Origin of the sequence: Pandoraea pulmonicola (genome assembly GCF_000815105.2) — a bacterium.
GTDB classification, from domain to species: domain Bacteria; phylum Pseudomonadota; class Gammaproteobacteria; order Burkholderiales; family Burkholderiaceae; genus Pandoraea; species Pandoraea pulmonicola.
In genome coordinates, this window is the sequence record NZ_CP010310.2 from 4,426,131 (window position 1) to 4,483,801 (window position 57,671).

Annotated in this window: 47 protein-coding genes, 3 tRNA genes and 3 rRNA genes (1 of these 53 only partly in view); 26 read left to right on the top strand and 27 right to left on the bottom strand. The window is 64.5% G+C overall.

The window, feature by feature from the left end:
* The first annotated feature begins 403 nt into the window (after positions 1-403).
* Both RO07_RS18865 and RO07_RS18870 read left to right on the top strand, forming a co-directional pair.
* Positions 404-988 carry a GntR family transcriptional regulator gene (locus RO07_RS18865; protein ID WP_160118100.1) on the top strand — a complete coding sequence of 195 codons (585 nt, stop codon included), beginning with the start codon at positions 404-406 and terminating at the stop codon, positions 986-988.
* A 265-nt stretch (positions 989-1,253) separates the two neighbouring features.
* Positions 1,254-1,691, top strand: a complete 438-nt coding sequence (locus tag RO07_RS18870) for a VOC family protein (protein WP_039404843.1) — start codon at positions 1,254-1,256, stop codon at positions 1,689-1,691.
* 134 nt (positions 1,692-1,825) lie between these two features.
* On the opposite strand, the gene RO07_RS18875 is transcribed toward RO07_RS18870, so the two are convergent.
* Positions 1,826-2,410, bottom strand: coding sequence for a DUF4019 domain-containing protein (locus tag RO07_RS18875; protein WP_084072706.1), 585 nt, complete (start codon positions 2,408-2,410; stop codon positions 1,826-1,828).
* Between the two features lie 147 nt (positions 2,411-2,557).
* Between RO07_RS18875 and RO07_RS18880 the strand changes: the two genes are divergently transcribed.
* Complete coding sequence (locus RO07_RS18880; RefSeq protein ID WP_039404844.1) at positions 2,558-3,736, top strand: GGDEF domain-containing protein; 1,179 nt, start codon at positions 2,558-2,560, stop codon at positions 3,734-3,736.
* Between the two features lie 36 nt (positions 3,737-3,772).
* Here the strand turns inward: RO07_RS18880 and RO07_RS18885 are convergent, their stop codons facing one another.
* Complete coding sequence (locus RO07_RS18885; protein ID WP_039404845.1) at positions 3,773-4,492, bottom strand: glutathione S-transferase C-terminal domain-containing protein; 720 nt, start codon at positions 4,490-4,492, stop codon at positions 3,773-3,775.
* Between the two features lie 186 nt (positions 4,493-4,678).
* Between RO07_RS18885 and RO07_RS18890 the strand changes: the two genes are divergently transcribed.
* The 13 genes from RO07_RS18890 to aac(6') all read left to right on the top strand — a co-directional run bounded on the left by RO07_RS18890 (position 4,679) and on the right by aac(6') (position 18,511).
* Positions 4,679-5,161 carry a DUF2471 family protein gene (locus RO07_RS18890; RefSeq protein ID WP_039404846.1) on the top strand — a complete coding sequence of 161 codons (483 nt, stop codon included), beginning with the start codon at positions 4,679-4,681 and terminating at the stop codon, positions 5,159-5,161.
* Between the two features lie 57 nt (positions 5,162-5,218).
* Positions 5,219-6,877 carry a 3'-5' exonuclease family protein gene (locus RO07_RS18895; protein WP_052266722.1) on the top strand — a complete coding sequence of 553 codons (1,659 nt, stop codon included), beginning with the start codon at positions 5,219-5,221 and terminating at the stop codon, positions 6,875-6,877.
* Positions 6,878-7,152: 275 nt separating this feature from the next.
* Positions 7,153-8,133: a LysR family transcriptional regulator gene (locus RO07_RS18900; RefSeq protein ID WP_039404847.1), complete on the top strand. Its 981-nt coding sequence runs from the start codon at positions 7,153-7,155 to the stop codon at positions 8,131-8,133.
* Complete coding sequence (locus RO07_RS18905) at positions 8,130-9,608, top strand: flavin-containing monooxygenase (protein ID WP_039404849.1); 1,479 nt, start codon at positions 8,130-8,132, stop codon at positions 9,606-9,608. The genes RO07_RS18900 and RO07_RS18905 overlap by 4 nt, the downstream gene beginning before the upstream one ends.
* Positions 9,605-10,579: an ABC transporter permease gene (locus RO07_RS18910; RefSeq protein ID WP_039404850.1), complete on the top strand. Its 975-nt coding sequence runs from the start codon at positions 9,605-9,607 to the stop codon at positions 10,577-10,579. Before RO07_RS18905 ends, RO07_RS18910 begins: the two co-directional genes overlap by 4 nt.
* A 74-nt stretch (positions 10,580-10,653) precedes the next feature.
* Positions 10,654-11,535: an ABC transporter permease gene (locus RO07_RS18915; RefSeq protein ID WP_039412862.1), complete on the top strand. Its 882-nt coding sequence runs from the start codon at positions 10,654-10,656 to the stop codon at positions 11,533-11,535.
* A gap of 8 nt (positions 11,536-11,543) precedes the next feature.
* A complete protein-coding gene (locus tag RO07_RS18920) occupies positions 11,544-12,572 on the top strand; it encodes an ABC transporter ATP-binding protein (protein ID WP_237171295.1) in 1,029 nt (342 codons plus the stop codon).
* Complete coding sequence (locus tag RO07_RS18925) at positions 12,569-13,657, top strand: ABC transporter ATP-binding protein (protein WP_084072708.1); 1,089 nt, start codon at positions 12,569-12,571, stop codon at positions 13,655-13,657. Before RO07_RS18920 ends, RO07_RS18925 begins: the two co-directional genes overlap by 4 nt.
* Before the next feature lie 60 nt (positions 13,658-13,717).
* Entirely contained in the window at positions 13,718-15,286 is a 1,569-nt protein-coding gene (locus RO07_RS18930; protein WP_039404853.1) for an ABC transporter substrate-binding protein, read from the top strand.
* 16 nt (positions 15,287-15,302) lie between these two features.
* Positions 15,303-16,637 (top strand): acyl-CoA thioesterase/bile acid-CoA:amino acid N-acyltransferase family protein, encoded by a 1,335-nt coding sequence (locus tag RO07_RS18935; RefSeq protein ID WP_039404855.1) that lies wholly within the window; start codon positions 15,303-15,305, stop codon positions 16,635-16,637.
* Positions 16,634-17,170, top strand: a complete 537-nt coding sequence (locus RO07_RS18940; protein ID WP_039404857.1) for a CMD domain-containing protein — start codon at positions 16,634-16,636, stop codon at positions 17,168-17,170. Before RO07_RS18935 ends, RO07_RS18940 begins: the two co-directional genes overlap by 4 nt.
* A complete protein-coding gene (locus tag RO07_RS18945) occupies positions 17,167-17,763 on the top strand; it encodes a peroxidase-related enzyme (protein ID WP_039404858.1) in 597 nt (198 codons plus the stop codon). The genes RO07_RS18940 and RO07_RS18945 overlap by 4 nt, the downstream gene beginning before the upstream one ends.
* Positions 17,764-18,034: 271 nt before the next feature.
* Positions 18,035-18,511, top strand: a complete 477-nt coding sequence (aac(6'), locus tag RO07_RS18950) for an aminoglycoside 6'-N-acetyltransferase (protein ID WP_039404859.1) — start codon at positions 18,035-18,037, stop codon at positions 18,509-18,511.
* Between the two features lie 81 nt (positions 18,512-18,592).
* On the opposite strand, the gene rrf is transcribed toward aac(6'), so the two are convergent.
* The 5 genes from rrf to RO07_RS18975 form a co-directional block, all read right to left on the bottom strand.
* A 5S ribosomal RNA gene (gene rrf / locus RO07_RS18955) occupies positions 18,593-18,705 on the bottom strand.
* A 123-nt stretch (positions 18,706-18,828) separates the two neighbouring features.
* Positions 18,829-21,706: ribosomal RNA gene (locus RO07_RS18960) — 23S ribosomal RNA — on the bottom strand.
* Between the two features lie 332 nt (positions 21,707-22,038).
* Positions 22,039-22,114: transfer RNA gene (locus RO07_RS18965), tRNA-Ala, on the bottom strand.
* A gap of 50 nt (positions 22,115-22,164) precedes the next feature.
* Positions 22,165-22,241 (bottom strand) — tRNA-Ile (locus RO07_RS18970).
* A 64-nt stretch (positions 22,242-22,305) separates the two neighbouring features.
* Positions 22,306-23,838: ribosomal RNA gene (locus tag RO07_RS18975) — 16S ribosomal RNA — on the bottom strand.
* The 16S, 23S and 5S rRNA genes sit together here with 2 tRNA genes alongside, the layout of an rRNA operon.
* A 601-nt stretch (positions 23,839-24,439) precedes the next feature.
* Here RO07_RS18975 and RO07_RS18980 point away from each other — a divergent pair.
* Positions 24,440-25,450, top strand: a complete 1,011-nt coding sequence (locus RO07_RS18980; protein ID WP_039404860.1) for a serine/threonine protein kinase — start codon at positions 24,440-24,442, stop codon at positions 25,448-25,450.
* Between the two features lie 36 nt (positions 25,451-25,486).
* On the opposite strand, the gene RO07_RS18985 is transcribed toward RO07_RS18980, so the two are convergent.
* Positions 25,487-25,945: a metal-dependent hydrolase gene (locus RO07_RS18985; protein ID WP_039412871.1), complete on the bottom strand. Its 459-nt coding sequence runs from the start codon at positions 25,943-25,945 to the stop codon at positions 25,487-25,489.
* Between the two features lie 329 nt (positions 25,946-26,274).
* On the opposite strand from RO07_RS18985, the gene RO07_RS18990 reads away from it, so the two are divergent.
* Positions 26,275-27,006: a transporter gene (locus RO07_RS18990; protein ID WP_039404861.1), complete on the top strand. Its 732-nt coding sequence runs from the start codon at positions 26,275-26,277 to the stop codon at positions 27,004-27,006.
* Positions 27,007-27,114: 108 nt separating this feature from the next.
* On the opposite strand, the gene RO07_RS18995 is transcribed toward RO07_RS18990, so the two are convergent.
* The 8 genes from RO07_RS18995 to RO07_RS19030 all read right to left on the bottom strand — a co-directional run bounded on the left by RO07_RS18995 (position 27,115) and on the right by RO07_RS19030 (position 35,770).
* Positions 27,115-27,978, bottom strand: a complete 864-nt coding sequence (locus RO07_RS18995) for a sugar phosphate isomerase/epimerase family protein (RefSeq protein ID WP_052267420.1) — start codon at positions 27,976-27,978, stop codon at positions 27,115-27,117.
* Positions 27,979-27,986: 8 nt separating this feature from the next.
* Complete coding sequence (locus RO07_RS19000) at positions 27,987-29,156, bottom strand: dihydrodipicolinate synthase family protein (RefSeq protein ID WP_039404862.1); 1,170 nt, start codon at positions 29,154-29,156, stop codon at positions 27,987-27,989.
* 3 nt (positions 29,157-29,159) lie between these two features.
* Complete coding sequence (locus RO07_RS19005) at positions 29,160-30,323, bottom strand: Gfo/Idh/MocA family protein (protein ID WP_039404863.1); 1,164 nt, start codon at positions 30,321-30,323, stop codon at positions 29,160-29,162.
* Positions 30,324-30,494: 171 nt separating this feature from the next.
* The gene (locus tag RO07_RS19010) at positions 30,495-31,946 is read right to left on the bottom strand and encodes an enolase-like domain-containing protein (protein ID WP_039404864.1); all 1,452 of its coding nucleotides are present in this window, start codon (positions 31,944-31,946) and stop codon (positions 30,495-30,497) included.
* Between the two features lie 84 nt (positions 31,947-32,030).
* The gene (locus RO07_RS19015; RefSeq protein ID WP_418303725.1) at positions 32,031-32,795 is read right to left on the bottom strand and encodes an ABC transporter ATP-binding protein; all 765 of its coding nucleotides are present in this window, start codon (positions 32,793-32,795) and stop codon (positions 32,031-32,033) included.
* A 98-nt stretch (positions 32,796-32,893) separates the two neighbouring features.
* Positions 32,894-33,880: an ABC transporter substrate-binding protein gene (locus tag RO07_RS19020; RefSeq protein WP_115089068.1), complete on the bottom strand. Its 987-nt coding sequence runs from the start codon at positions 33,878-33,880 to the stop codon at positions 32,894-32,896.
* 285 nt (positions 33,881-34,165) lie between these two features.
* The gene (locus RO07_RS19025) at positions 34,166-34,966 is read right to left on the bottom strand and encodes an ABC transporter permease (protein ID WP_039404866.1); all 801 of its coding nucleotides are present in this window, start codon (positions 34,964-34,966) and stop codon (positions 34,166-34,168) included.
* Positions 34,967-35,125: 159 nt separating this feature from the next.
* On the bottom strand, positions 35,126-35,770 hold the full coding sequence (locus RO07_RS19030; protein ID WP_039404868.1) for a TetR/AcrR family transcriptional regulator: 645 nt from the start codon (positions 35,768-35,770) through the stop codon (positions 35,126-35,128).
* A gap of 198 nt (positions 35,771-35,968) precedes the next feature.
* On the opposite strand from RO07_RS19030, the gene RO07_RS19035 reads away from it, so the two are divergent.
* Positions 35,969-36,045 (top strand) — tRNA-Met (locus RO07_RS19035).
* A gap of 228 nt (positions 36,046-36,273) precedes the next feature.
* Here the strand turns inward: RO07_RS19035 and RO07_RS19040 are convergent.
* Positions 36,274-38,313 (bottom strand): hypothetical protein, encoded by a 2,040-nt coding sequence (locus RO07_RS19040; RefSeq protein WP_147284613.1) that lies wholly within the window; start codon positions 38,311-38,313, stop codon positions 36,274-36,276.
* Here RO07_RS19040 and RO07_RS26145 point away from each other — a divergent pair.
* Positions 38,312-38,527, top strand: a complete 216-nt coding sequence (locus RO07_RS26145; protein WP_147284612.1) for a hypothetical protein — start codon at positions 38,312-38,314, stop codon at positions 38,525-38,527. The genes RO07_RS19040 and RO07_RS26145 overlap by 2 nt on opposite strands.
* 240 nt (positions 38,528-38,767) lie before the next feature.
* Here the strand turns inward: RO07_RS26145 and RO07_RS19045 are convergent, their stop codons facing one another.
* On the bottom strand, positions 38,768-40,258 hold the full coding sequence (locus RO07_RS19045) for a hypothetical protein (RefSeq protein ID WP_147284611.1): 1,491 nt from the start codon (positions 40,256-40,258) through the stop codon (positions 38,768-38,770).
* Between the two features lie 816 nt (positions 40,259-41,074).
* Between RO07_RS19045 and RO07_RS19050 the strand changes: the two genes are divergently transcribed.
* On the top strand, positions 41,075-41,644 hold the full coding sequence (locus RO07_RS19050; protein WP_039404875.1) for a cysteine hydrolase family protein: 570 nt from the start codon (positions 41,075-41,077) through the stop codon (positions 41,642-41,644).
* Between the two features lie 26 nt (positions 41,645-41,670).
* Here the strand turns inward: RO07_RS19050 and RO07_RS19055 are convergent, their stop codons facing one another.
* Both RO07_RS19055 and RO07_RS19060 read right to left on the bottom strand, forming a co-directional pair.
* Positions 41,671-42,084, bottom strand: a complete 414-nt coding sequence (locus RO07_RS19055; RefSeq protein WP_072637097.1) for a hypothetical protein — start codon at positions 42,082-42,084, stop codon at positions 41,671-41,673.
* A gap of 153 nt (positions 42,085-42,237) precedes the next feature.
* Complete coding sequence (locus tag RO07_RS19060; RefSeq protein ID WP_039404879.1) at positions 42,238-43,596, bottom strand: aminotransferase-like domain-containing protein; 1,359 nt, start codon at positions 43,594-43,596, stop codon at positions 42,238-42,240.
* A gap of 92 nt (positions 43,597-43,688) precedes the next feature.
* Here RO07_RS19060 and RO07_RS19065 point away from each other — a divergent pair, with 92 nt between their 5' ends.
* Both RO07_RS19065 and RO07_RS19070 read left to right on the top strand, forming a co-directional pair.
* Complete coding sequence (locus RO07_RS19065; protein WP_039404881.1) at positions 43,689-44,174, top strand: PaaI family thioesterase; 486 nt, start codon at positions 43,689-43,691, stop codon at positions 44,172-44,174.
* Positions 44,175-44,494: 320 nt separating this feature from the next.
* Positions 44,495-44,797 carry a hypothetical protein gene (locus RO07_RS19070; protein ID WP_039404883.1) on the top strand — a complete coding sequence of 101 codons (303 nt, stop codon included), beginning with the start codon at positions 44,495-44,497 and terminating at the stop codon, positions 44,795-44,797.
* Between the two features lie 18 nt (positions 44,798-44,815).
* Here the strand turns inward: RO07_RS19070 and RO07_RS19075 are convergent, their stop codons facing one another.
* From RO07_RS19075 to RO07_RS19105, 7 genes are all read right to left on the bottom strand, one after another.
* The gene (locus RO07_RS19075) at positions 44,816-45,994 is read right to left on the bottom strand and encodes a CmpA/NrtA family ABC transporter substrate-binding protein (protein ID WP_039404885.1); all 1,179 of its coding nucleotides are present in this window, start codon (positions 45,992-45,994) and stop codon (positions 44,816-44,818) included.
* Positions 45,995-46,003: 9 nt separating this feature from the next.
* Positions 46,004-46,579, bottom strand: coding sequence for an ANTAR domain-containing response regulator (locus tag RO07_RS19080; RefSeq protein ID WP_039412883.1), 576 nt, complete (start codon positions 46,577-46,579; stop codon positions 46,004-46,006).
* Positions 46,580-46,850: 271 nt separating this feature from the next.
* On the bottom strand, positions 46,851-47,651 hold the full coding sequence (gene cobA / locus RO07_RS19085) for a uroporphyrinogen-III C-methyltransferase (protein WP_039404886.1): 801 nt from the start codon (positions 47,649-47,651) through the stop codon (positions 46,851-46,853).
* A gap of 96 nt (positions 47,652-47,747) precedes the next feature.
* Positions 47,748-50,465: a nitrate reductase gene (locus RO07_RS19090; RefSeq protein ID WP_084072709.1), complete on the bottom strand. Its 2,718-nt coding sequence runs from the start codon at positions 50,463-50,465 to the stop codon at positions 47,748-47,750.
* A gap of 53 nt (positions 50,466-50,518) precedes the next feature.
* Positions 50,519-50,884: a nitrite reductase small subunit NirD gene (gene nirD, locus RO07_RS19095; protein ID WP_039404888.1), complete on the bottom strand. Its 366-nt coding sequence runs from the start codon at positions 50,882-50,884 to the stop codon at positions 50,519-50,521.
* 11 nt (positions 50,885-50,895) lie between these two features.
* The gene (gene nirB, locus RO07_RS19100; protein WP_039404890.1) at positions 50,896-53,346 is read right to left on the bottom strand and encodes a nitrite reductase large subunit NirB; all 2,451 of its coding nucleotides are present in this window, start codon (positions 53,344-53,346) and stop codon (positions 50,896-50,898) included.
* 416 nt (positions 53,347-53,762) lie between these two features.
* A complete protein-coding gene (locus RO07_RS19105; RefSeq protein ID WP_039404892.1) occupies positions 53,763-54,932 on the bottom strand; it encodes an acyl-CoA dehydrogenase family protein in 1,170 nt (389 codons plus the stop codon).
* A 192-nt stretch (positions 54,933-55,124) separates the two neighbouring features.
* Between RO07_RS19105 and RO07_RS19110 the strand changes: the two genes are divergently transcribed.
* The 3 genes in view from RO07_RS19110 to RO07_RS19120 are tightly spaced (at most 4 nt apart) and all read left to right on the top strand, a layout consistent with a single transcriptional unit that may run on beyond the window.
* Entirely contained in the window at positions 55,125-55,598 is a 474-nt protein-coding gene (locus tag RO07_RS19110) for a MarR family winged helix-turn-helix transcriptional regulator (RefSeq protein ID WP_039404894.1), read from the top strand.
* A gap of 4 nt (positions 55,599-55,602) precedes the next feature.
* Positions 55,603-57,603 (top strand): FUSC family protein, encoded by a 2,001-nt coding sequence (locus RO07_RS19115; protein ID WP_039404896.1) that lies wholly within the window; start codon positions 55,603-55,605, stop codon positions 57,601-57,603.
* Positions 57,600-57,671: the start of a DUF1656 domain-containing protein gene (locus tag RO07_RS19120; protein WP_039404898.1), read on the top strand. The gene runs 138 nt beyond the window's last position; 72 of the gene's 210 nt are visible here — the first part of the coding sequence; it begins with the start codon at positions 57,600-57,602; its stop codon lies off the right edge, out of view. Before RO07_RS19115 ends, RO07_RS19120 begins: the two co-directional genes overlap by 4 nt.

A 57,671-nucleotide genomic window follows, 5' to 3' on the forward strand; every position in this document is an offset into this window, starting at 1 on the left:
TATCGTTGTGGGTGCTCACACCCCACACACGCCAAAGTAAGTGAGCGCGAACCCCACTGCGGCGGGGTTTGCTGCCGTTTATCAATACTTCAAACGTGCGTATAAGCAAGCTCTCACTTTGGAAACCGAAAGAATTGCGTAAAACCGGAGCGCATTCTTCCATCGAACGCATGACTGGGGCGACGTTGACGCGTCGAGAACGGTTTTCAGGAGGGACAAGGAAACTCGGTAAAATCCGCTGCGGCACGGAGGGGGTGGGCGCAACGCAGCGATGTCCGGCATCCCGCTCCGACGCAGCATCTCGCCGAAGTCCCGGCGTGCACGCCGCTCAATGGAATACACGCATCAGATGAAAGCGCCCAGCAACCTGATTACCGGTGAAGTACGGACGAAAATCCGCAGCATGATTCTCGACTCGGAGCTCAAGCCGGGGCAGCGCCTCATCGAGGACGATCTGATCCAGTTGCTGAACGTCGGCCGCACGCCCGTGCGCGAAGCGTTGCTGATCCTGCAGGGCGAAGGCCTCATCGCCCGCAATCGCGGCTGGGAAGTCCAGGGCGTCGACCATCTGCAGATCCAGGCCATCTTCGAGAGCCGCGCGGCCATCGAGGCCGAGACGGCCCGGCTGGCGGCACGCAAGATCACGCCCGAGGCCTGCGACGCGCTCGCCGCACTCATCGAACAGATGGAGCCGGGCGGCCATCGGCCACGGCTGGCGCTCAACCGCCTGAACACGGAATTCCACGAACAGGTCGCGAAAGCGGCCGGCAACGTGGTGCTCGCCCAGTTTCACGAACGCGCCCAGTTCTATTACTGGGCGCTGCGTGTGCCCGTCATGTTCTCGGACGAACAACTGATCGCCACCAACCGCGAGCACCGCGAATTGCTTGCCGCGCTGCGCGCTCATGACGAAGATGCGGCCGAGCGCATCGCACGCGCTCACGTCGAGACGACGCGGGCCATCGTCGAGCCCGCCCTGCCGCGCTGATCGCGATGCGCCGGGCGAACGTGCACGGCGACGATACTGTACAGCGCCACGTCAGCCCTTCATGCCCAAAGAAGGGCTGACGCGCATTTTCCGTAATTCACGGCCGAGACGGCTCGTCGGCGATGAATTCCCGGCTGGGTCACGTCTCCTCGGACGGCAATCTGCGGCCGGGACTTGTCCCTTTTTACGGCGATCGTGGCGCATTCAGAAAAACCCCGTGTATTAATAGGATTTTCCTCTCCCCAACGAAACAGGAAAGTCGATCATGATCAGTTACGTCACCGTAGGCGTCAGGGACATAAAGAAAAGCCGGGCGTTTTATGGCGCCATCTTTGCAAAGCTCAACCCTGATATCACGGAACTGTTCGAAATTCCCGGAAAGGACAAGGAAACCCAAGAGGATGGCGTAGTGGAAGTCATCTATGGCGACAAGGCCAGGCCGGACGCCCCTCTCTTTGCCCTCATCAGACCGTTCAACGGAGAACCTGCCACGCACGGCAACGGAACGATGGTGGCATTTCCCGCGGCAAACGAAGACATCGTGAAGGACGTTCACGCCGAAGCGCTACGCCTGGGCGGGCGGAATGAAGGCGATCCTGGTATCAGAAGCGACGAAGGAATCGGCTGGAAGCTCTACCTGGCTTATTTTAGAGATCTGGATCAAAACAAAATCGCCATCGCCAATATTGAAGCATTGAAGTGACCCACTGAAAGCGCCATGGCGGTTTGCGGAATGCCCGTCGTAGGCGAGCGAGGCGCGCCTTCGCCCGCTTGCCGAGCGGGCGGAGTTTTGACATAGCGAATCAGGGGCGCCCCGACGATCTCCCGAAGGTCTATCTAGCGCACCAGATAACCGGCGACCCGCCAACGGCCATCCACACCGAAGACCATGGTGACCATCTCGTGCGCGTCGAGCTTGTGCTCGAACGCCGTGTCGTACTGAATCACCACATACTCGCCGTCGGGTTGTCCGGGAATGGTGCGTGTGAAAACCGCGTCCTTCGTTTTACGCGACTTGACCTTGCCCAGCGGCGCACGCGCGACCTGCAGGTTGTCGGCCCACGCGTCAGGTGAAATGGCGCGCTGGAAGACCGGCGCGGCCTGCTCCCAGCTCTGACCCGCGCGGTTGATGTCGACGAGACCGAGCCAGAGATTCGCCGCTTCGAGGGCCGGACGCACGTCGCGATTGATGTCGGCCGCGGGCGCCGCGACATTGCTTGCCGGCGCGGCGAACAGCGGCGGCTGCGCCGAGCGGCGCTGCATCGGTTCCTGTGCGTGAACGGCCGGCGCCGCCAGCGCGGCGGCGGCGCCGAACGCAAGCGTCACCTGACGAAACCAGCCCGAACGCAACGGGAGGGCGCGATGGGAAAGGCGGAAAATCTGGGAAAAAGGGGCAAAGGGTGAGAGGTGAAACCACGGCATCGACGCAAGCTCCTGAAAACCGGAAAGACCCGCCCGACATTCTACCGGCGTGCGCCGCGGCAACGCTGTAATGGTGTCACGCTGTAACGCGCGACGCGGCGTACATTACAATGCACAACACATGCCGCTCCCCCCGCTGTCATCATCATGTTGACGACGTCCTTGCTCGCGATCACCTCACTGCTCAGCTTCATGATGTTGCTGATCGTGGGATCGCTGCTGCGTTCGCGCGTGGCAGGCGTGCGCGAATGGTGCGGCGCCAACGCCGCGGTGCTCGTCGCGCTGCCGCTCTTCGCCCTGCGCGGCGTGGTGCCCGATGTCCTCTCGATTCCCGTCGCCAACATCACGCTCGCGGGCGGCCTGCTGCTCTATTACGCGGGTTGCGCGCGCTTTCTCGGTCAACCGCAGCACTGGCGCGCGTTAGGGGCGTTGCTGGGCGTGTTCTCGGCCGCCATCCTGTTCTGGTTCTACGGCGTCGACAATCCCCAGGCGCGCGTCATCCTCGTCTCCGGTTTACACGCGGCGATGCTGCTTGCCACGGCCGTGCTCATCGTGCGCCACATCCCGCCGCGCCGTCACCCCTACAACTACTGGCTCACGGCCGGTCTCGCGGCGGCCTTCGCCATCGGGCATGCGATCCGGGGCCTGGTCTTCGGCATGACGCCCGCGCCTGGGCCCGAGGTGTTCGCCCCCACGACGTTCAACGCCGTGATGCTCACCATCGGCTCGATCGTGATGCCGGCCATGACCATGGGCTCGGTGCTGATGATTCACGATGCGATGCTCGCCACGGCCGAGGAAGCCGCCAACCGCGACTACCTGACGGGGGCGCTCTCGCGCAAGCGCTTCGACCTGATGGCACGTCAGGAGATGGGGCGCGCGCTGGCCCGCGGCTGGCCGCTGTCCATCGTCGTCATCGATCTCGATCACTTCAAGCAGATCAACGACACGCACGGCCATGCGGGGGGCGACACCGTCCTGCGCGAGTTCGTGAAGCTCGTGCGCGACACGCTGCGCGAGGGCGACTCCTTCGGGCGTCTGGGCGGGGAAGAGTTCGCCGTGCTGCTGCCCGGCACCGATACCGGCGGCGCGATCCGCATTGCCGAACGTCTGCGCACGCAGGCGAGCCGCCATCTCGTGGCCGGACCGTTCGGCGTTTGCCACTACACGCTGAGCGGCGGCGTGGCGACCTGGCACGAGAACGAGAGCTTCGAAGCACTGTGCATGCGCGCCGACCGCGCGCTGTATGCCGCCAAGATCTCCGGGCGCAACCTCGTGCTCTCCGACGTACTTTCCAGCGACGAGACAGCCCCCGAGGCGGGCTGAGTCAGCGCCACTTCACGTCGTCCCCACCGAGCGCGCTCAACGCCCCGAGCCGTTCCCGCTCTCCGCGAAGAACTCGCGGTGCATGCGCGTCACGTAGGCCGTCAGGTTCGGATGCTTCCCGATTTCATCGCGCAACGTCATGCGGAAGTGCGGCGACGCCGCGCTCCCGATGAAACCGAAGGCGGTGGCATCGGCGCCGCACGGCTTGTCGCCGAAGAAGTACGGCTTGTCGCCGAGCAGCTCCGCGGTCGCCAGAGCGCCACGCGCGAGCAACTGCGCCCGCTCCTGCGACGTGAAGCGCGACGTACCCTGCCCGTGCAGCGTGCCTCGAACCTTGCGGCGGATGAACGCCTGCGCGAGCGGCCGCACCGGCCAGGGAATCGCCTTGAAGAACGACGCCGGTCCCTTGGCGAAATTCTCGTCGTCGCACCAGCGCTCTTGCACCACGTGCCAGTAGAAATGGTCTTCCAGCGCCTTTTCGAACATCCATGCGGCGCCGCGTTGCTCGGGCGTGAGCCCGGCGTCGAAGTCGAAGCCGTACTTGCGCTCGATGTGCAGCCGGATCAGCGTGGAGTCCGCCACGATCTGTCCGTCGTCGTCGAGATACGGCAGCTTGCCCTTGGGGGCGCGTCGAAAGCCGCCGCGGTCCGTCCGATACGGCAGGCCGGCGAGCTTGAGCAGCATCTCGGCCTTGACCACGAAAGGACTGGCGTCCGGCATCCCGAACGCGGGGCCGAAGGTGTACAGGGTCAACATCAGGGGCAGCTCCTGTGCAGTGGGAATGGCGCAGAGTATTACATGCCGACGCCGACTCGTTTTCAGCGTTTACCTGCTTTACAGGCAACACAACCGCCCGCCGAAGGCTGTGCAGAGGGTCCCCGAGACCTGACTCGCACACTGTGAATTTATACAGTATTATGTTCCCCAATCGAGGAACGTCTTATGGAAATCATCGACTGGGATCAACTGGCGCTAAGCGCCGCCGAACGCGACCTTGCCGGCATCGTGCGGGAGATTGCCGCGCGCTACGAACTTCGCCGCCACGCCGGACACGAGACATCCGGGGGTGAGGCCGCGGCCGGCATCATGTCGGACCGGCTGGACTGGCGCACGCTCGTCGCAATTGCCGACGAAGCGGAAGCCGACATCGGCCTGCACGCCCGGCACGAAGCCTGGGTGCTGGCCAGTGTTCTGCGCCTGCCCGGCGACGAGGCCTTGCGCCGCGCCGGCGAACTGCCGCCGCTCGATGCACCGGTGGACCTGCAATGGCCGGACGCACCCGCGCCCGCCGTGTTCCGGGCCATCGTCGCCGCATTCGCCGGCGAAGATTCGCACGGCGAGGATGCCGCGACGCTGATCCGATCCGCAGCCGCCGCGCCGGCCGCTTCCGCCATGCCCGCACGCGGTTCGTCGTGGGCGGCCTGAGCTGCTCGAGCGGCCTGGGCGACCTCGCTCACTTCGGATAGCACAACACACAGCGACATGATGGAAATCGCCGTCGAATCCGCGCAAGCGAAGGTCGCTGCCGAAGCGATCGATCCCGACGTGCTCGCGCGCTCGCTGCCTGCGCCGATGGTGTTCGTCGATCTGGAGACGACCGGCGGCAACGCGCTCGACGACCGCATCACCGAAATCGGCGTGGTCGAAGTCGGTCCGCACGGCGTGGAACAGTGGAGCACCCTGCTCGACCCGGCCGAACCCATCCCGCCCTTCATTCAAAGGTTGACCGGCATCACGAACGAAATGGTGCGCGGCCAGCCATCGTTCGGCACACTCGCCGAAGGTCTGGCGGAGCGACTGCACGGCAAGCTGTTCGTCGCGCACAACGCGCGGTTCGACTACGGCTTCCTCAAGAACGAATTCAAGCGCGCGGGCATTGCGTTTCAGGCGGACGTGCTGTGCACCGTGCGTCTGTCGCGCCTGCTGTTTCCCTCTGCCGCGAGGCATGGCCTGGATGCCCTCATCGCACGCTTCGGCCTCGCCCCGCTCGGGCGCCATCGGGCGCTGGCCGATGCCGATCTGCTCTGGCAGTTCTGGCAGAAACTCCACACCGTCTACACGCCCGACCTGATCGCACGGGCCGTGCAGCGCGTCACGAAACGCTCGAGCCAGCCGCCGCAATTGCCCGACGAAGCGATCGACGCCCTGCCCGACGGCCCCGGCGTCTACCTCTTCTACGGCGAAGGCGACACGTTGCTTTACGTCGGCAAGAGCGTCGATGTCCGGGCGCGCGTGCGTTCGCACTTCTCCAGCGATCACCAGGTGGCCAAGGATCTGCGCATCTCGCAAGAGATCCGGCGCGTGGAAGTGCGACGCACCGTCGGCGAGCTGGGCGCCCTCCTGCTCGAATCGCAGTGGGTCAAACAACTGCAGCCGGTGCACAACCGCCTGCTGCGCCGTGCGTCCAGTCTCTACAGTTGGCAACTCGGCGCGGATGACGACACGCCACAACTGGTCAATGCGAAGACGGTCGACTTCGCAAGCGCCGGGACGTTGCATGGCACGTTCACATCGCGCAGCGGCGCGGAGAGCGCGCTGCGTGCGCTGGCGGACGAGCACCGGCTGTGCTGCGCCCAGCTTGGGCTGGAGAAGGTCGCGGCAGACCGGCCGTGTTTCGGCTATCAGGTCAAACGATGTGACGGCGTCTGTGTCGGCGAAGCGCCGCTCGACGCACATACCGCGCGCGTGCGCGACGCCCTCCGCGCGCTGCATCTGAAGACGTGGCCGTACGAGGGGCCCATCGCCATCGAGGAGCGCGGCACAGGCGGTGCGTGCGACGGCGGTCCCGAGGTCGAATATCACGTCATCGACCGCTGGCAATACCTGGGCAGCGTGACGTCACCAGCCGCGTTCGACACGCTGCTCGACGACATGCCCGCCGTCACCGGCTTCGACCCCGACATTCATCGCTTGCTGGGAAAGCGTCTCGCCGCCTCGCTCGCACCGGACGACGCGCCGGCGGCATCGACGTCCGCCCCCGCACCGCTCGTCGTACTGCGTCTGACGCGCCCCGCGTTTCGCCTGACGCCCGACGCCCCTCCCGAAGCCGCGCCCGTGAAGCGCCGCCCGTCGTTGTTGCGACGCCGACCGCCCCGCCCCGAAGACCCCGCCCAGTACCGGCTGCCGTTCGACAGCCAGTGACGGCCGCCGGGCGGCGTCCCGTCCGAACATGCCCGCCCACTTCTATTTATTTCCCCCCGCCGTCACCTAGGCAAAACCCGCCTTTGCACGCCCGAGAATGAGCATATAAATATTAAGTATTTGCAAGGCGCATGCTAAAGGTCGAAGAATACGCAATCCGAATACAACAGGGTTTGCGTCATCGATGGCCGTGGCGTCGTCGATGACGGGGGCTGGCACAGGGCACGTGTGCGGCTCCCGCTTCCCCACCGCAACACCCCGCCACACCGAGCCAGATGGAATTACGACAACTCGAGGCCTTCGCGGCAGTCATGTCGACCGGTAGCGTCACCGCGGCCGGACGTCTGCTCGGGCGCTCGCAACCGGCCATCACGCGGATGATCCAGGAGCTCGAAGCCGAAATCGGCTACGCCCTGTTCGCCCGCAGCGGTCCACGCGTCACGCCGACCGAGCAGGGCTTCCTGCTGTTCGAGGACGTCGAGCACGTGCTGGCCGGGCTCCAGCAGATTCGCGCCCGCGCCGACGAGATCGCGCGCGGTCAGAGCCGCCCGCTGCACGTGGCTGCGACGTCGGCACTGGCCGCCGGACTCGTGCCGGCCGCCCTCGCCCTGCCGGGGCTCGCGCACGACACCGTCCACATCCAGATGCGCAGCACCTCGCCCGAACAGGTCGTGCATGCGGTGCTCACCGGCGCGGCCGACATCGGTGTGACGAGCCTGCCGCTCGAGCATCGCGGCATCGTGGTGCACTGGATCGGCGAATCGGCCTGCGTGGCGGCCGTGCGCAGCGACGATCCGCTTGCCGGTCACGAGCGCCTGCCGCTCGCCGCGTGCGCGGGGCGGCGCATCATCACGATGCAGAACCCCTACCGGCTGCGCCGCCGTCTCGACCAGGCCTTCTCGCAAGCCGGCGTGGCGCCGGTCGGTCTCATCGAGACCAACGCGTCGATCAACGCGATGAGCGCCGTGCGCGCCGGGCTCGGTGTCGCCGTGCTCGAACCCGTGACGGCGTACGGACTGCCGCTCGAAGGCGTGGCCGTGCGCCCCATCGACGCGGATATCCCGTTTTTCTTCGGCGTCATCACCCGCGACGCGCGCGAGCCGTCGCCCGCCGCGCTCGCCTTCGTCGGCGCCCTGGCCGATGCCGCGCGACAGTTGCTGCCCGACTTCGCACAGCGCGCCGCCACCGAACACGCCCAAGTCCTGCAGTCGCTCTACGGCGATTTGCCCGCACTCAAGGAAGCATCGTCGTCATGACTCAGTCCTCAACCTCCGCCACCGGCCTGCGCGCGCTCGAAGCGCGTCTGCGTCAGGACCTCGCCTGGCTAGAACTGCCCGCCAAGCGCTGGGTCCCCGAACGCACTTTCCGCGATCAACCCGTGCTCGACGTCGCCATCGTCGGCGGCGGCATGGCCGGACTGGCGGCCGCGGCGTCGCTCACGCATCTCGGCGTCGGCGCCGTGATCTTCGATCAGTCGCCGCGCGGCTTCGAAGGCCCATGGGCCACGACCGCGCGCATGGAAACGCTGCGCTCGCCCAAGCAACTGACCGGTCCCGCGCTCGGCCTGCCCGCCCTCACGTTCCGCGCATGGTTCGAAGCCCAGTTCGGGCTCGACGCCTGGGAAGCGCTCGACAAGATTCCCCGCTTGCAATGGATGGACTATCTGCGCTGGTACCGCGAGGTGCTCGCCATCGACGTGCGCAACGAGCATCGCGTGACGGCTGTGACGCCGATCGGGGCCGACGGTATTGTGGCGCTGTCGATCACGTCGCCCGAGGGAGAGCGCACGGTCTACGCGCGTCACGTCGTGCTCGCCACGGGCCGCGACGGCCTGGGCGGACCGACCGTGCCCGGCTTCGCGCGCGACCTGCCGCGCCGCTTCTGGGCGCACTCGTCCGACGCCATGGACTACGCCACGCTGCGCGGCAAACGCGTCGGCGTGATCGGCGCGGGTGCCTCGGCCATGGACAGCGCCGCGACCGCGCTTGAAGCGGGCGCCGCCAGCGTCGACCTGCTCATCCGCCGCGCCGACATTCCGCGCATCAACAAGGGCAAGGGGGCGGGCAATCCGGGCCTCACGCACGGCCACGTCAACCTGCCCGACGAATGGAAGTGGCGCATCCGCCACTACGTCAACGTGCAGCAGGTGCCGCCGCCGCGCGGCAGCACGTTGCGCGTGTCGCGTCACGAGAACGCGCGCTTCAACCTCGGCGCGCCGATCCTCGACGTCACGCCGGTCGGCGACGCCTTGCACGTGCGCACCGCGAAGGGCACCTTCGTGCTCGACTTCCTCGTGTTCGCCACCGGCTTCCGCATCGATATCACGAGCCGTCCGGAATTCGCACCGTTCGCGAAGTTTGTGCGCAAGTGGAGCGACCGCTACACGCCGCCCGCCGGCGACGAGGACATCGAACTGTCGGATTCGCCGGACCTGGGCCCGTCCTTCGAGTTTCTCGAAAAGACGCCCGGCGCGTGCCCGGGACTGGAGCGCATCCATTGCTTCTGCGCGCCGGCCACGCTCTCGCATGGCGCGCTCTCCGGCGACATTCCGGCCGTGAGCGAAGGTGCGAAGCGTCTGGCACAAGCGCTGGCCGGCACGTTCTATCGTGAGGACGTCGAACATCATTACGCGAACATGGAGGCGTACGCCGAGCCGGAAGTCTACGGCGACGAGTGGACGCCGGCCCCGCCGCCACTCGATGCCGAGCCCGGCAAGGAGCGCACGGCATGAGCGCCTGGATTCTGCGCCGCGTGCTGCAGGCGGTGTTCGTGGTCTGGCTGATGACGCTCATCGTGTTCATCGGCCTGCATGCGATCGGCAATCCGGTCGACATCCTGATCGGGCAGGACGTCGATCAGGTCGATCGCGCGCGCATCATCGCGCAACTCGGCCTCGATCAGCCGTTGTGGCGCCAGTACCTGTCGTTCCTCGGCGGCGCACTGCATGGCGAACTGGGCAACAGCTTCGTGTACAACGTGCCGGCCATCCAGTTGATTCTGCAACGCCTGCCCGCCACGCTGGAACTGGCCTTCGCCGCGCTGGTGCTCGCCGTCTTCATCGGCATTCCGCTCGGCCTGTTCGCCGGCCTCTATCCGCGCAACCCGATCTCGAAGCTGCTCATGACGGGAAGCATCGTCGGCTTCTCGCTGCCGACGTTCTGGGTCGGCCTCATGCTGATCATGTTCTTCTCGGTGCATCTGGGCGTGCTGCCGGCGAGTGGTCGCGGCGAGACGGTGAACGTGTTCGGCGTGGAATGGTCGTTTCTCACCGCGGACGGTCTGCGTCACCTGATTCTGCCCGCGCTCAATCTTGCGCTGTTCAAGATCTCGCTGGTGCTGCGTCTCACGCGCGCCGGCGTGACGGAAGTGCTGCCGCAGGACTTCGTGAAGTTTGCTCGCGCCAAGGGACTCTCGCCGCTGCGCGTGGTCGTCATGCACGTGCTGCGCAACACGCTGATTCCGCTGGTCACCGTGCTCGGCATCGAGTTCGGGTCGACCATCGCGTTTGCCGTGGTCACGGAAAGCGTGTTCGCCTGGCCCGGCGCCGGCAAGCTCATTCTCGACAGCATCAACTCGCTCGACCGCCCCGTCATCGTGGCGTATCTCATCGTCGTGGTGTGCCTGTTCGTGTCGCTCAACCTGATCGTGGACGTGCTCTACAAGTGGCTCGATCCGCGAGTGCGCGTGGAGGCCGCTGCCTGATGTCGCTCAATCCGCCGTCCCCTTCCTCGCCCGGCGGCAATCCCGCGCCGGCGTTCGCGGCCGAACCGGTACCGATGCGCCGCGAGTCGCCCTGGCAGCAAGGCGTGCGCGAGTTCCTGCGCTCGAAGAGCGCCATGCTCGGGCTTGTCCTGCTCGTGGTGCTGGTGGCCGCCGCGCTCGCCGCACCGTGGATCACGCCGCAAAATCCGTACGACCTGATGCAGCTCGACGTGATGGACGCGCGTCTGCCGCCGGGCACCGCCAACGGCGCCGCCACGTATACCTACTGGCTCGGCACCGACGGCCAGGGCCGCGACCTGCTCTCGGGCATCATCTACGGCCTGCGCATCAGCCTGGGCGTGGGTGTCGGCTCGGCACTCGTCGCCGGCATCCTGGGCACGATTCTTGGGCTCGTCGCGGCCTATGCCGGCGGACGCGTCGACGCCTTCATCATGCGGCTCGTCGACCTGTTGCTGTCGTTCCCGTCGATTCTCATCGCGTTGATGATCCTCGCCTATGTCGGCAAGGGCATCGGCAACGTGGTGCTCACGCTGGTGGTGCTCGAATGGGCGTACTTCGCCCGCACGGCGCGCGGACAGGCGCTCGTGGAGTCGCGCCGCGAGTACGTGGAAGCGGCGCGCTGCCAGGCCATTCCGAACTGGCGCATCGTGCTCGGCCACATTCTCCCGAACTGCCTGCCGCCGCTGATCGTCGTGGGCTCGCTGCAAGTGGCGCGCGCCATCACGCTCGAAGCGACGCTCTCGTTCCTCGGCCTCGGCGTGCCGATCACCGAGCCTTCGCTGGGCCTGCTCATCGCCAACGGCTATCAGACGATGCTCTCCGGCGAGTACTGGATCAGCGTGTATCCCGGCCTGGCGTTGCTGCTGACGGTCGTCGCCATCAATCTCGTGGGCGATCGCCTGCGCGACGTGTTCAATCCAAGGTTGCAGAAATGAGCGGCGCCGTGTCCTCCCCCTCTTCCTCGTCTTCCTCCTCGCCTCCCGCGTCGTCTTCGCTGACGCTGGAAGTGCGCAATCTGCGCACGCAGTTCGTCACGCGCGCGGGCACGCTCCCCGCCGTGGACGACGTGTCGTTCTCGTTGCCGCCCGGCCACATCATGGGGCTGGTTGGCGAGTCGGGTTCGGGCAAGTCCGTGACCGGCTTCTCGATCATGGGTCTGGTCGATGCGCCGGGCCGCATCGTCGGCGGCGAGGTGCTGTTCCAGGGGCGTGATCTCACGCGCTTGTCGCCCGCCGAGCTGCGTCGTCTGCAAGGCAATCGCATCGCGATGATCTTTCAGGACCCGATGATGACGCTCAACCCGGTGTTGCGCGTCGATGTACAGATGATCGAAGCGGTGCGCGCGCATCAGCGCGTTTCGAAAGCGCAGGCCCGCGAGCTGGCGCGCGACACGCTCGGCATGATGGGCATTCCGAGCCCGGACGAGCGGCTGCGCGCGTATCCGCATCAGCTTTCGGGCGGCATGCGTCAGCGCGTGGCGATTGCGATTGCCATGCTCCACCGCCCCGATCTCATCATCGCAGACGAGCCGACCACCGCGCTCGACGTCACCATTCAGGCGCAGATCCTCTCGGAGGTGCAGAAGCTCGCTCGTCAGCACGGCACGGCGCTCATCTGGATCACGCACGACCTGTCGGTCGTCGCCGGCCTGGCCGATACGGTCGCGGTGATGTATGCGGGGCGCATCGTCGAACAAGGCGCGGTCGACGCCGTACTCGATGCGCCACAGCACCCCTACACCGCAGGCCTCATCGGCAGCCTGCCCAGTCTGAACAAGCGCGGCCAGCGTCTGCGCCAGATTCCCGGCATGACGCCGAATCTGCTCGCCATGCCGGCCGGCTGCGCGTTCGCCTCGCGCTGCGCGTATGCCAGCGCGGCCTGCGCACAGCGGCCCGAGATCACGCAGACATCGCCGGGCCGCCTGGTGCGTTGCTTCCATCCGGGCGCCGCGCTGCAAAAGGAGATGGTATGAACTCGCCGCTGCCACAAAGCCAGCCAGGCCAGCCTGGCCAGCCCGTAAGCGCCGGCTACGGCAAATCGAACAGCCCGAGCGCCACGCTGCCCGTGCCCATCGTGTCGCTGCGCGGCGTGAGCAAGCGCTTCGGCGAACGACGCGTCGGTGCGGCGCAGCGCCTGCTCGGGCGCGTCGGCCTCGCCCATCCGCCGGCCGTGGTGCACGCCGTCGACAACGTCGACCTGATCGTCAAGCCGGGCGAAGTCGTCGGCCTCGTCGGCGAGTCGGGTTGCGGCAAATCCACGCTCGGACGCATGCTCGCGGGGTTGCTCAAGCCGTCTTCCGGAGACATTCAGATTCACGGCCGTCCGGCCGAATCGCTGAGCGCCGAAGAGCGGCGCGACGCTCGCCTGAAGATTCAGATGATCTTCCAGGATCCGTACGCGAGTCTGAATCCGCGGCTGCGCGTCGACCGCATCGTCGGCGAAGGCGCGCTCGTGCACGGCCTGACCGATCGGGCGGGCTTCGACGATTATGTCAGCGCCCAGTTGCAGCGCGCCGGCCTCGATCCGGCACTGCGTCACCGGTATCCGCACCAGTTCAGCGGCGGGCAGCGTCAGCGCATCGGCATCGCCCGCGCGCTGGCCGTAGCGCCCGATCTGCTGGTATGCGACGAGGCCGTCGCGGCGCTCGACGTGTCGATCCAGGCCCAGATCCTCAACCTGTTCATGGACCTGCGCGAGCAACTGCGTCTCACGTACGTGTTCATCAGCCATGATCTCGGCGTGGTCGAGCACCTGTCCGACCGCGTGGTGATCATGTATCTGGGCCGCATCGTGGAAAGTGCGCCGGTCGAAGAGATCTTCCGCCGCGCGAACCATCCGTACACGCAAGCGCTGCTCGCCGAGATTCCGCGCATCGACGTGCGTCACAAGACGTTCTCGGCGATTCGCGGCGAAATTCCGAGCCCGATTGCGCCGCCGGGCGGTTGTCACTTCCATCCGCGCTGCCCGCACGCCATGCCGCGCTGCCGCACGGAGGTGCCGACGCTGCGCGGCGTGGCCATCAACCACGTGAGCGCCTGTCATCTGAATGACGCCTGATATGCCCGCAGACGCTCGACGTCTTCGCCTTCTTTCACTCTTCAACGACCAGGATTGATAATGAAACGCTTCTTGTTGTCCTCGCTGGCGGCCGCCTTGCTCGCGACGAGCGCCGCGGCCTCCGCCCAGACGCTGCGCATCGCCTTTGCCGACCCGCTGTCCTCGCTCGATCCGCAACTGAACAACCACGCGGGCGATCGCTCGGTCGACCTGCACTTCTGGGATCTGCTCGTCGAGAACAAGTGGAACAAGCTGCAGCCGGGCCTCGCCGTGTCGTGGAAGGCGCTCGACGCCAAGACGTGGGAATTCAAGCTGCGCCCGAACGTGAAATGGCACGACGGTCAGCCATTCACCGCCGCCGACGTGATCTATTCGTATCAGCGCGCACGCAACGTGCCGGGCAGTGTGGCGACGTACGCCGGCTACCTGCGCACCATCGACACGATGAGCTCGCCCGATCCGCTCACGCTCGTCGTCAAGACAAAGATACCGAACCCGGATCTGCCGCTGAATCTCGCTTCGGTGCATATCGTAAGCAAGCATGTGGGCGAGAAATCGAACACCGACGACTACAACGCCGGACGCGCGATGGTCGGCACCGGCCCGTTCAAGTACGTTTCGTACACGCCGGGCGATCGCGTCGAGATGGTGCGCAACGACAACTACTGGGCCGGCAAGTCCGAGTGGGAGAAAGTCGACTATCGCTACATCAACAACGGCGCCGCCCGTACGGCAGCCCTGCTCGCCGGCGACGTGGACGTGATCGACAAGGTCTCGGCGTCGGACATCCCGCGCCTGAAGAAGTCGCCGAACGTGACGGTGTTCCCGTACCCGGGCCTGCGCGTGATGCTGCTGCAACCGTCCTTCCGAGAAGGCTCGAATCAGTACATCACCGACAACGCCGGCAAGCCACTGGCGAAGAACCCGCTGCTCGACGTGCGCGTACGCCGTGCACTCTCGCTCGCCATCAACCGTGAAGCCATCGTCACGCGCATCATGCAGGGCACGGCCAGCGTGGCCAATCAATGGATGCCGAAAGACACGTTCGGCTACAACCCCGAAGTGAAGGACATTGCGTTCGACGCCGCTCAGGCCAAGAAGCTGCTCGCCGAGGCCGGTTACCCCGAGGGCTTCAAGCTGACGATGCATGTGCCGAACGACCGCTACCCGCAAGGTCCGGAAACGGCGCAGGCGGTGGCGCAGTTCTGGACGCGCATCGGCGTGAAGACGCAGGTGGAAGTGGTGCCCTGGGCCGTGTACTCAGGCCGCGCGAACAAGAACGAATACGCCGTGTCGATGCTCGCCTGGGGCAACGGCACGGGTGAAGCGAGTTATGCGCTCGTGAACGTGCTCGCGACCGTCGACGCCAAGAAAGGGCTGGGCGCCTCGAACTGGGGCCACTACAGCAACCCGGCCGTGGACAAGGCGCTCGATGCGTCGACCGCGGAATTCGACGAAGGCAAACGCGAGGCGATTCTGCGTCAGTCGGTCAAGGTGGTGTCGGACGACGTGGGCGTGATCCCGCTGTATCACTACCAGAACATCTGGGCCGCACGCAAGGGGCTGAAGGTCACGCCGTTCACGAGCGATCGCACGGTGGCGATGCAAGTGACCAAGGCCGCCAAGTGAGCCGGCGCGCCGAATCATGACGTCTCCGCTCATTCTCACTGCTGCGCCTGCCGATGCGCTGATCGACGTGCCGCGCCACCTCGTGGTGCGCGGCGCGGCGCCAGGGACGCACGTCACGCTCGCCGCTCGCACGCCGCGGGCGGGCGGCGTGCTCTGGCAGGCCGAAGCCACGTTCGTTGCCGATGCCGAGGGTGTCGTCGACCTCACGCGCGACGCCCCGGTCAGCGGCAGTTATCGGGGCGTGTCGCCGATGGGACTCGTCTGGTCGCAGGTGCCGGAGGACGGCAAGAGCCGCGACGTGTTCCCGCAACCAGTCACCGCACCGCTCGTCACCACCGTGACGGCACTCGTCGCCGGTGATGGCGGCGAGGCGATTGCGCCGTCGAGCGTGTCGTTCACCCAGCGCCTCGCCGCCGACGGCGTGACGCGGCGCGACGTGCGCGAGGATGGGCTCGTCGGCACGTTGTATCTGCCGCCAGGTGACGGGCCGTTCCCTGCCGTCATGATCCTCAACGGGTCCGGCGGCGGCATCAACGAACCGCGTGCGGCGCTCTATGCGTCGCACGGCTACGCGGCGTTCGCCCTCGGCTACTTCAAGGGGCCGGGGCTGCCCGACTACATCTCCAACACGCCGCTCGAGTACTTCGCGAAGGGCATGGACTGGCTGCGCCGCACGGTGCGCCCGGCGCATGACTTCGTGGCGCTCTCCGGACAGTCGCGCGGCGGTGAGCTGGTGCTGCTGCTCGGCGCCACCTTCCCCGAAGCGGTGTCGGCGGTGATCGGCTATGTGCCGAGTGCGTTGATTCACAGCGCGCAGAACGCCTGCGATCCGGCCATTGGCAGAGAGGGGCCGACGTGGCTGCTCGACGGCAAGCCGTTGCCGCACATCTGGGAGAACAACCGTACGGCATCCTGGGCGCCATTCGACGAGGGGCCGCCGCCGCATCGTCACACCAAGGCAATGCTGACCGCGCTGGATGATGTGCAAGCCGTTGAGCGGGCGCGCATCCCCGTCGAGAAGATTCGCGGGCCCGTGATGCTGCTCTCCGCCGAGGACGACGGCTCGTGGCCGTCGAGCCGGTACTCGCGAATGGTGACGGAGCGGCTGGCCGCACATTCGCATCCGCATCCGGTCGAGCATCTCGATTTCGAGAAGGCCGGGCATGCCATCGTGTTTCCGTATGTGCCGACGACGCAACTCGTCTACGCGCACCCGGTCTCCGGCAAGATCAGCACCAGCGGCGGACAGCCGGACGCCAACGCCATCGCCGACGAACGTTCGTGGAGCGCCGTGCAGGCCTTCCTCGCGCGCGCCGTGGCAGCGCATGCTCAATCACAAGGACAATCATGACCGCCAATACCCAGTACGACATCGCCAATGATCTCGTCGACCGCGTCGCAGGTCTGGCCGCCGGCACGGCGACGCATACCTTGCGTCACGCGCGCGACAAGGTCGCCGCCGCTACGCAGGGCAGCTATGACGGACTCTTCGACGCGAAGCTTGAAGGGCTCTCGCTCGTGGAGCGTCTGCTCGTTGCGTTGTATGCGAGCCGTCTGACGCCTTCGCCGTCGCTCGCCGCGCACTATCGCGCCGAGCTCGCCAAGCATGCGGTCGATGCTGCGCAGTTGAAGGCCGTCGAGTCCGGTCAGCCGGAGGATGTGGCGGATACGCGTCTGCGCGCGATGCTGACGTTCACGCGAACGCTGATCGAAAATCCCGTGGAGGGCGACAAGGCCGCGCTGCACAAGCTGCCCGCAGCGGGACTCACGACGCCGGCCATCGTTGCGCTCGCGCAATTGATCGCGTTCCTGTCGTACCAGACGCGTCTGGTCGCAGGTCTTCAGGCCCTCAAACAACTGGCTCCGCAGGAGACGACAGCATGAGCGACATCATCCGTTCGCACGGTTTCACCAACGAGACGCTCGACTGGGATGCATGGCTCGACGTCGTGACACTGGAGAGCGCCACGCCGGAGCAGATTGCCGTGCTCGAAGAGAGCCATCCGAAAGCCAAGACATCGGACTATTACCTCTTCCTCGTGCATCAACCCGAGATCCTGCGTCAGCGCTCGGCGGCATTCAACGCGATCATGTATGCGCCGGGCGGCATGCCGCGCGCCGAGCGTGAGCTTTCGACGACCGTTGTCTCGCGTATCAATGGCTGTGTATATTGCGCGTCGGTGCACGCACAGCGCTTCGAACAGTTGGCCAAGCGCAACGACGTAATCCGCGAAGTGTTCGACGATCCGCGTACCGCCGGTACGACACCGCGTGAGAAAGCCATTGCGCAGTTTTCGATTGCGTTGACGGAGAAGCCTGGCGATGTGCATCCTGAACAGTTGCAGACCCTGCGCGACGTTGGATTGACGGACGCGGAAATCCTCGATCTCATCCATTCCATCGCCATCTTCGCTTGGGCGAATCGGCTGATGCTCAACCTCGGCGAGCCGGTGTTTCCCGAGACGGTGGCTGGGTGACGCTGGACTTGTCAGAAGTCGTGGGCATTGGTTCACATTGCCGCTGATCGGACGGAAAGAGCTGAGAAGAAAAGCGTGGTCTGCCTGGACCGCGCTTTTTTATTTATTAGTCGTTGTGCGGCGCGTTGACGCACGTGCAGACGATGAACGTTGAATATCGACGGCAAGGCAAGTTCGCCCCCACGGGAATCGTCGGCGTGATCCGTCCGAGCACTTGCAAACCGATGGTGTACGCTTGAGCGAGTCCGTCCGATCTCGGTAGATATCTGCAATGACGCCCATTTCAGTCACCATACGTCCCATCGAACTCCATGACATAGCCTCTTGGGGCTCGCTCAGGCACCAGCTCTGGCCCCACGCGTCACCGGCCGAACACGAACGCGAAATCACGGAGATACTGTCGGAGCCGAATCGTTATGCGGCTTTTATTGCGATTTCTCAGGAAGGTCGGGCGTTGGGATTTGCTGAGGCAGCGATACGGCAGGATTACGTCAACGGGTGCGACACGTCGCCAGTCCTGTTTCTCGAGGGCGTTTACGTCGCGCCTGACGCCCGCCGTCGGGGTGTCGCGAAAGCGCTGTTCGGAAGGGTTGAGCAGTGGGGCGCCCTGCGGGGATGTGAAGAATTCGCGTCCGACACCGATGTGGCCAACATTGATGTCCAAACATTGCACCGGGCACTCGGCTTTGAGGAGACCGAACGCGTGGTGTTCTTCCGCAAACGCACGCTAAAAGGTACGTCTGATTGATTCTGTTGGGCGACGCATAAATTCCGCCCCTGGAAAGCAAAAACCCCTTGCTACGAGCGTAGCAAGGGGTTTTTAAGGGGAGCCTGACGATTACCTACTTTCACACGGGAATCCGCACTATCATCGGCGTGGAGTCGTTTCACGGTCCTGTTCGGGATGGGAAGGGGTGGTTCCAACTCGCTATGGTCATCAGGCATAACTTGTATGTTCCGCTGAGGCGCTCAGCGAAACCAATTCGGAAGAAGCGTAGTACAACATATTGGGTTGTGACTGGTATCGGCACAGCGATACTCACACCAGGAAAACACACTGGTTATAGGATCAAGCCTCACGGGCAATTAGTATCAGTTAGCTTAACGCATTACTGCGCTTCCACACCTGACCTATCAACGTCCTGGTCTTGAACGACCCTTAAGGGGAATCGAGTTCCCAGGGAAGTCTCATCTTAAGGCGAGTTTCCCGCTTAGATGCTTTCAGCGGTTATCTCTTCCGAACATAGCTACCCGGCGATGCCACTGGCGTGACAACCGGTACACCAGAGGTTCGTCCACTCCGGTCCTCTCGTACTAGGAGCAGCCCCCTTCAAACTTCCAACGCCCACGGCAGATAGGGACCAAACTGTCTCACGACGTTTTAAACCCAGCTCACGTACCTCTTTAAATGGCGAACAGCCATACCCTTGGGACCGGCTACAGCCCCAGGATGAGATGAGCCGACATCGAGGTGCCAAACACCGCCGTCGATATGAACTCTTGGGCGGTATCAGCCTGTTATCCCCAGAGTACCTTTTATCCGTTGAGCGATGGCCCTTCCATACAGAACCACCGGATCACTATGACCTGCTTTCGCACCTGCTCGACTTGTCAGTCTCGCAGTTAAGCACGCTTTTGCCATTGCACTATCAGCACGATTTCCGACCGTACCTAGCGTACCTTCGTACTCCTCCGTTACACTTTGGGAGGAGACCGCCCCAGTCAAACTGCCTACCATGCACTGTCCCCGATCCGGATCACGGACCTAGGTTAGAACCTCAAACAAGCCAGGGTGGTATTTCAAGGACGGCTCCACAGAAACTAGCGTTCCTGCTTCAAAGCCTCCCACCTATCCTACACAGACCGGTTCAAAGTCCAATGCAAAGCTACAGTAAAGGTTCATGGGGTCTTTCCGTCTAGCCGCGGGTAGATTGCATCATCACAAACACTTCAACTTCGCTGAGTCTCGGGAGGAGACAGTGTGGCCATCGTTACGCCATTCGTGCAGGTCGGAACTTACCCGACAAGGAATTTCGCTACCTTAGGACCGTTATAGTTACGGCCGCCGTTTACCGGGACTTCAATCAAGAGCTTGCACCCCATCATTTAATCTTCCGGCACCGGGCAGGCGTCACACCCTATACGTCCACTTTCGTGTTTGCAGAGTGCTGTGTTTTTATTAAACAGTCGCAGCCACCAGTTTATTGCAACCCCTTCACCCTTCTGGCGCAGGCCAGTCAAGCTACAAGGGCGTACCTTATCCCGAAGTTACGGTACCAATTTGCCGAGTTCCTTCTCCCGAGTTCTCTCAAGCGCCTTAGAATACTCATCTCGCCCACCTGTGTCGGTTTGCGGTACGGTCTCGTATGACTGAAGCTTAGAGGCTTTTCTTGGAACCACTTCCAATTGCTTCGCGAACTAGTTCGCTCGCCCCACAGCCTTGAATTACGCGCCCGGATTTGCCTAAGCGCCTTCTCCACTGCAGGGACCGGGACTTCCAACACCCGGACAACCTTCCGCGATCCGTCCCCCCATCGCATCATACGACGGTGCAGGAATATTAACCTGCTTCCCATCAGCTACGCATCTCTGCCTCGCCTTAGGGGCCGACTCACCCTACGCCGATGAACGTTGCGTAGGAAACCTTGGGCTTACGGCGAGGGGGCCTTTCACCCCCTTTATCGCTACTCATGTCAGCATTCGCACTTCTGATACCTCCAGCAACCTTTACAAGTCACCTTCACAGGCTTACAGAACGCTCTCCTACCATGCGAGCAAGCTCGCATCCGCAGCTTCGGTATATTGCTTAGCCCCGTTACATCTTCCGCGCAGGACGACTCGATCAGTGAGCTATTACGCTTTCTTTAAAGGGTGGCTGCTTCTAAGCCAACCTCCTGACTGTTTTAGCCTTCCCACTTCGTTTCCCACTTAGCAATATTTAGGGACCTTAGCTGGCGGTCTGGGTTGTTTCCCTCTTGACACCGGACGTTAGCACCCGATGTCTGTCTCCCGTGATTGCACTCTTCGGTATTCGGAGTTTGCTATGGCGAGGTAATCCGCAATGGACCCCTCAACCATGACAGTGCTCTACCCCCGAAGGTGATACACGAGGCACTACCTAAATAGTTTTCGGAGAGAACCAGCTATTTCCAAGTTTGTTTAGCCTTTCACCCCTATCCACAGCTCATCCCCTAACTTTTCAACGTTAGTGGGTTCGGTCCTCCAGTACGTGTTACCGCACCTTCAACCTGGCCATGGATAGATCACTTGGTTTCGGGTCTACACCCAGCGACTGAACGCCCTATTCGGACTCGCTTTCGCTACGCCTTCCCTATTCGGTTAAGCTCGCCACTGAATGTAAGTCGCTGACCCATTATACAAAAGGTACGCCGTCACCCCTTACGAGGCTCCGACTGTTTGTATGCATGCGGTTTCAGGATCTATTTCACTCCCCTCCCGGGGTTCTTTTCGCCTTTCCCTCACGGTACTGGTTCACTATCGGTCGATTACGAGTATTTAGCCTTGGAGGATGGTCCCCCCATCTTCAGACAGGATTTCACGTGTCCCGCCCTACTTTTCTCAAGCTTAGTTCCACACCAGGGTTTTCTCATACGGGGCTATCACCCACTATGGCCGGACTTTCCATTCCGTTCTGATAACACCGGTGCTAAATCTTGAAGGCTGGTCCCATTTCGCTCGCCACTACTTTGGGAATCTCGGTTGATTTCTTTTCCTGCAGCTACTTAGATGTTTCAGTTCGCCGCGTTCGCTTCGCTAGACCTATGGATTCAGTCTAGGATGACCCAAAGGGCCGGGTTTCCCCATTCGGACATTTGTGGATCAATGCTTATTTGCCAGCTCCCCACAACTTTTCGCAGGCTATCGCGTCCTTCGTCGCCTGTAATCGCCAAGGCATCCACCACATGCACTTATTCGCTTGACCCTATAACGAGAATGTCTCCCCGTTACAGGTTGAGTTTTCGCGTGTCGGTCCACGTTAGTGCTTTAGCACTTACGTGGAGCCCACACATCGCGTGTGTGCCGTATTCCAAGTCATCTTTCGATCACTTAAATACTGGTTGATACAATCACAACCCGTACAATTTCCACGCGCCATCTCTAACGCGCTTCCGTTGTACTTCTTCTTCCAAATTGTTAAAGAACAAATACTGCATGACATGACTGTCATTCAAAAGCATTCACATTCAGGGATTTACTTCAGAAGTACCACTGAGATAACTTGCTTTTGACTGACATCGATGCGATCCAAGATTTTGGTGGAGGATGACGGGATCGAACCGACGACCCCCTGCTTGCAAAGCAGGTGCTCTCCCAGCTGAGCTAATCCCCCAATCAAGCCGATTACCACTACTCGACTTGGTCAGGCGGTGGTGTAAAGCTTGGTGGGTCTGGAAGGACTTGAACCTTCGACCCCCGCCTTATCAAGACGGTGCTCTAACCACCTGAGCTACAGACCCGACTTAGATCTACGCAGTCAACAACCGATAAGCGTGAACACTCAACTTCCAGTGCATGCTCTAGAAAGGAGGTGATCCAGCCGCAGGTTCCCCTACGGCTACCTTGTTACGACTTCACCCCAGTCATGAATCCTGCCGTGGTAAGCGCCCTCCTTGCGGTTAGGCTACCTACTTCTGGCAAAACCCACTCCCATGGTGTGACGGGCGGTGTGTACAAGACCCGGGAACGTATTCACCGCGACATGCTGATCCGCGATTACTAGCGATTCCAGCTTCACGCAGTCGAGTTGCAGACTGCGATCCGGACTACGATCGGTTTTCTGGGGTTAGCTCCACCTCGCGGTTTGGCAGCCCTCTGTACCGACCATTGTATGACGTGTGAAGCCCTACCCATAAGGGCCATGAGGACTTGACGTCATCCCCACCTTCCTCCGGTTTGTCACCGGCAGTCTCCTTAGAGTGCTCTTGCGTAGCAACTAAGGACAAGGGTTGCGCTCGTTGCGGGACTTAACCCAACATCTCACGACACGAGCTGACGACAGCCATGCAGCACCTGTGTTACGGCTCTCTTTCGAGCACTCCCACCTCTCAGCAGGATTCCGTACATGTCAAGGGTAGGTAAGGTTTTTCGCGTTGCATCGAATTAATCCACATCATCCACCGCTTGTGCGGGTCCCCGTCAATTCCTTTGAGTTTTAATCTTGCGACCGTACTCCCCAGGCGGTCAACTTCACGCGTTAGCTACGTTACTAAGGAAATGAATCCCCAACAACTAGTTGACATCGTTTAGGGCGTGGACTACCAGGGTATCTAATCCTGTTTGCTCCCCACGCTTTCGTGCATGAGCGTCAGTATTGGCCCAGGGGGCTGCCTTCGCCATCGGTATTCCTCCACATCTCTACGCATTTCACTGCTACACGTGGAATTCTACCCCCCTCTGCCATACTCTAGCCTTGCAGTCACGAATGCAGTTCCCAGGTTAAGCCCGGGGATTTCACATCCGTCTTACAAAACCGCCTGCGCACGCTTTACGCCCAGTAATTCCGATTAACGCTCGCACCCTACGTATTACCGCGGCTGCTGGCACGTAGTTAGCCGGTGCTTATTCTTCCGGTACCGTCATCCCCCCGAGGTATTAACCCAGAGGTTTTCTTTCCGGACAAAAGTGCTTTACAACCCGAAGGCCTTCTTCACACACGCGGCATTGCTGGATCAGGCTTGCGCCCATTGTCCAAAATTCCCCACTGCTGCCTCCCGTAGGAGTCTGGGCCGTGTCTCAGTCCCAGTGTGGCTGGTCGTCCTCTCAGACCAGCTACAGATCGTCGCCTTGGTAGGCTTTTACCCCACCAACTAGCTAATCTGACATCGGCCGCTCTTGTAGCGCGAGGCCCGAAGGTCCCCCGCTTTCCTCCTCAGAGCGTATGCGGTATTAATCCGGCTTTCGCCGAGCTATCCCCCACTACAAGGTACGTTCCGATGTATTACTCACCCGTTCGCCACTCGCCACCAGGTGCAAGCACCCGTGCTGCCGTTCGACTTGCATGTGTAAGGCATGCCGCCAGCGTTCAATCTGAGCCAGGATCAAACTCTTCAGTTCAAACCTGTTACTGTTTTCGGTTTTTCGCGATAAATCGCTAGAACCGGTCGCTCTCAAAGTAGGCTGACAAGTTAATTGCTTAACTTACCTTTTACTATGTGAGCCTCAATAAATTTAAAGCCAATCTGCCGAAGCAGACGCACCATTCATCGAGTGCCCACACTTATCGGTTGTTCAATTTTTAAAGATCAATCGCAGCCACTTCGCGAGTCGCCAACTTACCGCGCCACCGCTTCGTTTTCTGCGTCGCTGCATCAGCAGCAGAGAAGTGAGATTATGTCGCACATCCTCGTCGTCGTCAACAGTTTTTTTCGCGCTTTCCGTTCGTCGCCGTAGCCACTCACTCGCTCAAAATCCTGTAACCACCGGGCTTTTCAGCCCATTCGCTTCAACCGCTCCACCGCTTGCGCTGCGGCGCCGTCGTTGCGAGAGACGAGATATTAGTCACCTTCACCCAACTGCGCAACCCCTTTGTGAAACTATTTTGAAGATGCGCCATTTTTCTGCGCATTGTCCCGCGATCCCGGTCTTCAGTTCTCTTCTATATATAAAAGAAACATGAACTCCACGCCGGGCAACTCGCCTTTGGCAAAATAGCGCGATGAACACAGCTCTCTCTCCCGACACTTCGGGCCAGGCCCATCCCTTCTCGGCTTTGCTGCCCGACACCGTCGTCACTGCCGTCGAACAACTGGGCAGCTACAGCGACGGGCGTCTGCTTGCGCTCAACAGTTACGAAAACCGCGTCTATCAAATCGGGATGGAGGACGGCCCGCCATTGATCGCGAAGTTCTACCGACCGAATCGCTGGACGGACGACGCCATTCTCGAAGAGCACGCCTTCACACAAGCGCTGGCCGATCGCGAGATTCCGGTCGTTGCACCACTCGCGATCAATGGCAGGACGCTCCATCTCTACGAAGGCTTTCGCTTCGCACTCTTTGCGCGACGCGGCGGCCGCGCTCCTGAATTGCAAGACCCCGATACGCTCAACTGGCTCGGCCGCTTCCTGGGACGCATTCATGCCGTCGGTGCAACGCAGCCCTTCCATCATCGTTTGACGCTCGACCCAGCGAGCTACGGGCGCCAGCCCGTGGAATACCTCTGGCAGAGCGGCCTGATCCCCGCCGACCTGCGCGACGCCTGGCGCAGCATTGTGGATCTCGCGCTCGCAGGCATCGAACGGTCATATGAGCGGGCGGGAGACGTGAAACTGCTGCGCGTCCACGGCGACTGCCACGGCGGGAACGTGTTGTGGACCGATGCCGGGCCGCACTTCGTCGACTTCGACGACACGTGCATGGCACCGGCCATGCAAGACCTCTGGATGCTACTGTCGGGGACTCGCGCCGAGATGACGGCTCAGCTCGACGAAGTGCTCTCCGGCTACGAGGACTTTGCCGACTTCAATTCGCGCGAACTGCACCTGACCGAAGCGCTGCGCACGCTACGCCTGCTGCACTACAGCGCCTGGCTGGCACGTCGATGGGACGACCCCGCCTTCCCCGCCGCTTTCCCATGGTTCAACACGCAACGCTACTGGCAGGACCGCATTCTGGAGTTGCGCGAGCAGGTCGCCCTGATGGATGAGCCCCCGCTTGTCTGGCGCTAGATGTCGCATTCGCGCCGGCTTCGGGGCATCCCGCGCTCACCACCATCGCCACATGGCGAAGGCGAGCGCGGCGGCCACGCACCACTCGGCGGCCGACCCGGTCGTCACATACAACGGCGAGCGAAATCGTGTGCGCAACGGCCAGCACAGCGGCACGCCCGACGGCGTCAGCCAATCCGCCAGCAGATGCGACAGATAGCCGGCACACAGCGCGAGCATCCACGGCGGCACTCGTCCCCAGCCATGGAGGCACGCGAGGATGGCCAGCACGGGCAGCAGAAGCGAATGCGTCATGCCGCGATGGCCGAAGACACCCGAAATCGCGAGCGACAGCGGCGCGATACGCCGACCCAGCAGGCTCTTGGGATGATCGATGTCGGGCAGCAATGCGCCAACGAGCGTCAACGGCCATGCGTGAACGCTGGCGGCCCAGCCGGTGCGATGCATCAGCCAGGTGGCGCCGATGCCGAAAATGAGATGACTTCTGGCTTGCATGGCGTATATGCGTCGACGAGCCCTCGCGCGCAACGTGAAAGCGATGACGATCGCCATCACCCCCATACAGCGCGTCGAAAACCACATTGTCCGCATCTTGAACGGGGGGCGAAGTCTACCACCGCGCCCGCCCGCAGCACACTCGCTCCGGATGCATGCCAAACAACAGCACACACGGAAGTGCAACGCACGCCCACACACAGAAATACGACACTTTCCAGCCCGCTGGTTGACGGTGTCACATGCGCCCCGTACGATCCGCCCCACAGATTTTCCGGCTTTCGCATTGGGACGCTCACAACACCCAGCCAGCACGAGGGAGTTTTTCGATGAAGAAGATGCTGCTTCTGACCGCCGCCACGCTCATGCCGTTGGCCGCGCACGCGACAAACCCACTCGTCACGGACGACACCGGCACCCAGGACACCGGCAACTGGCAGCTCGAGCTCAACAGCGAGTGGATCACGCAGCCGAGCGCGCGCCAGCAGCAATGGACGAACACGTTGACCTACGGCGTGCTGCCCAATCTCGACGTCGCGATTCAGGCCCCCTACCAGCGCATGCGCCCCGATGGCGATGGCTGGACGAGCGGTTTCACCGATTTGCAGTTGCAGGCGAAATGGCGCTTTCTCGAAGGCGAGACATGGAGTCTTGGCCTCAAGCCCTTCGTTTCGCTGCCGACGGCCAGTACCGACCGCGGTCTCGGCAACGGCCGCGCCACGACCGGCGCGAACCTGCTGCTGCAGTACAACCTCGATCGCTGGACGTTCCTTGCCAACGTCGGCTACACCTGGAACAACAACAGCATTGGCAACCGCCAGAGCCTGTGGAGTGCGTCGACGGCCGTTCTGTTCAGCGTGACGGACACCGTTCGCCTGGTCGCCGACATCGGTCTGGCCACCAACCCCGACACCACCACGCAAACGAAGCCGGCCTATGCGCTGGTCGGCGCCATCTACAGCCCGACGAAAGATCTCGACCTCGACGTCGGCTACAAGCGCGGCCTGAACCCCGCCTCGCTGGGCCACTCGGTGCAGGCCGGCGTCACCATTCGCTGGTAGACGCACGACAGGACAGACGGATGGATGGACGGGCAGACAGCCGCCGCCCACGCGACGGCCGCCCGCACCGCCAGCCATACACTTCACATCGGCGCAAACAACAACGCGTCAACAGCAAGCCTGATGCCGCACCTTGCAGGTCTGCAGCACCTCATCGGGCGGACGAAGCCACCAATCCTGCGACGAGAAGATCTCGACTTCGTGCATGCCTTCGTACCCCTGCGCCTCGACGAGCGCGCGCGCGGCGGGAATGTCGATGACGCCGTCGCCCATCATGCCGCGATCGAGCAGCAGATCGCGCGTGGGCACACGCCAGTCGCAGATGTGGAACGCGAGCAAGCGCTTCTTCCCGGCCCGGGCGATCTGCGCCGGCAGTTGCGGATCCCACCACACGTGATAGAGATCGACCGCGATCCCCAATCCCTCGTCGCCCAGTTCGTCGCACAGATCGTTGGCCTGCGCCATGGTGTTCACGCAGGCGCGGTCGGCAGCGTACATCGGATGCAACGGCTCGATCGCCAACGGCATGCCGACCCCGCGCGAGTAGTCGAGCAGTTCGGCAATCCCGTCGCGCACCTGCGCACGCGCGCCGGCGATGTCCTTCGAGCCGACCGGCAAACCGCCGACGACCAGCACGAGACACTGCGCCCCCACGGCAAGCGCCTCATCGACCGCACGCCGGTTGTCGTCGCGCGCCGCCTGTCGCCCGGCCGCGTCCGCCGCGGGGAACATGCCGCCGCGGCAATAGCCGGTGACGGTCAGATCGTGCGCACGAATTCGCCGCGCCGTCTCCGCCAGCCCGAGTTCCGCCACCTGGTCGCGCCACGGCGAAATGCCCCGAATGCCGTGCCGCGCAATGCCGTCGATGATGGCGTCGAGCCGCCATTGCTGGCGCACCGTCGCCGTATTGATCGACAGTTTCTCCGCCGGCGGCGGCACGTAGCCCCGCGCCTCCCCCGTCCCTCCCTTCATCGCCGTGCTCATGCTTCCACCCCGTTCACCGCCAGCCAGAGCTTCATCCGATAGGCGGCCAGCGCGGGATCCTCGATCAACTGCGCGGCAGTCGCCAGCCGGAACAACTCGCAGTAATGCCAGAGGCTGCGCGCGCTCTGTTGGCCACCGACCATGGCGAAATGATCCTGATGTCCGTTGAGCCAGGCCATGAAGACGACCCCCGACTTGTAGAACCGCGTGGGCGCCGCGAAGATATGCCGCGAGAGCGGCACGGTCGGCGCCAGAATCGCGTCGAACGTTGCCCGATCGCCACGCCCCAGTGCATCGAGCGCCGCGGAGGCGGCGGGCGCAATGGCATCGAAGATGCCGAGCAGCGCATCCGAATATCCGTGTGCATCGCCAGCGATCAGTTCGGCATAGTTGAAGTCGTCGCCCGTGTACATGCGAACGCCCTTGGGCAAGCGACGCCGCATGGCGATTTCCTTGTCCTTGTCGAGCAGCGAAATCTTGATGCCGTCGACTTTCCCGGGCTGCGCCTCGATCACTTGCAGGCAGACATCCATCGCCCGATCGAGATCGCTGTGTCCCCAATAGCCCGCCAGCGCCGGATCGAACATATCGCCGAGCCAGTGCAGAATCACCGGCTCGCGCACCTGCCGCAGAATCCGCTCGTACACGCGCAAATAGTCCTCCGGCCCCGACGCGGCCGCAGCCAGCGCGCGGCTTGCCATCAGGATGATGCGCCCGCCCGCGGCCTCCACCGCGCCGACCTGCTCCTCGTAGGCGCGAATCACGTCGTCGACCGTGAGCCCGGGCGCAGGCGCCAGATGGTCCGTCCCCGCGCCGCAGGCGATACCTGCGCCGGGATGCCGCCTGGCCTGCGCTACGCTGCGCCGGATCAGTTCGAGCGACGTCGGCCAGTCGAGGCCCATGCCCCGCTGCGCGGTATCCATCGCCTCGGCCACGCCGAGTCCCAGCGAGAACAGACGTTCGCGGTAGGCCAGCGTGGCGTCCCAGTCGATGGCGGCCGTCAGCCACGGGTCGGCCGTCGAGCGCGAATCGGCCACCACGTGGGCGGCGGAAAACGCGATGCGATTCATCTTCGGCGACGGCTTCGCTTGCCACGTGCGTTCGGTACGCACGGTGAATGGCGCGAGTTGCCCGTCACGGTCGATGAGCTTGAGTGTCGGCGCCATGACTCACGCTCCTTCGCGGCCGGAGAGTTCCGGCACGTCTAGCCAGCGGCGCTCGCGCCAGCTTTGCAGACCAAGCTCCACGAGCTGCACCCCCTTGGCGCCTTCAAGCAGGTTCCACTTGAATTCGCCCTCGCCCGCCACGTGGCGCAGGAACAGTTCCCATTGCACCTTGAACGCGTTGTCGTAGACCGTGGTGTCCGGCACCTTGACCCAGTCGTCGAAGAAGTCGTGCGTCTGACGCACGTCCGGGTTCCACACCGGCTTGGGCGTGTTCACGCGCGACTGGGTCCAGCAGTCGGTCAGCCCCGCCACGGCCGAACCATGCGTGCCGTCGACCTGGAACGTGACGAGATCGTCGCGACGCACACGCACGCACCACGAACTGTTGAGCTGCACGATCACGCCGTTCTCGAGTTCGAACGTCGCGTAGGCGGCATCGTCGGCCGTCGCCTTGTAGGGCTTGCCCTGCTCGTCCCAACGCTGGGGGATGTGCGTCGCACCCAGGCACGACACGCTCGTCACCTTGCCGAAGACGTTATCGAGCACATAGCGCCAGTGGCACAGCATGTCGAGAATGATGCCGCCGCCGTCCTCGCTGCGATAGTTCCACGACGGACGCTGCGTCGGCTGCAGATCGCCTTCGAAGACCCAGTAGCCGAATTCGCCGCGCACCGACAGTACCTGACCGAAGAAACCCGCGTCGTTGAGCAGTTGCAGCTTGCGCAGCCCGGGCAGCCAGAGTTTGTCCTGCACCACGCCGTGCTTGACGCCCGCCGCCTGCACCGCGCGATACAGATCGAGCGCTTCGGCGAGATTCGTCGCCACCGGCTTTTCGCAGTAGATGTGCTTGCCCGCCTGCACCGCACGCTTGAGCAGCGCGGGGCGCGCCTGCGTGGTGGCCGCATCGAAGAACACCGTGTCGTCGGGATTCGCGAGCGCCTTGTCCAGATCGGCGCTCCAGCGCTCGATGCCGTACTGTTTGGCGAGTGCGGCGATCTTCTCGGCGTTGCGACCGACCAGAATCGGGTCGGGCATGAGACGGTCGCCGTTCGCCAGCGTCACGCCCCCTTGTTTGCGAATCTCCACGATGGAGCGGATCAAGTGCTGGTTCATGCCCATGCGACCGGTCACGCCGTGCATAATGATGCCGATTCGAAGCGTTGCCATTGCGTAATCTCCTGTGACTTCCCTTGTAGCGATGCCCTTTCGAGTGCCGTCGGCACGTCGTCGTCCGAAACGGTCCGGGGTTGGCCATCGAAACTCCCGAACCTCATTTAAATTTCGTATACCTAATTGTTTTCGATAGCCTCGACCATTGAATCCACCCCCTTCCCCCGTTCAGTGCGCCGCCATTGCTTTCAATGCCGCCCAGGCCGGCATCGCGTTGCTGGCAAAGCCGACGCCATGGAGATCGTCGAGCGCGATATCGCCTTCGGTCACGCGCAACCGCAGCGCCCCGCCGCTGCCATCGACGCCTTCGCTTCGCGTCTCGCGCCATTCGTACAGCGCCGGGTGTCCGCTCGCGAATGAGCGCTGCTCCCCCACATCGACGCCGGGCATGCCGGCCACATAGTGATGCCCGTTGCGCTCGATGTGCGTCACGCCCAGCAGCGCGGCCAGCGCCAGGTCCTGTTGCACGGCAAGTCCTGCCTGGCAGGTCAGATCCTCCGCCGTCATGAAATACCGGCGCATCCCCGCCTGAGCGTTCCAGTGCTCGCAACGCGCGCGGTTGAGAATCGACTTGTAGAGTCCCTTGCAACTCTTGCTCGACACGGCGCGATAGCCGAGCTCGCGGGCACGAACGAACGCGTCGAGCGTGTCGTCGGACTCGTCGATCATCATCGGCACCGTGCTCGCGAGCGGGCCGAGCGGGTGACGCAACGCCACGGCGCGCGCCAGTGGTTGCTCCACGTACCGCACGCGGCGCACCAGATCGGCGAGTCGCGCGTCGCGCTCGATGGATCGCCAGAAAGCGAGGAACGCGCCGGCGTCGGCGTACTGCTCGTTGCCGTCGAGGGTGACGCGATACGCCGGACAGCGCACCTCGAGCAGCGAGGCGATCTCGGTCAGACGATCGCGGTCCTGCCGCGGATCGCCGCCGAGCTTGAGCTTGAATTCGCGTGGACGACAGGCGCGCACGACGGCGTCGAGCGTGGCGGGCAGGCCATCGTCAGGAAGCCCGGGCGCCCTGTCATCGGCAATGATATCGGCCATACCGACGGTGTGACGCAGCGCCAGCGAGCGCATCGGCCGCAGATCGGCCAGCATGGCGTCGATGTCGAAACCCTCGAGATCGGGCGCGAGCCGCGTGCGGCCGACGCCGGGCACGTTGCGCCGCATCGCCTCGAAGAACGACACGTTCAGCGCACGGCAAACGCCGTCGAGCACCGCCTTGTCGATCTGCGCCTGTCCGAACGACGCCACCAGTGGGTTCAGGCCCAGCGTCGCCGCCTCACGCAGTTGCGCCGGATACTGACGCTCGAAGCGCCCGAAGGCCGTACCGGGCGCGTCGTCGTCCAGTGCGAGCCGGCGCGCCAGCCGAAGCGACGCGCGCAACTGCTCGGTGTTTTGCGCCTGCGTGAGTTCCGGCGACTTGTCGAACCACTTCGGCACCATCAGTTCGGCACTCGCACCGACGGCTTCCCGGCCGTCTAACAGGCGCACGCCGACGCGCACGAACGCCTGCGTCGCGTGGCGCAACGTGACCGCGCCGAAGCGAAACGGCAGCCGCAAGGCGACGTCGCGCTCGAACAGTTCACAAAACGTCAGGGTGAGTTTGACCGCTGACATACGTCAGTCCCCAGGAAATGGCTGTCGTAACCGGATCGCCACGAGGGCGGGTGCAAGCAGTGAGGCGGGCGCTGCCCGCTGGCGTCACTCGTCGAGATTCCCCTGTGCGTAGAAGTGCGAGCGGATCTGACGCGTCAGGCGCGCGAACGCCGGGTCGCCCATCACGTCGAGCCCGCGCGGACGCGGCAGCTTCACGTCGTAGATGGCGGCGATGCTGCCTGGGCGCTCCGACATCACGACCACACGGTCCGACAGGAACACCGCCTCCGGAATGCTGTGCGTAATGAGCAATACGGTCTTGCCCGTGGACAACCAGATGCGCTGCAGCTCCAGGTTCATCTTTTCCCGCGTCATGGCGTCGAGCGCACCGAAGGGCTCGTCCATGAGCAGGATCTTCGGGTCGTGCACCAGCGCGCGGCAGATGGCGGCGCGTTGCTGCATGCCGCCCGAAAGCTGCCACGGCAATTTGTGCGCGAAATCCGTGAGCCCCGCCATCTCGATGAGCGCCTTCGCGCGCGGCAGATAGGTCGCGCGATCGAGCTTGCGGACCTCGATCTGCAGCATGATGTTCGACAGGATGTCGCGCCATGCGAGCAACACGGCGCTCTGGAACACCATGCCGATATCGTCCGGTGGACCGTCGACCGGCTTGCCGTTCACGATCAATCGCCCTTCGGTCGCGGGCAGCAGCCCCGCGGCAATCTTCAGCAGCGTGCTCTTGCCGCAGCCACTGGGGCCGACGATCGACACGAACTCGCCGGGCGCGACATCGAGCGAGACGGGATCGAGCGAGCGCACCGATCCCTCCTTCGTGTCGTATGTCTTGGCGATGCCGTCGAAGCGGATCATCGGCTCGACGCGCGAGGGCTCTCCGTGCATCCCGGATGCTTCGGGGACTTTCACCGGCACCGGGGGCAACTCGGTCAGCACACGTTCCACGGGGCGATTCATTTCGGCACGAACTCCAGCGAGTAGTAATCCTCGGCCTTGCCGGCCGTGGCCGCGTCCACGCCACCGTACTTGACCATCAGGTCGAGCGTGGCCGCCATGTCCTTCGGATCGAAGCGCAAAGCGGGCAGGTTTTGGGTGCTGGCCGTGTGCAGCAGAGGAATCGTAGCCTCCCAGCTCTTCGCCAGCGTCTCGGGCTTGCCGGCCTTCGGATTGATCTTGAGCATGGCGGCCACGGCGTCCTTGGGCGACTGCGTCGCGGCCTGCACCGACTTCGATGCCGCACGCAGGAAGCGACGCAGCAGATCCGGGTTCGACTTGAGCATTTCCTTGCGTGCGATGATGCCGCCGTTGACCGGATTCACCCCCGAGTCCGCGAACAGCAGCGCGCGCACGGGCTTGCCGGTGATCTCCTCGATGATCGGCTTCTGGTCGTTCACGTTGCCGAGCAGCAGATCGGCGCGACCGTTGACCACCGCGTTGCGCTTGGTGGTCGCGTCGCCGGACACGGGCTTGTAGTCCGCGTCGCCGAGTCGATTCGCCTTGAGGTAGACCGGCCAGAGTTGCGAGAGCGAGTCGCCGGGCGTCATGGCCACGGTGCGCCCCTTGATGTCGGCGGGCTTCACGATGTTCTTCTCGGCGAAGCCCATCACCGATGCCGGACTCTTCTGCAACATCACCCCGACGGTCACGACCGGCGCGCCTTTCGCGGCGGCCTTCATCATGGTGCTGACGTCGGCATAGCCGAGCGTGGTCGAGCCGGCCGCGACCGCTTGCACCGTGACGGCCGAGCCACGCCCTTCCTGGATGTCGAGATCGATGTTCTCCGCTGCGAAGTAGCCGCGCTCGATGCCGAGGTAGAACGGCGCGTGCTCGCCGTAGGTGTACCAGTTGAGCATCAGCGTGACCTTGTCGCGCGCCTGCGCGGGCGACGCCATGCCGAGCGCGATGACGGCACCGGCGGCGAGCGTGCCGACGCAACGCATCAGGTATCCAAAGTCCGGAATGGGCAAAAGACGAGGCGCGAGGCGTGTCAGGGGTGTCAGGGTTTTCAGACGTGTCGGGCGGGCCGCCGGGCGGCGAAGCGGGCGTGCGGCCGATCTTGGCGCCGATATCCATCGCGACACGATAGCGTGCCACGCGTCCATTCGAGTCATGCCAGTCTCCTTGTGTCGTTCTTCTTTCGGGGGGATGCGGCGAGCCACGCCCGATCGAATCAGGCAGGCTGCGGCGGAATCGGAATGCGGGAGCGTTGCGCGACGGCGCGGCGCTCAGGTACTGACGTAGTCGTCGCGATGCGAGGCGTGCCACGGAATCATCACGCGCTCGACCCTGTCGACGAGCACGAACAACACCACGCCGACAAGCGAGAGCAGGATGAGCGCCGCGAACATCAGCGGCAGATCGAAGTTGCCGTTGGCCACTTGCAGCACGTAGCCGATGCCCGAGTTGGCGCCGACGAACTCGCCGACCACGGCGCCCACGACGGCGAGCGTGACCGACACTTTCAGGCCACTGAAGATGCTCGGCAGCGCGAACGGCAGGCTGATCTTGAGAAACGTCTGCAGACGGCTCGCCTTCATCGAGCGCACCAGGTCGATCATGTCGCGATCGACCGACTTGAAGCCCATCACCGTGGACACGACGACCGGGAAGAAGCCGAGCAGAAACGCCGTGACGATCTTGGGCACGATGCCGAAGCCGAACCAGACCACGAGCAGCGGCGCGATCGCGATCTTCGGGATCGACTGCGAGAAGACGAGCAGCGGGTAGACGTAGCTCTCCACGAGCCGCGAGTACGCGATGACCATCGCGAGCGGCACGCCGATCAGGGCCGAGAGGAGGAAGCCGCCGACGGTGGCGTAGGTTGTCACCAGCGTCTCGCTCCAGAGCTTGGGCCAATCGACCACGAGCTGACGGATCACGACAAGCGGATCGGGAACAAGATACGGCTTGATGTGGAAAAGCTGAATGACCAGTTCCCAGCCAACGATGATGAAGGCGATCAGGGCGATGGGCCGGAATGCACGAGACTCGAATACCTTACGAACCAACGGTGTCGCTTGCGCCATGAGTTGTCTCCATCCTTGGCGAGGTACGGCCGGTCGTGCGCGAGATCACGTCTCTCGCATCGCCGGCATGTGATGTAAGCGCGCTTCGTGTTTTGTTACCAACTGGTTAATTATCTTAGGCAGGCGAAATTGGGCTGTCAACGGTCGGACATCAAAAAATCAACCGATCAGTAGATACCCCAAGACCATGTCGATCATGTGCTGCAGACGTTCGAGCCGCGCCTTGGGCGTGGCCAGATCGCGTCCGAAGACGGTGCACAGCGTGGCGTTGTTCGACAGGTAGAAGTAGCCGAGTGCGGCGATGGAAATATAGAGTTGAAGCGGGTCGACGCCACCGCGAAAGAGCTTCTCCCGATGTCCGCGCGCGAGGATTTCGCCGAGCGTATCGATCAATGGCGAGTTGAGCGAGCGGATATCGGTGGAACGGCGCAAATGCTGCGCGTGGTACAGGTTTTCGCTGTTCAGGAGCGAGAGAAACTCGGGGTGTGCGAGATAGTACTCCCACGTGAAGGTGACGAGCGCCCGAATGGCGTCGATGGGCGGGAGATCGAGCAGACGCAGTTCGGCTTCGGCATCGCGAATGCCGCGATAGGTGTCTTCCATCACGGCGAGAAACAGCTCGTCCTTGCTCTTGAAGTAGTAGTAGAGCATGCGCTTGTTGGAGCCGGCGCGCTCGGCGATGGCCTCCACGCGCGCACCTTCGTAGCCGCGCAACGAAAATTCGTCGCGCGCGGCGGCAAGGATCTGCGCCCGCGTGCGATCGGCGTTTCGCGTGGCGCGCGTGACTTGAGAATCGTTCGGCATGAGCGACCTTAATTAACTGTTTGGTAACACAAATACTAAACCAGGGGATTCGACAAGTGAAGCGTCGGCATACGATGCGTCCGCGCGGGAGGCGGTGAAAATGCACGCGACACGCATGATTTTCGGAGAGCCGATAAAGTTAATGTCATAAATGCTTGACACAATGCGTAGAATACCCGTACTATTCTTCTTCTCAGACGCGGGGTGGAGCAGTCTGGCAGCTCGTCGGGCTCATAACCCGAAGGTCACAGGTTCAAATCCTGTCCCCGCAACCACAGATATCTGCTGGCCGACCGCTACTTGTAGCGCTCGGCCAGTGTCACATTTGGCGTGGCAGATTGGGCCCGGATTTTTTGGCCCGGATTTCTGCGCCACGCAGTTCGAGTTCTACCTTCCCAATGCAATGATGTACGCGGGTCTCCGCCTCACGCGGATTTCCGGGTGGGCTTTGTCCGGCGCAAGCGTGCCGTTTCCTGCCTGAACGATCCCGGAAACCTTGCCGTTCACATGGAAGGCGCACCAGCCTTGCGGTGGAGCCGGGCCTCGCCGGCCCGGCTCAGACTGCCGTCCGCGCGAAGATAATTTTTCAGTGCCGAAGCGGGGACATTGTCCCGTCTGGCCATGGCATCGAGCCCACCCGCGGCATCAATTCCCGCTTTGCCGAGATCCTTCCACGCCTGCAACATGGCATCGGTGATCTTCGCTTTGCTGTGCGAGTTGAGCCGGTCTTCGCCGCGCTGGGTCAGTCGGCCATCGGCATGAAGGTAATTTCTCAGTGCCGCAACCGCGACGTTGTCCCGCCTGGCGACACCGTCGAGCCCACCCTCGGTATCAACCCCCGCCTTGCCGAGATCCTTCCACTTCTGCAACAGGGCGTCGGTGATCTTCGTTTTCCCACTGGGGGCGAGTCGATCTTCGCCGCGCGGGGTCAGGCGGCCGTCTGCACGAAGGTAGTGTTTCAGCGCCGAAACCGGGACATTGTTCTCCCTGGCCAGACCATCGAGCCCGCCCGCGGCCTTGATCCCCGCCGGGCCGAGGTCCTTCCATGTCTGCAACATGGCCTCGGAGATCTTCGCTTTCCCATCCGGGTCGAGCCGGTCTTCACCGAGTTGGCTCAGACTGCCGTCTGCACGAAGGTAGTGTTTCAGTGCCGAAACCGTGACATTGTCCTGCCTGGCCACACCCTCGAGCCCGCCCGCGGCCTTGATCCCCGCTTTGCCAAGATCCTTCCACTTCTGCAACAGGGCGTTAGTGACCTTCGCTTCGCCGCCAGGGTTGAGCCGGTCTTCGCCGGCCTTGGTCAGACGACCGTCGGCACGAAGGTAATTTTTCAGGGACCCAAGCGGAACACCATTCCGTCTGGCCACACCGCCGAGCCCCCCGGCGTTCTCGATCCCCGCCTGACCGAGGTCCTTCCACGCCTGCAACATGGCGCTGGTGATATTCGTTTTCCTGAGCGAGTCGATCCGGTCTTCGCCACACTTGGTCAGGCTGCCGTCGGCATGAAGGTAGTTTCTAAGTAACACAACCGAGACATTTTCCCGCTTGGCCAGACCGTCGAGCCCACCCGCGGCATCAATCCCCGCTTGGCCGAGGTCTTTCCACGCCTGCAGCATGGCGTCGGTGATCTTCGCTTTCTTGTCCGAGTCGAGCCGGTCTTCGCCGTGCTGGCTCAGTCGGCCATCGGCACGAAGGTAATGTCTGAGTGTCACCGCCGGGACATTGGCCCGCCTGGCCAGACCGCCGAGCCCACCCGCGGCCTCGATCCCCGCTTGGCCGAGATCCTTCCACGCCCGCAACATGGCGTTGGTGATCTTCGTTTTCCCGCCCGGGTTGAGCCGGTCTTCGCCAACCTGGCTCAGGCGGCCATCGGCACGAAGGTAGTGCTTCACCGCCGCAGCCGCGACATTCTCCCGTCTGGCCAGCCCGTCGAGCCCACCCACGGCCTTGATCCCCGCGTTGCCGAGGTCTTTCCACTCCTGCAACATGGCGTAGGTGATCTTCGTTCTCCCACCCGGGTTGAGCCGGTCTTCGCCGCGCTGGGTCAGTCGGCCATCGGCATGAAGGTAATTTCTCAGTGTCGCAGCCCGGACATTGTCTCGTCTGGCCACACCGTCGAGCCCGCCCGCGGCCTTGATCCCCGCTCGGCCGAGAGCCTTCCACCTCTGCAACATGGCCTCGGTGATCGTCACTTTGCGCGGGTCGAGCCGGTCTTCGCCAAGTTGGCTCAGGCGGCCGTCGGCACGAAGGTAACTTTTCAGTGTCACCACCGAGACATTGTTCTGTCTGGCCAGGCTATCGAGCCCACCCGCGGCCTCGATCCCCACTTGGCCGAGATCCTTCCACGCCTGCAACATGGCGATGGTGACCTTCGTTTTCTTTCCCGGGCTGAGCCGATCTTCGCCGAACTGGGTCAGGCGGCCGTTGGCACGAAGGTAATTTCTCAGTGCCGCAACCGGGACGTTGTCCCGCCTGGCCAGCCCCTCGAGCCCGCCCTCGGCCTTGATCCCCGCTTTGCCGAGATCCTTCCATGTCTGCAACATGGCGTCGGTGATCTTCACTTTCCCGCCCGCCGCGCCAGTCTCCTGTCGAGGGATTTTGGCCGGGGACGGCGTTGAAACGGCATCCTCTCTCTCGCTTGCCTCCTGGGGCGCCGAACGCTTTTCCGCCCCACCGTTCGAGATGATTTCCGATGTTGCGGGCGAAAGCGGTCGTTGGGAGGAGCTCGACGGCATGGCGAGCCGCACATCGGCCTGATGCACCGCGTGCACATTGGCAGCCAGCGCAGCAGGCGGCCGTTCATTGCGTCGAAGCTGCGCAGGCGTTGATACAGTCACCGGGGACTGGGAACTCGTGGCTCCAATGCTGGAAACTCGATCCATGGCTTCACATATCCGTGTTGTATTTGCTCGCCATGGACCCACCGAACGCTCGCGCAAGCGCCGCGACCTCCGCATCGATCATCGATTGGAATTTACGTTTCGTCGTCATATCGATTTACCTCGCGTCGGTTGGCTGTGCGTCAGCCTTGCGAAGCCGCTTCTCGCCGATCGGGGTCAAGCTGCCGTCGGCACGAAGGTAATTTTTCAGCGCCACGGCAGCGACGTTGGCCCGCCTGGCCACACCGTCGAGCCCGCCCTCGGCCTTGATCCTCGCCTCGCCGAGGGCCGCCCACGCCTGCAACATGGCGTCGGTGATCTTCGCGTTCCCGTCCGGGTTGAGCCGATCTTCGCCGCGCTGGGTCAGGCGGCCATCGGTACGAAGGTAATTTCTCAGCGCCCCAGGCCGAACATTGGCCTGCCTCGCCAAAGCAAGGTACCCTCCCGCTTCCTCGATCCCCGCCTTGCCGAGGGTCTTCCACCTCTGCAGCATGGCGTCGGTGATCTCCGCTTTCTTGCGCCAATTGAGTCGCTCTTCGCCGCGCTGGGTCAGGCTACCGTCGGCACGAAGGTAACGTCTCAGCACCCCAGCCGGGACGTTGTGCCGCCTGGCCACACCGTCGAGCCCGCCGGCGGCCTCAATTCCCCCCAGGCCCAGAGTTGCCCACTCCCGCAACATGGCGCCGCTGATCTTCGCCGTCCTGCGAGGGTTGAGCCGGTGTTCGCCGCGCGGGGTCAGGCTGCCATCTGCGCGAAGGTAATTTTTCAGTGCCCCAGCCGGGACATTGTGCAGTCTGGCCAGACCGTCGAGCCCACCTTCAGCCCCAACACCCGCTTGGCCGCGAGACTTCCACATGCGCAACATGGCGGAGGTGATCTTCGCTTTGCCACTCGGGTTGAGCCGATCTTCGCCGGTCTGGCTCAGGGTGCCATCTGTGCGAAGGTAATGTTTCAGTGCCCCGACGTGGACATTGTGTCGCCTGGCCACACCGTCCAGCCCACCCGCGGCCTTGATCCCCGCTTGGCCGAGATCCTTCCACTCCTGCAACAGGGCATCGGTGATCTTCGCTTTCCCGCCCGTATTGAGTCGGTCTTCGCCGTGCAGGGTCAGGCTGCCGTCGGCATACAGGTAACGTCTCAGCGACGCTAGCGGGACATTTTCCAGCCTGGCCACACCGCCGAGCCCACCCGCGCGCTCAATCCCCTCCAGGCCGCAGGTCGACCACCTCCGCAACATGGCGTCGGTGACCTTCGCCTTCCCGCCCGCCTCGAGCCGTTCTTGGCCTCGCTGGGTCAGGCTGCCGTCGGCACGAAGGTAATTTTTCAGCGCCACAAGCGCGACATGGTGCCGCCTGGCCAGACCGTCGAGCCCACCGGCGGCCTCAATCCACACTGGACCGAGGGCCGCCCACGTCTGCAACAGGGCGTCTGTGATCTTCACTTTCCCGCTCGGGTTCAGTCGATCCCTGCCGAGTTGGGTCAGGCTGGCGTCGGCATGAAGGTAGCTTTTCAGTGCCTCAGCCGGGACATTGTGCCGTCTGGCCAGACCGTCGAGCCCACCCGTGGTCTCAAGCCAACCCGGGCCGAGGGCCGCCCATATCTGCAACATGGTGTCGGTGATCTGTACTTTCCCGTCCGGGTGAAGCCGGTCTTCGCCGGGTTCGCTCCGGTCCCTTTCTGCATAAAGATGACTTCTCGATGTCCCGGCCGGAGCCACCTCCCACCTGGCCAGACTGTCGAGCCCACGGGAGCAGGCCTCGATCCACGCCCGGCCAATGGTCGACCATGTCTGCACCATAACGTCGGTGATCGGCACACTCCCGCCCGCCGCGCCAGTCTCTTGTCGAGTTTTTTTGGCGGAGGGCGGCATTGAAACAGCATCCTCTCTCTCGCTTGCGTCCTGCGGTGCCGAACGCTTTTCCGCCCCGCTGTTCGAGGGGCCTGCCAGTGTTGCGGGGGGACGCGGCCGTTGGTTCCAGCTCGGCGGCATGCCCTGCCACCCATTGGCCTGACGCACCGCGCGCACATTGGTAGCCAGCACAGCCGGCGCCTGCCCGTTCTGTCCGGACTGCGCCGACGTCGAGGCAGTCACTGGGGATGGGGAGCGCAAGGCTCCAAGATTGGGAACTGGACTCATGGCTTCTCACATGACAGAAATTTTTGCGATCGCAATTGACTGTCGCACGGTCTCGCCATCCGCGCTTGCATGAATCGCTCAGTCCACGGCCTCCCCCGCCTTTCCGCGCACAACATGCTTCGGCGATCGAAACATGGCGCGTCCGTCGCCATGCTAGAGTCGCGCATCGCACTCTTAATCCGTCTACTCCCGTCGCGTCCCCTTCGCCGATCTGCCGGACATCGCGCCGGCACTGCGTACGCCAGGCGCGGACGACGACGCAAACCACTGGAGACCATTGGCATCGCCATGCAGATTCCTGACATGATCCCCGAGCGGACCGCCCTAATTGTCATGCACTATCAGACCGACATCATGAAGCTGTTTCCGTCGGTCGCGCCCACGCTGCTTGCCAACACGCGCAGGCTGTGCGACGCGGCGCGCGCCAAGGGCGTCGGCATCTACTTCGCGAAGCTGCACTTCGAGCCGGGCTATCCGGAAGTCAGCGCGCGCAACAAGAACGGGCAAGGCATCAAGCAGTTGGGGCTTTTCGTGGACGACAGGATTTCGCCGGAACTCGCGCAGCGGCCGGACGAACCGCTCATCGTCGCGCACCGCGCCAGCGTGTTCTTCGGCACCGACTTGCAGGTGCGGCTCTGCGCGAAGGGCATCGATACGCTGATCCTCGTCGGCATCGCGTCGACCGGCGTCATGTTCTCGACGGTCGCCCATGCGAGCGATGCGGACTACCGGCTGTTCACCGTAAAGGACTGCTGCTACGACCCTGACGAGGTCGTGCACGAGCGTCTGTTCGCGACGTCGTTCGAAACGCGCACGACGGTGCTCTCACTCGATGACGCATTGACCATGCTCGCGTAAGCGGGTCGCACCGCCCACCCGTCACGTCAGAACGATCCGCCGCCAAGCAGGTCGTGCTCGTCGAGTATGGCGTAGGCGATATCGGGATTTCGGTCGAGGCAGCGGCGAACGGCCGCCGGAATGCTCTTTTTCGTTTTGCGGCACAAGCCGGGTCGATCCACGAGCTGGATGCCGATGCCGCGCACCGTGCGCACCTCGTTCGGCCCCGGCGCGATCTGCAGCACGATGCCGAGCTGCGCCTGCATGAGACCCGCAATGCGCTTGAGCTCCTCGTAAGTGGCGATGGCTTCGATCCGCTCGATCAACCGTTTCTCCTCCGCCTGGGTCAATCGCAATATTCGAATGTCGCCGCCCGGCTCGCACAGGAGCGCCTCGCGCTCGCATGAACAGGCGCCCGGCGGACATTCGACACGGATGGGGAAAGGAACGGCTGCTGCCATAGCAAGCGTTAGCGCACGCGATATTCAAAACCCTGACATCAGACCGAAAATAGCCGAATCCCGCGTGAAACTGAACCGGTATCGCCACTAGGGTCTGTTCCCACCAATAACGGGCTTGCGAACGCGCCCCAGGGAGCCCCAGGCGTCCCCCTGTCAGATCGGCAGACGTTCGATGATGGCGCGCACCTGCGCGAGCACGGGCCCGACCTGCGCGAGCGGCATCGAACTCAGCCCCAACCGGAGCGCATGCGGCGCGTGCCGCGTCGTGGCGTATGCGTCGGCTTTCGACGTCGCGATGCCGTCCGCGGCCAGCGCCGACACGACCTGATCCATGCGCAGGCCTTCCGGCAATGGCAGCCAGAGGAATAGCGACGACGGATGCGCCACCATCGCCATACCGTGCAGCATCTCGCGCGCGACGGCCTGCCGCCGGCGGGCGTCCTCGCGCAGCCACTGCTCCTGACGCGCCACCGTGCCGTTCGCCATCCACCGCGTCGCGATGGCCGTCACGAGGCTCGACAAGCTCCAGTAGCTGGCCCGCACCACGCGCTTGATCTGCGCGGCACGCTCGTCCGGCACCACCACATAGCCAAAGCGCAGTCCGCTCGCCACGCTCTTCGAAACGCTCGAAACGTGGATCGTACGCTCGGGCGCGAGCGCCGCCAACGGCGGCGGTGCGTCCTCGACGAGATAGGCGTAGGTCGCATCTTCGACGATCAGGCAATCATGCCGGCGTGCGATGGCCACCAACCGCTCGCGCTGCGACGCGCTCAAGATCCAGCCAAGCGGATTGTGCAACGTCGGCATGACATAGATGGCGCGAATGGCGCCCCGCCGGCACAGCGCGTCGAGCGCCGCCAGATCCGTGCCGTCTCCGGCCGACGGCACGGGCTTGAGCGTCAATCCCGCCACGTCGGCCACCATTTTGAAGCCGGGATAGGTCAACGCGTCGACAGCGACCGCGTCGCCCGGGCGCAGGAAAGCGCGCACGGCAACGTCGAGTCCCTGCTGCGCGCCGCCGACGAAGAACACCTGGCGGGCACTCACGTGGATGCCGCGCGTCCGGTGGAGATAGTCGGCGACGATGGCGCGCTCCTGGAGCCGTCCACCGGGAGGCTGCTGGTGCATCAGCGCGCTCAGATCGCCCGCCGTCGCCAGTTCGCGCAGCGTCGTGCGCAACAGATCGCTTTGCCCCTCCCACGACGGATGGTTGAACGACAGATCCACCGCGTGCGAACTGAGTCGCGCCTCGTCGTCGGCGTCCCATGCGTTCCGCTCGTCCCATTCCCGCTGCAACGGACGGTGGCGAACGAAGGTGCCGCGCCCGACCTCGCCCACGACGAGCCCCATGGCCTGCAACCTGGCGTAGACCTTGGTGGCCGAGGCGATCGCAATGCCGTATTGCACGGCCAGCTTGCGATGCGTAGGCAACGCCGCGCCGGGCAGCAGCTCGCCGCTGCGAATGGCCATGGCAAGACGCTCGACGGCGGCCGTCACGGGAGAATCTGGCATAAGCGTATCTAGGACAATTTCTTGATTGTCCGATTCTAGGCGACCACACTGCGGGCAACAACCGCCTTCAACCGACGTCCGCCACCTTCGCCATGTCCGACGAATCGACTTCCTACCCGGTCCTTCGCTACCTGCAACGCCAACTCGCCGGCACGCTGCGCGAGGATGACAGAACCCATATGCGCTACCCCACGGCGATTTCGCAGTTGCTGGGATTTCGCATCGTCGAGATCAGCGAGGCGCAGGCCGTGATCGAGTTGAACGCGAACGCGGACATTCACGGCAATCAACAGGGAACGGTCCACGGCGGCATGCTGTGCGAGCTGGCGGACGCCGCCATCGGCACCGCGCATTCGACCCTGATGGGAGAAGGGGAAACGTTCACGAGCATCGATCTCAAGGCGACGTTTCTCCGCCCGGTCTGGGACTCGCGCCTGCTCGCCCATGCCTGGGCGACACATCGCGGCCGCACGGTCTCGCACTATCTGTGTGAAATCAAGCGCGACGACGGCAAGGTCGTCGCCCGCGTGGACAGCGCCGTCATGACGCTGCGCGGCGAGCATGCCGCCGGGCGATGACGACCGACGCCGCGCCCCTTGAATATCCGACCATGCCTCCGGGAAACGCCCGTCGGCGGCGAGCCCTTGCGTGCGTTGGCAATCAACGCAAGACATCGCCTCGTCATTCTCATCACTTTGCGCAACAGACGTTTTCCGTTTCGGCGCTTTATCCGTCCGGTGCTCGTCCGTATGCTCTTGAGCATGCACTGGGGTGGGACGAGACGCCCACCTGAAGCCGGCGGCGCACAGAACATGCGTCGGCTTGCGTTTCGAACCCACCGTCTCGCAGGCGCGGCACCGAGTCCGAACGTTGCGCGCCCTCACCACACCCGACGGTCATGACAAAGAAGATTGCGTTAGCAGCGTTTCTCGCGGTACCCGGATCCTTCGCGATCCTCGCCCTGGCTTGCCTCCACCCCGGCGTGCGTCGCGCGCTGGCCAACGCTGCCGGACTCGAGCCGATGCTGGCCAACCTGTCGCGCCACGTCGTGCTTCTCGCGCTCGTCTATCATCTGAACCTGCATCATCGTCATGGCGCACGCGCGTGGCGCGCATGCCGGGGGCAGACCGGCGCGCTCGATGGCCTCAAGGGCTTCGAACCCCTCAAGGAATTGCGCGACTGCGACGCCTTCGCGGGCTGACGCAGCGACCGGACGGACTCACCGCGCCCGGATCGCATAGCCGTCGACGTAGGCACGCAGATCGTCCACGCTGGCCGCCGCCCAGACCTTGCCATCGCACAGCACTTCACTCATCGGCGATGCCGCCACCGGCACGCCCTCGGCGCGAGCGGCCGCCTCGAACAACGCGGTCTGATTGACGCCGGCCGCCGTCTGCGCCGCCTGCGCCAACGCCTCGTCGCCGATCATCCCCCACCGCCGGTACTGCGCAATGAACCAGATGCCATCGAGCGGATGCGGATAGTTCGCGGCGCCCTCGTCGAAGAAGCTCACGGGCAGCAGCGCGTGCCGGCCGGACAAGCGCCCGAAGTCGCCCAGCAGCCGTGCCGCGATCAGATCGCGAGGGGCGCCGACCCACGCCGGTTCGGCAAGCCAGCCGGCCGCTTCGGCCCGGTGCCCGGGCATGTCCAGCCAGCGACAAGCACTCAGCAACGTGCGCACCAGCGCCTGCGCCGTGCGCGGATATCGCGTCACGAAGTCATGCCGGCAAGCCAGCACTTTCTCCGGATGATTCGGCCAGATGTCGCTCGACACCACGATGGTGCACCCCAGGCCGCGCGCCTGCGCCACGGCGTGCCACGGCTCGCCGCAGCAAAATCCGTCGAGTCCGCCCTCCTCCATCGCCGCGACCATGTGCGCGGGCGGGATCACGATGCGCGAAATCTCCGCGAGCGGGTCGATGCCCTGCGCCGCGAACCAGTAGTTCAGGAACATGGCGTGCGTGCCGGTCGGGAAGGTCTGCGCGAAGACCGGCTTGCGCCCCAGCGACGCGAGTGCGGTGCGCACGTCGCCCGTTCGCGTCATCGCGTCGGCCAGCGACGGCGTGACCGTAATCGCCTGCCCGTTGCGATTGAGCACCATCAGCACGGCCATCGCTTCGCGCGGCCCGCCGATCCCCAATTGCACGCCGTAGACCAGGCCGTAGAGCGAATGCGCGGCGTCGAGCTCGCCGGTGAGCAACTTGTCGCGAATCGCCGCCCACGACGACTCGCGGCTCAGTTCAAGCGTCAGGCCGTGTTCGTGCCCGAGTTCGAGGCGCTTCGCCACGATCAGCGGCGCGGCGTCGGACAGCGCCACGAACCCGACACGCAGATGACGCTTCTCCGGCACGTCGCGCGGCGTTTGTGCGTCGGAAGCCAACCATGATGACGTCGACATGAGCGGTATCTATCCCAGTAATTCGGCGATCGAGACGAGCTGGCGCGCCACTTCCGCGAGCTTCTCGCCCTGATCCATTGCCCGTTTGCGCAGAATGGCGTAAGCCTCCTGCTCGGAAATCCGACGCCGGTCCATGAGCAGACGCTTGGCGCGATCGATCAGCTTGCGATCGGCCAGCTCGCTCTCGGCCTTGGCAAGCCGGGCGCGCAGCTTTTCCTCGTGCGCGAAGCGCGCGAGCGCCACCTCGAGGATCGGTGCGAGACGCTCGGCCGCCAGCCCTTCGACCGAGTACGCCGTGACGCCGGCGTGAACAGCCGCCCGGATGAGCGACTGGTTGCCGTCGGCCGAGAACATCAGCACGGGGCGCGGTGCGGCCGCGTTCATCACGGCAAGCTGCTCCAGCGTGTCGCGCGACGGCGATTCGGTGTCGATGATGACCACGTCCGGACGCTCGCTCTCCACCACACGCGGCAACGCCTGCGGCTTGGCGACTTCGGCGAGCATCTCGCAACCCAGGCGGGCGAGCGCGGCGCGCAACTCGCCGATCGGCTTGTCGGTGTCGGTGACGAGCAACACGCGCAGCAGGCCGTGCACGCCGTCCGGCGCGGCGGGCGGGCGTGACGACGGCGTCGGGGCAAAGGAATCAGCCTGGGGATCGATGTCCCCGTCATCCGTGTTTTTCGGCAAGTTCGTGGGGGCCGGCGTTGGCCAGTCGTGATATTCGGTTTCGAGATCGCTTCCCATGCCGCGGTCGCCGCTACGGGTACCGCCGCTCACGTCCGACACGCGGTGACGGCGCCTTGTGCGTCGACTGCGCGCCTGCTGCGTTCAGTATAGGTAGTGAAGGCACAACGCTTCAGGCGGCCTGCGCGATGACGTCGTCCGCCCTCGGTCTCGCATCCGCCATGTGCGCGCCAGGCGTCGCCGCCTCGGGGCCAACCGCGCACGCCGCCTCACCGACCGCACCGCCCACGAGCAGGACGGCCGGGCTCGTGAAGCCGGCGGCACGCACGTCGGCGGCCAGTCGCCCCAGCGACGTGACCACGCGCCGCTCCTGCGGCGTGCCGGCCCATTGCACCGCTGCGGCGGGCGTCGTCGTCGCCAGATGTTCCAGCAACGTTTCGGTCAGCGTCTCCACCCGCTGCAACCCCATGTAGACGGCAAGCGTGGTGCCCGTGGCCGCGAGCGCCGCCCAGTTCGGCGCGCTGCCGTCCTGACGATGCGCGGTAACGAAGGTCACGCCGGCGCAGTGATCGCGATGCGTGAGCGACATGCCGAGACCCGCGGCAGCGGCGAACGCTGCCGATACGCCGTTCACGATCTCCACCGGCACGCCCGCACGACGCAGCGCCGCCATTTCCTCGCCCGCACGGCCGAACATCAACGCGTCGCCGCCCTTCACCCGCACCACATGCGCGCCGCGCCGGGCGAGGCGGCACATCAGTCGTTCGATGAACGCCTGCGGCGTCGAGCGGCAACCGCCGCGCTTGCCCACGGCAATCACGCGGGCTTGCGGCGCGAGCGTGGCGATCTCCGGGTTGGCCAGATCGTCGACGAGCAGCACGTCCGCGTCGCCCAGCACGCGCGCCGCGCGCAACGTGAGCAGATCCAGTGCGCCGGGTCCGGCGCTGAGCAGGGTGACCTTGCCTGGCTTCATGATCGTTCTCCTTCGATGCCTCGATGTCCTGCATGTCACTTCGCGCGACGGGTTCGACGACACCCGCCGCGGGCGGCAATGGGCGGCAGCGAGCCATCATGCCTCGCTAGCCGCGAGCCGCGGCGTCACTGCGTCGGCCGTTGCCGCGCACATACGCTGCAGCTCGGGCATGCAGGAACCGCACACCGTGCCGCAGCCGAGCGTCGCCTTGAGTCTGGCGACGTCCGCCCCTGTCGCAATGGCCGCCGCGATGCTCGACGCCTTGACCTGCATGCACTGACACACGGTCAGGTCGCGCGGCGCCGCCGGGCCGCTGTCGGCAACGAAGACGGCGTGCCGCGCCCGCGTCCAGGGCGACGCCTCGCGCACCCGCGCCAGCAGCGACGCCGCCCCCGCCACGTCCGCCTCGCTGCCCGCGACGAGCACGCCGTCGATGAGCGTCTCGCGCCATGCCACGCGCTTGGTCATCGCCCGACAGGCGTCGCGATATTCGAGCAGCGATTCGTCGCGCGGCAGATCGAGCGCGGCGTGCAGACATTCGAGCCAGTCGGCGTCGGGCCGATCGTCGGCCGCCGTCACCACGAGGCGATCGTCGCCTTCCAGGCGCACCGAGGCGAAACGCCGCGCGGCGAGCAACGGCTGCACGGCCGCATGAAGGCGCAGCGCGTCGCCGCGCCGCACCGCCGCCACCCGCCACGGCAGCACCACCGCGTCGACGCGCACGGCCGCATGCTTGAGTTCCGGCTGCTTCGAATACGGATCGACAGCGCCTGTCGTGGTGTCGTTCACGCCACCGCCACCGAGGAACTGCCCGCTCCAGTGCATGGGCACGAACACCGTGCCGGAGGCGACGTCGTCGCTCACCGCGAGCGTCAGCACCCGTTCCCCGCGACGACTGGAGAGCCGCACGAAGTCCCCTGCGCGAAGACTGCGGCGCGCGGCGTCCGCCGGATGCATCGTGAGCGTCGGTTCCGGCGCGTGCTCGAAGAGTTGACCGACGCGTCCGGTGCGGCTCATGCCGTGCCACTGATCGCGCAAGCGGCCCGTGATGAGCCGCAACGGATGCCGCGCATCGATCGGCTCGGCCACGGGCCGGTATTCGAACGCGTGAAAGCGGGCGCGTCCGTCTGCGGTGGCGAACACCCCGTCTTCATAACGGCGGGCGAGCCCCTGCGACGCCCCGGCCGGAAACGGCCACTGCTGCGGCCCGCGTTGCTCCAGCAGCGCATAGTCGAGCCCGCCGATATCGAGATCGCGGCCGACGGTGAGCGCGCGATGCTCGTCGAAAATCGCCTCGGCGCAAGCGAACGCGAACGGTTCGGGCGCCGCGTCCAGCATGGGCGCCAAACGACGCGCGACTTCGCCGGCGATCCACCAGTCGGCGCGGGCCTCCCCGGGAGCGGGCACCGCCGCGCGCACACGCGAGATGCGCCGCTCGGAGTTCGTGACGGTGCCGGCCTTCTCGCCCCAGCTCGTCGCGGGCAGCAGAACGTCGGCATAAGGCACCGTGTCGGTCTGGTGAAACACCTCCTGCACCACGACGAACTCCGCCGACGCCAGCGCTTCCCGCACCCGTGCGCTGTCCGGCATCGAGTGCACTGGGTTCGTGCAGGCGATCCAGATCGCCTTGATGCGCCCGTCGCGCACCGCGTCGAACATCTCGACGGCCGGCAGGCCGGGCCGATCCGACAGCCCCTCTACCCCCCAGAACCGCTCGACCTCCGCCCGATGCGCGGCATTGCCGATCTCGCGATGCGCCGCGAGCATCGTCGCCAGCCCACCGACTTCGCGCCCGCCCATGGCGTTGGGCTGACCGGTGAGCGAGAACGGGCCGGCGCCGGCGCGACCGATCTGCCCGGTGGCGAGATGCAGATGGATGAGCGCGAGATTCTTCTCCGTACCGTGGCTCGATTGATTGAGCCCCATGCAGTAGAGCGAGAGCGCCGCCGGGCTTTCGCCGAACCAGTCGGCCGCCTGGCGCAGCGCGGCTTCGTCGATGCCGCAGATGTCCGCCACCTGTTGCGGCGCATAGGCACGCAGCACTCGCTTGAGGGCGTCGAACCCTTCGGTATGCGCGTCGATGTATTGACGGTCGATGCGCCCTTCCCAGATCAAGTGGTGCAGCATGCCGTGAAAGAGCGCCACGTCGGTGCCCGGCACGATGGGCAGATGGAGGTCGGCCATCGCGGCCGTATCGGTGCGGCGCGGGTCCACCACTATCCAGCGGATCGACGGATCGGCGACCTTCGCCGCCTCCAGACGCCGGAACAGCACCGGATGCGCATACGCCATGTTGCTGCCCGCGAAGAGCACCGTGCGCGCGGCTTCGAGATCGTCGTAGCACGTCGGTGGGCCGTCCGCGCCGAGCGCCATCTTGTAGGCGCTCACCGCACTCGACATGCACAACCGGGAATTGGTGTCGATGTTGTTGGTGCGCACCAGCCCCTTGGCGAGCTTGTTGAAGACGTAATAGTCCTCGGTGAGCAGTTGCCCCGAGACATAGAACGCCACGGCGTCGGGCCCATGGCGGCGGATGACGTCGGCAAGGCGCGACGCCACCATGTCGAGTGCGTCGTCCCACGCAACGGGGGCTCGCCCGACATCGCGCGTGGCACGCATTTCGGGCATGAGCACGCGGCCGGTCAACGACCGCGCCGTCATCGGCAATGTCATGCCCTTGCTGCACAGACGCCCTCGATTGGCCGGATGCGCCGGATCGCCACGCACGCCGACGATGCGCTCGCCATCGCTCTCGACGAGCATGCCGCAACCGACGCCGCAGTAGCAGCAGGTGGTTTGCGTGATGGTGTTCATGGGGTGCTCCGGCAGTAGCAAGGGCGTTGGCGACGTTGGCAACGGCGGCAACATCACGCGGCGGCGGCCGACTCGACCGCCACGCCGGGCGCCGCGTCGTCCACCGACAGATACACCTCACCCGCCTCGATCCGCACGGGGAAGCGCTGCGCGCAACCGACGTCCGGCGCACACGCCTGCCCGGTCGCCAGCTCGATGTTCCAGGCGTGCAGCGGGCACGTCACCCGCTCGCCGTGCACGATGCCCTGCGAGAGCGCGCCGCCCTTGTGCGGGCACTTGTCGCGCAGCGCGAAGACCTTGTCGCCTTCGGTGCGGAACAGCGCGATGTCGCCACCAGCATGCGGCATGACGCGCGAGCCCAGTCGCGGGATCGCGTCGATGTCGCACACGTGCAGCCAGATCGGTTCGGATGGCGTCATGGCAGTTTCCTTCAGACGTTAGCGGGCTCCGCGTGCAGGGGCGCGAGCGGACGATATTCATTGGCTTGTGCGCCGTCGATGCGCGCCTGCCACGGATCGGGCAGGCCTTCGAGGGAGTAGAGCAGCCTTTCGTAGAGGGCACGACGGTTGGCGGCGTCGGCCACCACTCGCTGCTTCACGTAGTCGAGTCCCACGCGCTCGATGTAGTGCACCGTGCGATCCAGGTAGTACGCCTCCTCGCGATAGAGCTGCAGGAAGGCGCCGGTGTACTCCTTGACCTCGTCGGCCGTCTTTACCTTCGCGAGAAACTGCGCCACTTCGGTCTTGATGCCGCCGTTGCCGCCGACATACAGCTCCCAGCCCGAGTCCACGGCGATCACGCCGACGTCCTTGATGCCGGCTTCGGCACAGTTGCGCGGACACCCCGACACGGCGAGCTTGACCTTGTGCGGCGACCACATGTTGGCGAGCATCGTCTCCAGGTCGATGCCCATCTGCGTGCTGTTCTGCGTGCCGAAGCGGCAGAACTCGCTGCCCACGCACGTCTTCACCGTACGGATCGACTTGCCGTAGGCGTGTCCCGACGACATGCCCAGATCGCGCCACACGTTGACCAGATCCTCCTTCTTCACGCCCAGCAGGTCGATGCGCTGACCGCCGGTGACCTTGACCATCGGAATCCGATATTTGTCGGCCACGTCGGCGATGCGCCGCAGCTCGCTCGGGTTCGTCACGCCGCCCTTCATCTGCGGCACGACCGAGAACGTGTTGTCCTTCTGGATGTTGGCGTGCACGCGCTCGTTGACGAAGCGGCTTTGCGGGTCGTCCACCGCTTCCTTCGGCCACGTGCTCAGCATGTAGTAGTTCAGCGCCGGGCGGCACGTCGCGCAACCGTTCGGCGTGCGCCATTCGAGGAAGTCGAAGGCGGCCCGATGCGTGACCAGATGGTGCTCGCGAACGGCGCGCCGCACGTCGGCATGCGAGAGATCGGTGCAGCCGCACACCGCCTTCTCCTTCGGGGTGGCGTCGTAGGTCGAGCCGAGCGTACTCATCAGAATCTGCTCGCACAGGCCGGCGCACGAGCCGCAGGAGCTCGCGGCCTTGGTGTGCTTCTTCACGTCGTCGAGCGTAAAAAGGCCCTTCCCGGTGATCGCCTTGACGATGGCGCCCTTGCACACCCCATTGCAGCCGCACACCTCGTCGGTGTCGGCCATCGCAGCCGCGCGGTTCTGCCCTTGCGTGCCGACGTCGCCCACGCTCGACTCGCCGAACATGATGCGCTCGCGCAACCCACCCAACGTGCGCCCTTCGCGCAGCAGCTTGAAGTACCACGCGCCGTCGGCCGTATCGCCATACAGGCACGCGCCGACGAGTTTGTCGTCTCGAATCACCAGCTTCTTGTAGACGCCGCTGGCCGGGTCGGAGAGCACGATCTCTTCGGTGCCTTCGCCGCCCAGGAAGTCGCCGGCCGAGAACAGGTCGATACCCGTTACCTTGAGCTTGGTCGAGAGCACCGAGCCGCGATAGCTGCCGATGCCCATGAGCGCGAGGTGGTTGGCGCAGACCTTGGCCTGCTCGAAGAGCGGCGCGACCAGACCGTACGCCACGCCGCGATGGTTCACACACTCGCCCACGGCATAGATGCGCGGGTCGTACGTCTGCAACGTGTCGGACACGACGATGCCGCGCGAGCAATAGAGGCCCGCCGCTTCGGCGAGCGCGGTGTTCGGGCGGATCCCCGCGGCCATCACGACCAGGTCGGCCGCGATTTCCTCGCCGTTGCTGAAGCGCACGCCGCTCACGCGGCCGTGACCATCGTCGAGAATGGCCGACGTCTGGTGCGACAGACGAAACGTCAGGCCGCGCGCCTCGAGCGATTGCTGCAGGAGTTTGCCGGCCGTGCCGTCGAGCTGGCGTTCGAGCAGCGTGTCGGCCAGATGCACGACGGTGACGTCCATGCCGCGCAGCTTGAGACCGTTGGCGGCTTCCAGCCCCAGCAGACCGCCGCCGATCACCACCGCGTGACGCTTCACGCGCGCCGTCTCGATCATGACCTCGGTGTCGCGAATGTCGCGATAGCTGATCACGCCGTCCAGATCCTTGCCCGGCACGGGCAGGATGAACGGGCTCGAGCCGGTGGCGATCAGCAGCCGGTCGTACGGTGCCTCGGTGCCGTCGGCGCAGCGCACCACACGGCGGGGCCGATCGATCTGCGTCACTTCCTTGCCCAGATGCAGCGTGATGCCCTGGCTCGCATACCAGTCGAGCGGGTTGAGCACGATGTCGGCGAACGACTGTTCCCCCGCCAGCACCGGCGAGAGCAGGATGCGGTTGTAGTTCGGATGCGGCTCGGCGCCGAACACGGTGATGTCGTACTGATTCGGCGCGATCTCCAGCAGCTCCTCGAGCGTGCGGATGCCGGCCATGCCATTGCCGATGACGACCAGACGTGGTTTGCGCATGCGGTCTTCTCCTGTTGCGATGCTTGCTGCGCCCGAAAGCAAAACGGCGTCCGTCCGCGCCGAAGCACGGAGGGACGCCGTTGTCCTGTGGGAACGTCGCAGGCCTCCCGCCCCGACGTCACCCCTGAATTCGCTGCCGGCGACGCCTTTGCCGCTGGCCTTTACGCTAACGCAACAAGCGTGCCAGGCCGGACAGAACTACCGGAAAAGCGTGATGAGACAAGGCCGAAGCGGTGTATTAACCGTAGGGAGAATCCGAAATTTGACGAGAATTTTCCGCACCGCAGCAGTGCACGGCGCCGGGCAGGTTGCCGCAGACGCACCACGATGATGCGTCGGAGACAAGGAGGCGCCGCAGGCGCGCGCGTCGGGATCGCGCCTGCGGGCTGGCGGCACGACCTCACCGATGTGGGCGGTCAGTCGGCCTGCATCAGCGCGCGGCCGATGATGAGTTGCTGAATCTGCGTGGTGCCTTCGTACAGGCGCAGCAGGCGCACGTCGCGGTAGAAGCGCTCGACCTTGTACTCGTTGATGTAGCCGGCGCCTCCGTGGACCTGCACGCCGCGGTCGGCCACACGTCCGACCATCTCGGTGCAGAAGAGCTTCGCGCACGACGCGCGCGTGCTCACGTCGGCATCGCGCTTGCCTGCAGGCCGGGCGTCGTATCGTTGCGCGCAGTCCTGCACCATCGACCAGCCGGCATAGAGTTCGGCCTGACTGTCGGCGAGCATCGCCTGCACGAGCTGGAAGTCGCCGATGCGCTGACCGAACTGCTTGCGCTCGCGCGCGTAGGCGACCGACTCGTCGAGAATGCGCTGCGCCATGCCGCAGGCGAGCGCCGCCACGTGCAGGCGCCCACGGTCGAGCACCTTCATGGCCGTCTTGAAGCCCTTGCCCGCTTCGCCGCCGATGATGTTCGCGGCCGGCACGCGCGCACCGTCGAGAATGACGTCGCAGGTCTTCGTGCCGCGCTGGCCCATCTTCCTGTCCGGCTTGCCGAGCGACAGTCCAGGCGTGTCGGCCGGGACGACGAAGGCCGAGATGCCGCCCGCGCCTTCGCCACCGGTGCGCGCCATCAGCGTGAACGCGCCCGCGCGTGGGGCGTTGGTGATGAAACGCTTCACGCCATCGATCACATAGGTATCGCCGTCGAGCACGGCGCGCGTCTTGAGCGCCGCCGGATCCGAGCCGGCATCCGGCTCGGTGAGCGCGAACGACATGATCAGCTCGCCGCTGGCCACGCGCGGCAGCAGGTCGCGCTTCTGCGCGTCGGTGCCGTCGATCAGAATGCCCTGCGACCCGATGCCGACGTTCGTGCCGAATACCGAGCGAAACGCCAACGACGTCTGTCCGAACTCGTAGGCCACGCGCACCTCCTGCGCCATCGACAGGCCGATGCCGCCGTATTCCTCCGGGATCGACAGGCCGAACAGCCCCATTTTCTTCATCTCGTCGACGATGACCGGGGGCACGTCGTCGTGCTCCTCGACGTCGTTCTCCGCCGGCACCAGCCGCTCGCGGATGAAGCGCTGCACCGTCGCGAGCAGCAGGTCGAACGATTCGCTATCCAGTCCCTTCGATGTCATCTCTCTTCCTCGAGCCCCGTTGCGGGGTGCGGCGTCGGCCTCCCGCGCCACGGCCCTCGCCAAATTTGAATTTCCGAATTTCCGCATCTTACCTGCGAGTGTGCAGACCGCGGCTCTCCTGGCATTCCGCCGTCCCACGCAACAACCTATTAACTAGCATCCTAATTATTAGTTAACATATAATCTTTCTCCATGACCTCCCTGGAATCGCTCCGCTTCGCCTTTACGAGCCACCTGCTGCTGGCAGGCAAACAGTGGCGCCAGTTGTCGCAGGGCGCCATCGTCGAATACGGCATTTCCGCGGCGAGCGCGGGCCCGTTGCTGTTCATCCGCCGGCTCGGCCAAGGGGTGCGGCAGGTCGAGCTCGCCGAATACGTCGGCCTCGAAGGCGCTTCGCTGGTGCGGCTGCTCGACCAGTTGTGCGCCGCCGGGCTCGTGCGGCGCGAGGTGGACGCCAGCGACCGGCGCGCCAACGCCCTTCGGCTCACGGAGGCCGGCGAGGCGCTCGCCGAAAAGCTCGAAAGCGAACTCAGCCAGTTGCGCGCGAAGGTCTTCGCGAGCATCTCGCGTGAGGACTTCGAAGCGGTGCTGCGCGTATTCGAAGCCCTCTCCAGCGCGGCCGGTCCGGATGCGACCATCCTCGCGATGGAGCCTCCCAAGAAGTAAAACCGTGTTCACCTGGCCTTCCTCCCGCGACTGGATTTTCTCGATCAAGGCGTTCGTTGCCTCGATGCTGGCGCTGTACATCGCGCTCGCGCTCGGCCTGCCGCGCCCGTACTGGGCCATGGCCACCGTGTACATCGTGTCGCACCCCCTCACCGGCGCGACCCGCTCCAAGGCGCTGTACCGCGTGCTCGGCACGCTGCTCGGCGCCGCCGCGTCCATCGCCTTCGTGCCGGCACTCGTCAATACACCCGAACTGTTGATGGCCGCCGTGGGCCTGTGGACGGGCACACTGCTCTACATCTCGCTGCTGCATCGTTCGCCGCGCAGCTACGTGTTCCTGCTCGCGTCGTACACGCTACCGCTCATCGCCCTGCCCGCGGTCAATACGCCGGACGTCATCTTCGACATCGCCATTGCGCGCTCGGAGGAGATCATTCTCGGCATCGTCTGCGCGAGCGTGGTCGGCGCGGTCGTCCTGCCCACGAGTGTGGCGAAGGTGCTGCACGACCGCTCGGCGCGCTGGCTCACCGACGCCGCGCGCTGGACTGCAGACATGCTCTCGGCGGACCCCGATGGCAAGGCGACGCGCCACCTGAGCCGCCACCGCATGGCGGCCGACATCCTGGCGCTCGACCAGTTGATCAGCCAGCTCTCCTACGACGCCGATACGTCGGCGCGCGTGAGCGATGCGCAGGAACTGCGCGGACGCATGACGATGATGATGCCGGTGCTCTCGACGGTGGCGTCGCTCGTGCAGACGCTGCGCCGGCAGCCGCAGGGCGTGCCCGACGCGCTCGCAGCGAAAATGGCCGACGTGGTCGCATGGCTGCGGCGCGGCGCTCCCTCGCCCGCGCCGGCACATCTGCTCAGCCCGCCGCAAGCGGCCGGCGAGGCATCCGACTGGTATGGCGCGCTGGTCGCGGCCACCGAGGATCGCCTGCGCTCGCTCGTGCAGCTCTGGCAAGACTGCGCGACGCTGCAACGCCGCTTCGGCCAGCCCGACGGCGCCCCCGAATGGTCACCGGCCTTCCCGTACTGGGAACTCGGCGGCGCACGTCACTACGACCACGGCCTGTTGCTGTTCTCAACGGTTTCGGCCGCGCTGTGCACGTTCCTGATGGGCATGGCGTGGATCTACACCGGCTGGAATGACGGAGCGGCCGGCGTGTCGCTCGGCGCGGTGGCCTGCTGCTTCTTCGCGGCGATGGACGAACCGGCGCCCTTCATCCGCTCGTTCTTCTGGGCGACGGCCGTATGCGTCGTGTTCGCCGCCGTGTACGTGTTCTTCATCCTGACGAACGCCCACGATTTCGGCCTGCTCGTCTCTCTCTTCGCCGTGCCCTACCTGTTGCTCGGCACGCTCATTCCGCAGCCGCGCTTCACGATGGTGGCGATGCTCGTGGCCGTCAACACGGCGAGCTTCGTCGGCATTCAGGGAGGCTACAGCGCCGACTTCAGCGCGTTCTTCAACAGCAACATCGCCGGGCTGGCCGGCGTGCTGTTCGCCCTGCTGTGGACCTTGCAGACGCGCCCCTTCGGCACGCGCGTGGCAATGCGTCGCCTGATTCACGCGAGCTGGCGCGACATCGCGAGGAACGCGCTCGGCCGTTCGGTCGCGGAGCACGGACGCCTGCGTGCACGTTTGCTCGACCGGCTCGGCCAACTCGTGCCGCGTCTGGCGGCGAGCGAGAGCGAGACCTCGAGCGATGGCTTCACCGAAGTGCGCGTCGAACTCTCGGCGCTCGCCCTGCAGCGCGAGCTGCCGCATCTGAATCCGTCGCAGCGCAGCGCCGTCGAGGCCGCGCTCAACGACGTGGCGCGCTTCTATCAGGCGCGGCTCGACGAGGCGGCGAGCCGACCCGACGCCGCGCTGCAAGACAGACTGCTGGGCGCGGTGCGCTCGCTGGTGGCCCATAGCGATCAGGCGTCGCGCAGTGCACGCGCATCGCTCATGGACATCCACGTCGCGCTGTTCCCGGCCACGCGACCCCGGAGTGCTCAATGAGCGGAGAGATCGATATCTACGGCGTGTTCGTGCCGATGCTGCTGGCGCTGATGGTCGTCGCCTTCGTG

What these genes read in the sequence shown, in the direction of transcription:
- RO07_RS18865 (WP_160118100.1), top strand. Translation starts at nt 404, where the DNA reads ATGATTCTCGACTCGGAGCTCAAGCCGGGGCAGCGCCTCATCGAGGAC.
- RO07_RS18870 (WP_039404843.1), top strand. Translation starts at nt 1,254, where the DNA reads ATGATCAGTTACGTCACCGTAGGCGTCAGGGACATAAAGAAAAGCCGG.
- RO07_RS18875 (WP_084072706.1), bottom strand. Translation starts at nt 2,410, where the DNA reads ATGCCGTGGTTTCACCTCTCACCCTTTGCCCCTTTTTCCCAGATTTTC.
- RO07_RS18880 (WP_039404844.1), top strand. Translation starts at nt 2,558, where the DNA reads ATGTTGACGACGTCCTTGCTCGCGATCACCTCACTGCTCAGCTTCATG.
- RO07_RS18885 (WP_039404845.1), bottom strand. Translation starts at nt 4,492, where the DNA reads ATGTTGACCCTGTACACCTTCGGCCCCGCGTTCGGGATGCCGGACGCC.
- RO07_RS18890 (WP_039404846.1), top strand. Translation starts at nt 4,679, where the DNA reads ATGGAAATCATCGACTGGGATCAACTGGCGCTAAGCGCCGCCGAACGC.
- RO07_RS18895 (WP_052266722.1), top strand. Translation starts at nt 5,219, where the DNA reads ATGATGGAAATCGCCGTCGAATCCGCGCAAGCGAAGGTCGCTGCCGAA.
- RO07_RS18900 (WP_039404847.1), top strand. Translation starts at nt 7,153, where the DNA reads ATGGAATTACGACAACTCGAGGCCTTCGCGGCAGTCATGTCGACCGGT.
- RO07_RS18905 (WP_039404849.1), top strand. Translation starts at nt 8,130, where the DNA reads ATGACTCAGTCCTCAACCTCCGCCACCGGCCTGCGCGCGCTCGAAGCG.
- RO07_RS18910 (WP_039404850.1), top strand. Translation starts at nt 9,605, where the DNA reads ATGAGCGCCTGGATTCTGCGCCGCGTGCTGCAGGCGGTGTTCGTGGTC.
- RO07_RS18915 (WP_039412862.1), top strand. Translation starts at nt 10,654, where the DNA reads ATGCGCCGCGAGTCGCCCTGGCAGCAAGGCGTGCGCGAGTTCCTGCGC.
- RO07_RS18925 (WP_084072708.1), top strand. Translation starts at nt 12,569, where the DNA reads ATGAACTCGCCGCTGCCACAAAGCCAGCCAGGCCAGCCTGGCCAGCCC.
- RO07_RS18930 (WP_039404853.1), top strand. Translation starts at nt 13,718, where the DNA reads ATGAAACGCTTCTTGTTGTCCTCGCTGGCGGCCGCCTTGCTCGCGACG.
- RO07_RS18935 (WP_039404855.1), top strand. Translation starts at nt 15,303, where the DNA reads ATGACGTCTCCGCTCATTCTCACTGCTGCGCCTGCCGATGCGCTGATC.
- RO07_RS18940 (WP_039404857.1), top strand. Translation starts at nt 16,634, where the DNA reads ATGACCGCCAATACCCAGTACGACATCGCCAATGATCTCGTCGACCGC.
- RO07_RS18945 (WP_039404858.1), top strand. Translation starts at nt 17,167, where the DNA reads ATGAGCGACATCATCCGTTCGCACGGTTTCACCAACGAGACGCTCGAC.
- RO07_RS18980 (WP_039404860.1), top strand. Translation starts at nt 24,440, where the DNA reads ATGAACACAGCTCTCTCTCCCGACACTTCGGGCCAGGCCCATCCCTTC.
- RO07_RS18985 (WP_039412871.1), bottom strand. Translation starts at nt 25,945, where the DNA reads ATGCAAGCCAGAAGTCATCTCATTTTCGGCATCGGCGCCACCTGGCTG.
- RO07_RS18990 (WP_039404861.1), top strand. Translation starts at nt 26,275, where the DNA reads ATGAAGAAGATGCTGCTTCTGACCGCCGCCACGCTCATGCCGTTGGCC.
- RO07_RS18995 (WP_052267420.1), bottom strand. Translation starts at nt 27,978, where the DNA reads ATGAAGGGAGGGACGGGGGAGGCGCGGGGCTACGTGCCGCCGCCGGCG.
- RO07_RS19000 (WP_039404862.1), bottom strand. Translation starts at nt 29,156, where the DNA reads ATGGCGCCGACACTCAAGCTCATCGACCGTGACGGGCAACTCGCGCCA.
- RO07_RS19005 (WP_039404863.1), bottom strand. Translation starts at nt 30,323, where the DNA reads ATGGCAACGCTTCGAATCGGCATCATTATGCACGGCGTGACCGGTCGC.
- RO07_RS19010 (WP_039404864.1), bottom strand. Translation starts at nt 31,946, where the DNA reads ATGTCAGCGGTCAAACTCACCCTGACGTTTTGTGAACTGTTCGAGCGC.
- RO07_RS19015 (WP_418303725.1), bottom strand. Translation starts at nt 32,795, where the DNA reads ATGATCCGCTTCGACGGCATCGCCAAGACATACGACACGAAGGAGGGA.
- RO07_RS19020 (WP_115089068.1), bottom strand. Translation starts at nt 33,880, where the DNA reads ATGCGTTGCGTCGGCACGCTCGCCGCCGGTGCCGTCATCGCGCTCGGC.
- RO07_RS19025 (WP_039404866.1), bottom strand. Translation starts at nt 34,966, where the DNA reads ATGGCGCAAGCGACACCGTTGGTTCGTAAGGTATTCGAGTCTCGTGCA.
- RO07_RS19030 (WP_039404868.1), bottom strand. Translation starts at nt 35,770, where the DNA reads ATGCCGAACGATTCTCAAGTCACGCGCGCCACGCGAAACGCCGATCGC.
- RO07_RS26145 (WP_147284612.1), top strand. Translation starts at nt 38,312, where the DNA reads ATGGCGTCGGTGATCTTCACTTTCCCGCCCGCCGCGCCAGTCTCCTGT.
- RO07_RS19040 (WP_147284613.1), bottom strand. Translation starts at nt 38,313, where the DNA reads ATGTTGCAGACATGGAAGGATCTCGGCAAAGCGGGGATCAAGGCCGAG.
- RO07_RS19045 (WP_147284611.1), bottom strand. Translation starts at nt 40,258, where the DNA reads ATGTTGCAGATATGGGCGGCCCTCGGCCCGGGTTGGCTTGAGACCACG.
- RO07_RS19050 (WP_039404875.1), top strand. Translation starts at nt 41,075, where the DNA reads ATGCAGATTCCTGACATGATCCCCGAGCGGACCGCCCTAATTGTCATG.
- RO07_RS19055 (WP_072637097.1), bottom strand. Translation starts at nt 42,084, where the DNA reads ATGGCAGCAGCCGTTCCTTTCCCCATCCGTGTCGAATGTCCGCCGGGC.
- RO07_RS19060 (WP_039404879.1), bottom strand. Translation starts at nt 43,596, where the DNA reads ATGCCAGATTCTCCCGTGACGGCCGCCGTCGAGCGTCTTGCCATGGCC.
- RO07_RS19065 (WP_039404881.1), top strand. Translation starts at nt 43,689, where the DNA reads ATGTCCGACGAATCGACTTCCTACCCGGTCCTTCGCTACCTGCAACGC.
- RO07_RS19070 (WP_039404883.1), top strand. Translation starts at nt 44,495, where the DNA reads ATGACAAAGAAGATTGCGTTAGCAGCGTTTCTCGCGGTACCCGGATCC.
- RO07_RS19075 (WP_039404885.1), bottom strand. Translation starts at nt 45,994, where the DNA reads ATGTCGACGTCATCATGGTTGGCTTCCGACGCACAAACGCCGCGCGAC.
- cobA (WP_039404886.1), bottom strand. Translation starts at nt 47,651, where the DNA reads ATGAAGCCAGGCAAGGTCACCCTGCTCAGCGCCGGACCCGGCGCACTG.
- RO07_RS19090 (WP_084072709.1), bottom strand. Translation starts at nt 50,465, where the DNA reads ATGAACACCATCACGCAAACCACCTGCTGCTACTGCGGCGTCGGTTGC.
- nirD (WP_039404888.1), bottom strand. Translation starts at nt 50,884, where the DNA reads ATGACGCCATCCGAACCGATCTGGCTGCACGTGTGCGACATCGACGCG.
- nirB (WP_039404890.1), bottom strand. Translation starts at nt 53,346, where the DNA reads ATGCGCAAACCACGTCTGGTCGTCATCGGCAATGGCATGGCCGGCATC.
- RO07_RS19105 (WP_039404892.1), bottom strand. Translation starts at nt 54,932, where the DNA reads ATGACATCGAAGGGACTGGATAGCGAATCGTTCGACCTGCTGCTCGCG.
- RO07_RS19110 (WP_039404894.1), top strand. Translation starts at nt 55,125, where the DNA reads ATGACCTCCCTGGAATCGCTCCGCTTCGCCTTTACGAGCCACCTGCTG.